We start from the raw sequence: 56233 nt of genomic DNA, 5'->3' as shown, positions 1-56233 counted from the left end.
CCGGCGGCACCGAAAGCGATAACGATCGCCAGTCGCTGGCCACCCAGCTGCAGGGGTTGAAAGATCAGCTGCTGAACCAGGCCAACAGCACCGACGGCAACGGCCGCTATATGTTCGGCGGGTATGTGAACGACAAGGCGCCGTTCGTCGACAACGGCGGCACCGTCAGTTACCAGGGCGGCGACAAGACGGTTGAGCAGAAAGTGGACGCCAACCGCACCATGACCATCGGCCATACCGGCAACGCGGTGTTCATGTCGTTGACCAGCAATCCGAAGCCCGAGCCGGACGGCAGCGCGCCGGTCAGCAACGTATTCGAGAGCATTGATATTGCGCTGAACGCGCTGAAAACCCCGCTGCAGGGCGCCGACGAGGCCACCAAGCAGCAGGTGAACGATGCGCTGGCGAAAGCCAACCGCGGTCTGGACAACTCCTACAACAACGTGCTGAGCGTGCGCGCCGAGCTGGGCAGCCAGCTGCAGGAGATGGATCAGTTGGACAGCATCGGTAAAGAGCGTGACATGACCAATCAGATCCAGATGAGCGCGCTGACGGATGCCGACCTGGCCGAGTCTATCTCGTCCTACTTCATGCAGCAGGCGGCGCTGCAGGCGTCGTACAAAACCTTCAGCGATATGCAGGGCATGTCGTTGTTCCAGATGAATCGTTAAGAGCAATACCCCGTTGCCTGACCGCGACGGGTTTCCCTTTAGTGCGCTTAGAAAACGCCTTCTCCGCCCCGCGGGGAGGGAGGCTTCTTGAAACCGGGCGCACTCGTTTGGCGCGTCGCTCGTTCTCCCACTACTGACTGAGTGACGCGCCTTTTTTTCATCAGGGAAGAAATAATACGATTGTCACCCCTGTTTAATGCGCGATGACATTATTGAAATCAGCGGTGGAAAAATCACGATGGATATTATTTCCCTGACGATAAATATCGGTGCTATTTCTTTTTCTTCACCACTTTCCATTTTTCACCGGCGGCCGTTTCGCTGATGGCAACTTTAAATTTGTTGCTTTTCCAGTGGGCCATGCCGAATAATCGGCGTGCTTTGCGGTTGCTTTTCGCTTTAATCATGATCTCGCTCCTGTAGTTAGCAAAGGTCGATGCTGCGCCCTGCAACCGGCAGGCTGCCGGACGCATTTATTCAGGGTGTAAGTTATCTGCCGCGCATTTAACTCTGCGTGGCTGCGTTATTTTATTCTTCTCTAACCAATAAGTTTATATTATCGCTGCGGGTGACTGATGGGGTGCGGGCGATATTTTTCTACCGGGTCTATTTTAGGTTGGGGTTTTATTTATTCAAGCCGCCGGAGACATTTGAACCTTAATCCGGATAAAAGACGTTTCTCAGGCTTTTGTCCCAAGAAAGCGTTTTTATTGCCATTTTGTCTCAGGCGGAAGAGGGGGAAAGGAAGGAGCCGCAGGGGCTCAGAAGGTCATGCCGCCGATCACCGCCGCCAGTCGATCGAAGATTTCACCGAACAGGTGCTCACAGAACGGCGCCAACATCGGCATCATCATACCCAGCGTCATGATGCCGAAGGTCATGGTGACCGGGAAACCGATCACGAAGACCGACAGCTGTGGCGTCATGCGGTTGAGTAGGCCGAGCGCCATGTTGAGCGTCAACAGCAGGCAGATCAGCGGCAATGCCAGCATCATGCCGTTGATGAAGATCAGCGAGCCGACCTGAGTCAACACCAGGAAGCCGTTGCCGTTCAGCGGCTGCGTTTGGATCGGCAGGGTATGGAAGCTGTCCGCCAGCAGCGAAATCAGCCACAGATGGCCGTCAAAGCTGAGGAACAGCAACATCGCCAGCAGGTTGAGCAGGCGCGCCAGCACCGGCATGTTCGGGCCGCCGCTGGGATCGAAGAAAGTGGCGAACGACAGTCCCATCTGCATGCCGATCACTTCCCCCGCCAGGCGCACCGCCGCGAAGGCGAACTGCATGGTCAACCCCAGCGCCACGCCGATCAGAATCTGCTGAATCGCCAGCCACAGGCCGGCGGCGGAGAAGATGGGGATATTGCTGGCGGGCAGCGTCGGCGCAATCAGGATGACGATCAGCCCGCCAAGGCCGATTTTGACCTTTTTGCTGATTTGTTTTTCGCTGAATATCGGCGCGGTGCTTATCAGCGCCAGAATGCGCAGCAGCGGCCAAAAGTAGTGGCTGAGCCAGACGGTGAGCTGGGCGCTGTCGAAAGTGAGCACGGTCAGCCGATCAGGGTAGGCAGGTTGCTGAACAGGGTGCGCATGTAGTCCAGCAACAGATTCAACATCCAGGGACCGGCGATGATGATGGTGGCCACCACCGCCAGAATTTTAGGGATGAACGACAGCGTCATTTCGTTGATCTGGGTGGCGGCCTGCAGCAGGCTGACGACCAGGCCGCTGATCAGCGCCGCCAGCAGCAGCGGGGCGGCCAGCGCCAGCGCGACTTTCATCGCCTCGGTGCCGAGCGCCATAACCGATTCAGGTGTCATCTCGCTTTCTCCGGTCAGGGGTTACGAATAGAAGCTCTGCGCCAGCGAGCCGAGCAGCAGCTGCCAGCCATCGACCAGCACGAACAGCATCAGCTTGAACGGCAGCGAGATGGTGGCGGGCGGCACCATCATCATCCCCAGCGCCATCAGCACGCTGGCGACCACCAGGTCGATGATCAAGAACGGAATGAACACCGTAAAGCCGATCTGGAAGGCGGTTTTCAGTTCGCTGGTGACGTAGGCGGGCAGCAGGATGCGCATCGGCACCGCTTCCGGGCCGGCCAGCGGCGGCTGATTGGCCAGTCTGGCGTACAGCGCGAGATCGGTTTCGCGCGTTTGCCGCAGCATGAATTCGCGCAGCGGCTGCGCGCCTTTATCCAGCGCGACTTCCAGCCCGATTTTGTCCTGGCTGAACGGCAGATAGGCATCCTGATAAACCTTGTCGAACACCGGCGACATGATGAAGAAGGTCAGGAACAGCGCCAGCCCCAGCATCACCTGGTTCGGCGGCGCCGACGGTGTGCCCAGCGCGTTGCGCAGCAGGCCGAGCACGATGATGATGCGGGTGAAGCTGGTCATCATCAGCAGCATGGCCGGCAGGAAGGTCAGCGAGGTCAACAGCACCAGCGTCTGCACCGGCAGCGACCAGCTCTGGCCGCCGTTGGCCAGCGGCTGGCTGATCAGCCCCGGCAGTTGCGCGAAAGCCGCCGGGCTGATGAACAGCAGGGCGGCAAGGAGCCAAACCGCCGGGCGGCGGACGAGGGTATGAAGAGTCGAGGTCATGCCGATTTTTCCGGGCGTTTCAGAACTTTTTGCATCAGTAGGCGGAAGTCCGCCGGTGTCGCCGCGTCGGCCTCGCCTGCGTCTTTCGGCGGAGCGGGCAGGGTGTGCAGCGGGGTGATCTGCTGGGCGGTGACGCCCAATACCAACAAGGTGTCGTCGACTTCCACCACCACCACGCGCTCGCGCTGCCCGACCTGGCAACTGGCGCGCAGGTTAAGCAGTTTGTTGTTGCGCGCCTGCGGGGCGAAACCCAGCCGACGGAACAGCCAACCGGCCAGCAGGATCAGCAGCAGAATGCCGCCGAGCGCGCTGCTGACCTGCATCAACACCGAACCGGCCGGCAGGGCCGGCGCGGCGGGCGGTTGGGTGCTTTGGACGGTAACGGGCGCCGCGGCGGTCATCAGCGGCTCAGTCGACGCATGCGTTCGGATGGGGTGATGATGTCGGTGATGCGCACGCCGAACTTGTCGGCCACCACCACCACTTCACCTTGCGCGATCAGGTAACCGTTGATCAGGATATCCAGCGGTTCGCCGGCCAGGCCGTCCAGCGCTACCACCGAGCCTTGCGACAGGCGCAGCAGCTCTTTGATGGTCATCTTGGTGCGCCCCAGTTCCACGGTCAGCTTGACCGGAATATCCAGGATCAGGTCGATATCCTGCAGGCTGCCGAGCGCATCCTGAGCTTCCAGCGACTTGAACACCCCTTCGGTGCTCGCGCCGGATTTCTCTGAAGACTGCTGCTCGTTAAACGCATCAGCCCACAGATCGTCTACGGATTCCTTTCCTTCGCCAGACGGTTGCTTAGGATCACTCATTGGGCTGTTCCTCACTCAGAGCATTCAAAATAGGGTTAATCAAATGTTCAACACGCAGGGCGTATTGCCCGTTTAACGTGCCGTATTGGCTGGTCAGAACCGGTACGCCGTCCACATGGGCGATCAGGCGTTCCGGCTTGTCTATCGGTAATACATCGCCCGGTTGCAGCTTCAGGACTTTCGACAGCCGCATCGGGATATCGACGAAGTTGGCGATCAGCTCCAGTTCGGAGTGCTGCACCTGCTTCACCAGCGTTTCGCGCCAGTGGCTGTCTTCCTGCCGCGAATTTTCCAGCGGCGGGTTGGTCAACAGTTCGCGCAGCGGTTCGATCATCGCGAATGGAATGCAGATGTTGAACTCGCCGGTCAGCGCGCCGATCTCCACCTGGAACGGCGTGGTGACCACGATGTCGTTCGGCGAGGTGGTGATGTTGGTGAACTTCACCTGCATTTCGGCGCGCACGTACTCCACGTCGATCTTGTAGATGGCGCTCCAGGCGTCGCCGTAGGCGTCCAGCGCCAGGCGCAGCATGCGCTTGATCACCCGCTGTTCGGTCGGGGTGAACTCGCGGCCTTCGACCTTGGTCGGGAAGCGGCCGTCGCCGCCGAACAGGTTATCGACGGCGATGAACACCAGGCTCGGCGCGAACACGAACAGGGCAGTGCCGCGCAGCGGATTCAGGTGCACCAGGTTCAGGTTGGTCGGCACCGGCAGGTTGCGGGCGAACTCGTGATACGGCTGAATTTTGATCGGGCCGACGGTAATGTCCGGGCTGCGGCGCAGCAGGTTGAACAACCCCATGCGGAACTGCCGGGCAAAACGTTCGTTGATGATTTCCAGCGCGTGCAGTCGCTCGCGCACCACGCGGCGCTGGGTGTTCGGATCGTAAGGCTTGACCTCGCTCTCTTTGCCGACCACCGCTTCGGGTTCATCACCCGCGCTGTCGCCGTTGAGCAAGGCGTCGATCTCTGCCTGTGAAAGAATGCTATCGCCCATAGTGATTACCGCAGTATGAAGGCGGTGAACAGCACGTCGCTGACCACCTGCTTCGGTTGTCCCTTAACCAGCGGCGGGCTGAGCACGTCCTTAATCTGCGCCACCAGCTGTTGCTTCCCTTGTTCATTGGCCAACTGACTCGCTTCCTGACGGGAAAGCAGCATCAGCAAGCGGCTGCGCACCTCCGGCAGAAAATCGTTAAGCTGACGGCGGGTACTTTCGTCCGGCAGGCGCAGCGTGAGGCCGATATACAGCACGCGATCCGGGTTGTTGTCCGGCGTCACCAGGTTGACGGTAAAGGTGTCGAGCGGCATGAACACCGGCGCGGCCGGCGGTTGCTGTTTGACGGCGGCCGGTTCGGCGCCGTTTTTATGTTGTTGCAGCAGCCACCAGCTGTAGCCCGCGGCGCCACAGGCGACGACGCTGATCAATACCAGCAGGATGACCAGAAGGGGGCGTTTCGGTGCTGCCGGAAGGGAGTTCTGAGACATAGCCAAATCTAATTCCTGTTGTTCCACCCGCGGCCTGCGTGGCGGCGGGCATAGCGCGCGGCAAAGCCGCACGCATGACATGTAAAGGTATTATCGCGTCTATCGCGGCGTGCAATAGCCTGAATAGACGCGCAAATGGGTGCCAGCTTGGGCGTTTGCGGCGGCTCAGGCGAAAATATCGACGCCGTTGACCGCGCTGGCCATGCGCTGCAACGCCACCGGCGCGCTGACGCCGTCGGCGGCCGCAGCCTCGCCGCCAGCGTGTTCAGCATAGCTGGAACGCCCCTGGCCATTGGAAGCCTGCTGCTGCGCCTGTTGCCATTGCGGGGTGGACTCGCCGCCCACGCTGCTCTGCCCCAGGTTGATGCCGCTCTCGGCCAGCGCGTGACGCAGCTGCGGCATCGCCGCTTCCACCGCCGCGCGCACCTGACCGTGGGCGGAGGCAATGTGCAATTGCGCCTGCTGATCGTCCAGTTTCAACGTGATCTGCAAGGCGCCCAGCTCCTGCGGGTGCAGGCGCAGCTCGGCGCTTTGCTGGCCGTTGCGGTGGAACATCAGCACCTGTTGGTTCAACGCCTGCTGCCATTCCGGGCTGCCCAGCTGCGCGTTTAACTGCGGCGCGGGCGGCGCCGTCACCAGCGCGCCGGCCGGGGCGGCCGTTTGCGTGGGGCTGGCGGCGGCCAGGGCGACGGCGTGATTGAGCGTCGTCGGCTGCTGCGTATCGCTCGCCGGCAGCGGTTGAGCGGCACTGGCGCGCTCGCCACTGGTCGGCTGCGGGAGCGCCGCCGTGGCGCTATCGCCGTCCGGGGCCGGGGCTTTAGCGTTTGTCACCGTCGTGGCGGCTGACGCCGACGAGCGCGCGGCGGTGTTATCACCGGCCGCCGCGATGTTCAGCAGGCCGTTGCCGGGCTGCAGCGCAGTCGCATCGTCAGCGTTTTCCACCGGCAGCGGCCGCTGGCCGTCGGCCGGTTGAGTCTGGGCGACGATCGCGGCCGGCAGCATGGCGTACAGCGCCTGCAGCGTCGCGGCATCCAGCTCTTTGGCCGCGGCGATCGGCGGCTGCGCCGGTTTATCGCCGGCGACGGGCGCATCGGCCTCGGGGCGTTCAGATGAAAGCGCATCGGCTGAGATTGCCGGGTTCTGCAGCAGACCGCCGCGCTCGCCGAAGGCGGCCAGCAGTTGATTGAGCTGGTTGCGGCTCAGGGCCGGGGCGCGTTCATCGTCCGCGCTCAGCGTGACCGGCGGCTGTTTGCCATCGGCGGCGGGCGCGAAACGCGCGCCGAGCAACTGGGCGAATGCCGTCGACAGTTGACTCTCATCCAGCGCCGACGTCAGTTCAGCCAGGCCGCCGGCATCGCCGGGTAAGGCCAGGCCGGGCAGGGCGTTCAGATTCATGGGTTGATATTCCTTTGTGCACTGCGTTGAGCGAACTCATCCATCAGTTTTTGATCCCGTTTATTCTCCTGCTGCTGCTCCGCATTTAAGGCGCGGGTATGCAGGGTCTCGAAAGCGTTCAACCGCTGTTGTTTGTCTTGCCATTGCTTCACCGCATGATCCACTTTCTGCCCCCACTGCAGCAGCTGCTGGCGGTGCTGGTCGATGGCCTGTTCCAGCGTGCCGATAAACTGCTGGTAGTTTTGCCAGCGTGAGCTGTCCATGCCGTCGCAGAGCGTATGATTCAGCTTCTGGCGGTATTCGTCCTGATAGTTGAGCAGCATCGACAGCTGTTGCTCCGCCGCCTGCTGCGCCTGCCGAACCTGGCCCAGCTGTTGCGCGGCTTGTTCCACCGCGTCCTGCGCCAGATCGCGCAGGGTAATCAGGGGTGACTGTGATTTCATCGCTCTGCGCCTCTGTGACGTTAAACAATCAACTGCTGCAGCTGTTGACAGGCTTCATCATAGCCGCTGCGTTCAAAGATGCCCTGTTGCAGGTACGCCTCCATTTGCGGGTACAGCGTCATCGCTTTGTCCAGCAACGGATCGCTGCCGGCCGCGTAGGCGCCGACGCTGATCAGATCGCGGTTGCGCTGATAGCTGGCCAGCAGCTGTTTGAAGGTGCGAACCCGGCGATAATGCTCCTCGTCGATCAGCGACGTCATGGCGCGGCTGATTGACGCTTCGATGTCGATAGCCGGGTAGTGGCCGGCCTCCGCCAGGCGTCGGGACAGCACCACGTGGCCATCGAGGATGGCGCGCGCCGAGTCGGCGATCGGGTCTTGCTGATCGTCCCCCTCGGTCAACACGGTGTAGAAGGCGGTGATGGAACCGCCGCCGCTGATGCCGTTGCCCGCGCGTTCCACCAGCGCAGGCAGTTTGGCGAAGACCGAAGGCGGATAACCTTTGGTCGCCGGCGGTTCGCCGATAGCCAGGGCTATCTCACGCTGCGCCATGGCGTAGCGGGTGAGGGAATCCATGATCAGCAACACGTGCTGCCCGCGATCGCGGAAATCCTCGGCGATGCGGGTGGCGTAGGCCGCCCCCTGCATGCGCAGCAGCGGCGATACGTCCGCCGGCGCGGCGATCACCACCGAGCGCGCCCGGCCTTCGGCGCCGAGAATGTTCTCGATAAAGTCTTTGACCTCGCGGCCACGCTCGCCGATCAGGCCAACGACGATCACATCCGCCTGGGTGTAACGGGCCATCATGCCGAGCAGCACGCTCTTGCCGACGCCGGAACCGGCGAACAGGCCCATGCGCTGGCCGCGACCGACGGTCAGCAGACCGTTGATGGTGCGCACTCCCACGTCCAGCACCTGCTCGATCGGCGTGCGCTGCAATGGGTTGAACGGCGCGGTGATCAGCGGCGCGCGGTAACCGGTTTCCGGCGACGGCAGGCCGTCTAGCGGTTTGGCGCTGCCGTCCAGCACGCGCCCCAGCAGCGCCGGGCCGAGCGGCAACTGCTTGCCGGCGCTTTGGCCTTCCGGCGCGATGCGGGCGTAAACCCGCGCGCCCGGCACGATGCCTTCCACTTCTTCCAGCGGCATCAGGAACAGCCGCTGGCCGTTGAAGCCGACCACTTCGCTTTCCACTTCCTGCACTTCACCGGCGTCGTGCCGTTCGATGAGGCAGGTCGCCCCGAGCGGCAGCTGCAGCCCGGTGGCCTCCAGCACCAGCCCGGTGGCGCGGGTCAGGCGGCCGTAGCGGCGCACCGTCGGCGCGCGGGCGATGCGTTTTTCCAACGTATCCAGAGAGCTCAGCCAGCGGCCGAGACGCGCGGTCATCAGACTTCTCCCGGTGCCGCCAGGCGACACAGTTCATGCCAGCGCGTCGCCAGACTGGCGTCGAGATCGCCTTCTTCGGCGCTGACCTTGCAGCCGCCCGGGTGCAGTTCGCCGTCCGCCAGCAGGCGCCAGCCGTGCAGGCTGAGGGTAACCCCCAGTTGCTGCTCGACGCGGGGGTAGTCGTCCGGGTGGACCCGCAGCTGCGGTTTGCCGTTGAACATCGGCTCCTGCTGGATCAGCTGTTGGATCTGCGCGAGCAGGGCGGTGCCGTCGCACACCGGCGGCTGGCCCAGCACCTGTTTGGCGGCGGTCAACGCCAGCTGCATCAGCCGGGAAGCGATCACGCTGTCGAGCGCGTCCAACGTGTGCTGGAATTCGGTGACCAACTGCTGCCAGTGGGCGGTCAGCGGCTGTTGCTGCTGCTGCGCTTCCAGCAGCCCTTGCTGACGGCCTTCTTCCAGACCGGACTGAAAACCGGCCTCATAGCCTTTTTGCTGGCCGTCGGCATAGCCCAATTGCTGGCCCTGTTGCTCGGCCTGCAGCCGCAGCGTCGCCAACTGCTGTTGCAATTCGGCCTGCGCGTCCGGCGACGGATCGCTGTGTTCGAGATCCGGCAGCGGCGGCAGTTCGAACGCCGGTTTCTGTTCGCCCAAATCGTTGAGCGACCAGGGCTGCCAGGGCAGGGTGTTAATGCGATCAGACATAGGTGTCCTCGCCGCCGCCGATGATCATTTCGCCGGTTTCCGCCAGGCGTCTCACCACCAACAGGATGGCTTTCTGCTCGTTCTCCACCTGCGACATGCGCACCGGGCCACGGTTGGCCAGATCGTCGCGCAGGATGTCGGCGGCGCGTTGCGACATGTTCTTGAGGAACTTCTCGCGCAGCGGCTGTTCGGCGCCTTTCAGCGCGATCAGCAGCGACTCGCCTTCCACTTCTTGCAGCAGGCGCTGGATGCTGCGATCGTCGACTTCCACCAGGTTTTCGAACAGGAACATCTCGTCGATGATCTTCTGCGCCAGCTCGCCGTCGTATTCGCGCATCGCGTCGATGACCGCTTCTTCCTGCTGGGTTTTCATCAGGTTGATGATCTCGGCGGCGGTGCGCACCCCGCCCATTTTGCTGCGTTTGAGGTTCTGGCCGTCGAGCAGGTTGTTCAGCACCTCGGTCAGCTCCGCCAACGCCGCCGGCTGCACGCCGCCGAAGGTGGCGATACGCAGCATCACGTCGTTGCGCAGGCGTTCGTCGAACAGGGCCAGAATATCCGCCGCCTGGCCGCGTTTGAGGTGCACCAGAATGGTGGCGATGATCTGCGGGTGTTCGTCGCGGATCAGGTCGGCGGCGCTCTGCGGCTCCATAAAGTTGAGCGTTTCCATGCCGGTGGTGGTCTCGCGCGATTCGAGAATGTCTTCCAACAGGCTGGCGGCGCGCTCTTCGCCCAGCGCCTTGACCAGCACCGAACGCAGATAGTCGCTGGCGTTGACGCTCAGCGCCGCGTATTGCTCGGCGTCGTCTTCAAACTCGGTCAGTATTTCGCCGAGCTGTTTGTGCGACACCTGGCTCATGCCGGCCATGGTGCCGCTCAGCAGCTGTACTTCGCGCGAGGAGAGGTGCTTGAACACCTCCGCCGCGCGATCTTCACCCAGCGTCATCAGCAAGATGGCGCTTTTGTCGGTTCCGGTCAGGCTCATATCTCGTTACTCATCCATTGGCGGATTACCAGAGCGACCACGCGCGGGTCTTTGTCAGCCAGATCGCGGATCCGCTGGCTCTGGACTTCTGCGCTGACGCGCTGCTGCGATTTACGACGCTGCGCCAGCTCCTCGTTGCTCGGTTTGCTGCTGTCGACCGCTTTGGCGGCAGGCGCGTTGGCGGCGGCGATGGCGGCCTGTTGCGCCGCCTGGCGCTGTTGCAGCTGCGGCCGCACCAGTTTGCGCCACAGCAGCCAGGCAACCAGCAGCACCAGCAGATAGCGGCCCGCGTCGATCAGGCGATCGATAAACGACTGGCTTTGCCAGAACGGCAGTTCGCCACCGGTCACCTGAGCGTCGGTAAACGGCGTGTTGACCACGTTCAGGGTATCGCCACGGCTGCTGGAGTAGCCCATCGCTTCACGCACCAGCGCTTCGATCTGCGCCAGCTGTTCTTTGCTCATCGGTTGCGGTTTGCCGTCTTTATCCGCGCCGAGGTAGTTGACCACCACGGCGACCGACAGACGCTGCACGGTGCCGGCTTTTTGCTGGGTATGGCGGATGGTGCGATCGAGCTCGTAGTTGGTGGTCGCGTCGCGACGGGTATTTTGCGGCACGCCGCTGGCCGCCGCGCTGCGGGTGGTCGCGGCGTTTTGCGCGGTGGCGTTGGCGTTATTGCCCGCCGCCGGCTTGGCGGTTTCAATCGGCGCCGTAGGCGGAGCGCTCGGTTGGTTGGACAGCGCGCCCGGCACACCGCCGACCTGCGGCCCGCCGATCTGCTCGCTCAGGCTGGTTTGCTGTGAGCGGATGGCGGCTTTATCCGGCTGCTGGTTAGGTTGGTACTGTTCATCGGTTTGTTCGCGCGTGGCGAAGTCGATCTGCGCCGTGACCTGCGCACGCACGTTGGCACTGCCGACCACCGGGGCGAGGATCGCTTCGATGCGGCGCTGGAAGCCGTTTTCGACTTCGTTGGCGTATTTCAGCTGCGAAGCATTGAGATCGCGCCCGGTCCCGTCGGACTGGGTCAGCAGGCGGCCGGCCTGATCGACCACGGTCACGTTGCCCGGCGGCAGACCGGCGACGCTGCTCGACACCATATAAACGATGGCGTTGATCTGGCCGTCGTCCAGCGCACGGCCGGGTTGCAGGGTCAGCGTTACCGAGGCGGAAGGGGATTTTTGTTCGCGCACGAACAGCGAAGGTTTAGGCAGCGCCAGGTGAACGCGGGCGTTTTGCACCGGCCCCAACGACTCGATAGTGCGCGACAGCTCGCCCTCGAGGGCGCGCTGATAGTTAATCTGCTCGCTGAACTGGCTGATGCCGAATTTTTCCTGATCCAGCAGTTCGAAGCCGACGGCGCCGCCTTTCGGCAGCCCCTGCTGCGCGAGGCGCAAACGGGTTTCATGCACCTTTTCCGCCGGGATCAGCAGCGCTGCGCCATTCTCGGCGAAGCGATAAGGGATATTCATCTGCGTCAGCTGGGTGACGATGGCGCCACCGTCGCGGTCGTTCAGATTGCTGTACAGCACGCGGTAGTCGGGGCTTTTCACCCACAACAGCAGTGCGACGACGATCGCGATCGCGGCGGAAGCGGCGACCAGCAACGGAATTTTCGGGTTGGCGCGCAGACGGTTCCAGATGGCCTGCAGGCCGTTGTCGCGGCTTTCGCCGGCGGTTATCGAAGCACTCATTTTAGGTCTCGTCCTTCAATGGCGCTCACGATCCCGTACGGGCCGCTGAGCAGCTCCCTGCCAGGCTGATGAACGGTATGGTTAGCGTTGTGTGACAAAACAGACTCCCTGATACACATATCTTCTAAATAGCGGCGCTCCCATTTCTGGGCAGGCCATTATTCGCCTTATCAGACAATTCCGATTGCCCGATAAGCCGGGTTTTTTGCAGTTAATTAACCGCTTTAGGTCCGAAAACGCTGTGCTAGGGTGTGCATCATTGGAGAAGTACAGGGTGAAAACGTCACCCGGCGAGACGAGAGGATTGAGGACCAGATGGCGATTCAGGGCATTGAAGGGGTACTGCAGCAGATGCAGACCATGGCGGTTCAGGCCGGCAAGATGGGGCAAAATGCGGCGCCGCAGGGCGTCAGCTTCGCCAGCGAACTGACCGCGGCGCTCGGCAAGATCAGCGACACTCAGCAGACGGCGCGCAAACAGGCGCAGGACTTTGAGCTGGGCGTGCCGGACATCAGCCTGAACGATGTGATGGTCGATCTGCAGAAATCGTCGGTGTCTTTGCAACTGGGCGTCCAGGTGCGCAACAAGCTGGTGGCGGCCTACCAGGACATCATGAATATGCCGGTGTGATGAACGTACCGTCCATTTTTCAGTGAAATTTGGCTCGGCGCCGTTAGCCTATGGCGATGGTTATAGGAGGGATAGGATAATGTGTAAATCGCTGTGCCTTGCTCTGGCCATGATGGCGTTGTCTGGATGCGCCGGCCAGAATGATGACTATCCATCGGCGCAAAAAACGGCGCCTCATCAGGATGCCGGCAAAGAGTGGAAGGCGTTTGTCGCGCCGCTGTCGGTGAAGACACAGTCGCCCGGCGAGCGTGAAATGAAACGCGCCGCCCGGCAATACTGAAGCCGTGACGCCAGTCGATGGACAAAAAAAGCCAGCTATCGAAATAGCTGGCTGAAGGTGCGATAAAACATTTATGTGATGTAGGAGCGCCGACGCACGTTCGAGGTGCGTCAACGCGAACATCATATTTGTTATATTATAACAAATCAATGCTGCCGTGCGTTTGCCTCAGCCTGCTAACGCCACGATGCGCTGGTGGGCGCTTGCCAGCCCCTGGTCGCGGCCGTGCGGCTTCATGTCCAGCCCTTCGGCATAGATGAATTGCACGTCGCTGATCCCCATCAGCCCCAGCACCGAGCGCAGGTAGGGCGTTACGGCGTCGGTCGGATGCCCGGCGTGCATACCGCCGCGTGAACTGAAGACCACCGCATTGACGCCTTCCACCAGCCCCACCGGGTAGGTGGCGGTATAGTTGAAAGTCATCCGGGCGCGGGCCACCAGATCGAACCAGTTTTTCAGCTGAGTTGGCACGTTGAGGTTGTACATCGGCGCCCCGATCAGTAACAGGTCGCTCTCTTTCAGTTCGGCAATCAGTTGATCGGAGAGCGCCACCGTGGCTTTGGCGCGCGGGCTGACATTTTCCGCGCCGCGCAGCGCGCTGAACAGCTCGCCGTCCAACACCGGCAGATCCAGCGCCGTCAGATCGTGTTCGACGATCCGATCGTCGTATCCTTTCGCTTTGCGCGCCGCCAGATAGCGGTCAATCAGGTTATTGGTCTGCGAGTCATTTCCCATAATGCTGGATTTGAGAGCCAGTATTTTTTTCATGCTGTTGTCCTCTGACGGTAATCTGTGGTTTTCACCGGGGACTCCGGAATGACTGCAGGTTATCATTGCTTAAGGTTCACCAGTGGTGATAGGTTTTCACCTAATTGATTCCATATTGGCAACATTAAGATGAAAAGCGATCTGAGTGCGCTGCCGGCCTTTGTTGCCGTAGCGGAAGGCGGCAGTTTCGCCGCCGCCGCAGAGAAACTGCATCTGACGCGTTCTGCGGTCAGCAAAATCGTGTCGCGTCTGGAGGCGCGGCTGGGCGTGATGCTGTTTATGCGCACGACGCGCAGCCTGAGCCTGACGGACGAAGGCGCGCTGTACTATGAACACTGTCGACAGGCGTTGGCGAACGTTCAGGCGGCGGAAAACCAGCTCGACAGCGGCAAGATGCAGGTCAGCGGCCGGCTCAGAGTCTCGGTGCCGGTGCTGTTCGGCCACCTGTGCATTGCGCCCTTGTTGACGGCGCTGGCGAATGAGCATCCGTTACTGACGCTGGAAATCTCATTCAGCGACCGCAGGATCGATCTCGTCGACGAGGGATTCGATCTGGCAGTGCGCATCGGCGAACTGGCGGACAGCGGCAGTTTGGTTGCCCGACGTCTGGGCGAACATGGCATGCTCCTGTGCGCGTCGCCCGACTACGTGCGGCGCTGCGGCGAGCCGAGCACGGTGGAAGCGTTAAGCCGGCATCAGGCGGTGGGGTATCTGCACGCCGGCGCCGTGCTGCCGTGGCAGCTGCGTGGCGAAAACGGTGAGCTGCAATCGTTCAGCCCCCCGGCCAAGATGATGATGGATGATATGCAGGGGATCGTCGATGCGATATCCGCCGGCGCCGGCATTGCCTGGCTGCCGGAGTGGCTGGTGCGCGAGCGGCTGATGGCGGGGACGTTGGTGGAGATCATGCGCGGTGAGTCCAACCTCAGTTTCCCGGTCAACGTGGTGTGGCCCTATATGCCTTACCAGCCGCTCAAGGTGCGGCTGGCGGTGGACAAACTGGTGGCTGAGCTGCCCGCAAAATTGGCGCTTGTGCCGCCGCCGTTATCGCAGCGGTAATCACCGCGTCGCAACCGACAGGAAATGGGGGCAATGTCCCGAATAGAGGGGCGAACATTGTGCTGTCAGGCTTATTGAATGTGCCGGTGAGCGTTTATTATGGCCTTATTAGTAGGGTTATTATTCGAGGCAGGTCAATGAGCAGTAAAAGCGAATCCAGATGGCGCCTGATCAGTATTTTAATGCTGGCGGTGTTAGTCACGTTAATTGGCGTGTTGGTCAAACTGGATTGAAGTCTGACCAGGCGATAAAAAACCTGGCCGTTTTATTGTGCGGCCAGTAAACGCATCATGTCTTCTTCATACAGTAAGGCTAGCAGCCACAGCCCCAACAACATTATTGCCAGAGAAAATAATCGCTTTTCATTGCGCATCGTTTAATTCGCTTTCGGCGGATGGACGTGGCTTAGCGTATCTCAGCGTTGTTACAACCGTTAGGGACTTGTGTTAAATAAAGCCATTTTGTTGCGCGTCTATTTATGTTTCTCCGGCGACCATCGCCTCAACGCCCTGAGAGCCGGGTTCCATAATCCTTTGGTGGCCGCGAATGGCGGTAGGCGCGAAACCGAAGCGTTTGCGAAAACGTTCGGCGAAACGCGACGCGCTTTCATAACCCACATGCTGCGCGATGGCGGAAATCGGCCAGTCGGTCGATTGCAGCAGGGCCAGTGCGCTGCTCATCCGGACGTCGATCATCAGGTTGCGCAACGCGGTGTTTTCCATCGACAGTTTGCGGCGCAACATCACCTCACTCATCGACAGGCTCTCCGCGACTTTGGCCGCCGTCCAAATGCTGTGCGGATCGGTCGCGAGGCAGCGACGCACCCGCTGCGTCAGATCCTTGGCTTCGTTGTGAATAAAGCGAATGCCGAATTGGGCCAGCCACAGCAGAATTTCCAGCATTTTGTGCCGCACGATGATGGTGGGAAAGCGTTGCCGCAGCGTCAGCGCCAGGCCGGTGGTTTCAAAACTGTGCTTTAGGGCGCAGGGCAGGTTGCGCAGCGCCAGGACGGCATCGAACGGCATCGCCGCCGGCGTTTCCTCGGCCGGAGGCTGGACGGTGAGCAACAGGGGATCGCAGGTCAGCAGTTGGCAACTGAATACGCCGTCTTCGGACGGGCCGTTAATAATGTCCACCGTTTGCCCGCCGTCGATAATCAACAGCTCGCCGGGATGAGCGACCACTTCGTGTTGTTGCCAGCGTACGCGCTTATGGCCTTGTTGTATCAGATACAGATGTGGTTGCTCAAAATAGACTGAAGGGAATAATAATTCAGTATACTGAATGATGTGCGCTGAGGCGCCAATTCCAGGACAGAGATTAATTGTACGTTCCATCGATATTCATTTCGCAGCCATTATCTGGGAATATCTTTACGCTTTGATCCGCGCTGGAGCAACATTTTTCCATGGGCCGTGAAACACAGCGGCGAGTTTTATCTATCAAAAATCAATTTCCTGATGAACAGAAAACGTCCGTGTCGGGATGATGTTTATCCATTAAAGTGAGAGCCAGGCTCGAAGCGCGCATTTTACCAATTACCCATAAACTGAATAATTCAAATGCCATAGATTAATATCCTAACGTAACCCGAGGGTAATAGCGCATAGTGCTATTTAATCCATTTTCGTCAGTATTGTCGATCTTATCGGACCTGTGGCTCTCCCAGCAGCAGCGCGCGGTCATGAAACTGGCCGTAGGTGTTGTTGACCACGTTTTGGCGCGTCGACTGTTCAATAAGCGTTTTCAGCTCATCCATCCGTTGCTGCAACAGACGTTTGAGCTCGGTTTCGTTGTCGAGGATCTGTTGCAGCTTATTGCGCAACATCTCCTGCAACGCCATGGACGGGCCGGCTTGCCCGGTAAAGGCGGCGGTTTTTTCCACCGCCGTCACGTAGGCGAATTCAAGCTCGACGAGCTCTTCCCAGCGCCCGGTTTGCGCCAGCGCGATCATCTGGCTGCTCAGGGTGTAAATTTGTTGATAAGCGGCTAACAGCTGCTGTTGACGTTCCATTACACGGCGTCCTGCGAAGGTTGGTAGTTGGGGCCGATCTGGCGCCAGGCGTCGGCGATGTTTTCCAGCAGTTTGACCACCTCGGCAATCGCCGCTTCGTCGTTGTGCAGATTGGCCTGCATCAGGCGACGCTTCATATAGTCGTATAACGCCGCCAGGTTTTCGGCGATCTCGCCGCCCTGCTGAGGATCGAGGCCGCTTTTCAGGCCGTTGTCGATGATGTTGATGGCTTTGGAGAGCGCCATGCCTTTGCCGGCGATATCGCCCTGGTTCATCAGGATGCGTGCGCGAAGCAGGGCGCTGAGCGCCCCGTCGAACAACATCACGATTAACTGGTGCGGGCTGGCGCTCATGGCGCCGCTTTCCAGACTGACCTGTGCATAGGCCTGAGTGCCGCTACGGTTATACATGCTGTTTTCTTTGCCTTGTTAAAGGGTTACTTGAACTGTTGAGCCAAATAGTTACTGGTGCCGTTCATTTTCGACATCATGGTATCCAGCTGAACGAACTGTTGTTTATAACGATCGATGGTGTTTTGAATGCTGGCCGTGACCGTGGTGATCTGGCTGTTCAGGCGATCGAGGTTAGTGTTGATGCTTTTGGTCGAGTTCTCGATGATGCCGCCGGATTTGATGTAGCTCTGGATCTCGTTGTGGATCTCGGTGGCCATGCCGGTGTCTTTGCCGTTACCGACGAAGAAGTTGCTGACCTGATCCGGCTTCTCATCCATCGCTTTCTTCAGCTTGGCGCTGTCGATTTCCAACTTGCCGGTTTTGGTGTTGGTGGAAATGCCGAGGTTGCCCAGGCCTTTCAACTCCGGGTTGTCCTGGGCGGCGCTCAGCGCGCTTTTGATCGACGACTGAATGCCGCGCAGGGTGTTGTCGCCCAGCAGCGGGCCGTTGGTTGGGTTTGGCGCTTCGCCGGTTTTCACCGGGGTGAACTTGGACAGCGAGTTGAAGGTGTCCAGCAGCGAGTTATAGCTGTCGACCCACTCTTTGATCTTGTCGGTGGTGCCGGCGGTGTTGGTGCTGATCACCAGGTGTTGCGGTTCATCGGTTTTGGTTTTGGTTTTCAGATCGATGGTGACGCCCTGCAGGGCATCGCTGATCGAGTTGGTGCTGCGTTTGATGGCCGTGCCGTTCACCATCAGCTCCGCGTCCTGCGGCGCGACCGTCTGCTTCATGGCGGTGGTGGTGCCGCGGGTGGCGTTGTAGTTCAGGATATCGCCCAGTTTGTCGTCATTGTCGACCTGGAGGGAGATCTTGTTGTTTTCGCCGGTGGTGGAAGAGCTGATCGCCAGCTGGTAGTCGTTGTCGCCGACGCGCATGATGCTGGCGGTGACGCCGGCCTTGGCGCCGTTGATGGCGTCGCGCATCTCAACCAGCGAGGTTTGATCGTCGCTGAGCGGGATTTTGGTTTCTTTCGGCGGGTTGCCGGCGGTGATGGTCAGAGAGCGGTTGGTGATGCCTTCTTTACCTAATTTTTCGCCCTGGTCGCTGACTTTCGCCTGAGTGGTCAGGGTTTGCGCCTGCGCCAGGTTCTTCACTTCCACCACATAGTTGCCCGGCACCGCCTTGGCGTTGGTGGTGATCTTGAAGGCGTCATGTTCGGTGGCGGTGGTGGCCTTGAAGAAGTCCTCTTTCGCCATCTCTTTGCTGAGGTTGTCGAATTTTTCCAACGCGCCCTTTAGCGTGCCGTAACCGGTCAACTGGGCTTTATAGCTGGATTGTTTGGTGGTGTAAGGGGTCAGGCGCTGTTGTTCCGCTTTAGTCAGCTTGTCCAGCAGGCCATTGAGGTCGAGTCCTGAGCCGAGACCTAATGAACTGATCGTTGCCATGGGTAATTCTCCTTGATTATGACTTTATTCGCTTTACGCGTTATCGGCCCAGTGATGAAAAAGTTTACCGAAAAAAACAAAAAACCGATGGCGCAATAGAAGAGGGAAAAACCGCGTTATTTCCGCCATTGCGGCGGACGCAAAAAAAATTAAAAAAATTCTAAAGGTTGTTAGGGGAGGGCCGATACCTGAGGGGACGGTGGTTGACGCCGTGGGCAAACAAGCCCGAACCTTTTAACTGTGTTGCGAAGAACGCAACTGACTCGTAAGGAAAGCAAACAATGGCACAAGTAATCAACACTAACAGCCTGTCTCTGATGGCGCAGAACAACCTGAACAAATCTCAGTCTTCTCTGGGCACTGCGATTGAGCGTCTGTCTTCCGGTCTGCGTATCAACAGCGCGAAAGACGATGCTGCGGGTCAGGCGATCTCCAACCGTTTCACCGCTAACATCAAAGGCCTGACTCAGGCTTCCCGTAACGCCAACGACGGTATCTCTCTGGCGCAGACCACTGAAGGCGCACTGAACGAAGTTAACGACAACCTGCAGAACATCCGTCGTCTGACCGTACAGGCGCAGAACGGTTCTAACTCCACCAGCGACCTGAAATCCATCCAGGACGAAATCACTCAGCGCATGTCGGAAATCAACCGTATCTCCGAGCAGACTGACTTCAACGGCGTGAAAGTGCTGAGCAGCGATCAGAAACTGACTATCCAGGTTGGCGCTAACGACGGTGAAACCATCGATATCGACCTGCAGAAGATCGATTCTGGCAAACTGGGTCTGACTGGTTTCGATGTAACCGAAAAAGGCACCAAAATTGGCTCTGCAATTGCCGATAAAGCCATGGTTAAAGATGACACCGGTAAAGATGTTGCTTTCGACCTGGCTGAATCTTCCAAAACTGGTGGCGCTTTAGAGAAAGCGACTCTGGTTTCCGGTAAAGACAAAGACGGTAAAGAAGGTTACTACATTCAGACTACTGATGCAGCGACTGGCGCAAAAACCTACGCTACTGCGAAAATCGACGACAAAGGCGTTGTAACCAAGGGTGCTGACGTTACTGACGTTAAAGATCCACTGGCAACCCTGGACAAAGCGCTGGCACAGGTTGACGGCCTGCGTTCTTCTCTGGGTGCGGTACAGAACCGTTTCGATTCTGTTATCAACAACCTGAACAGCACCGTGAACAACCTGTCCGCTTCTCAGTCCCGTATTCAGGATGCTGACTACGCGACCGAAGTGTCCAATATGAGCCGTGCCAACATCCTGCAACAGGCTGGCACCTCTGTTCTGGCACAGGCTAACCAGTCTACTCAGAACGTTCTGTCCCTGCTGCGTTAATCGTCTCTCCCGATTAACTGTCGCAAAGAAACCCCGCTTCGGCGGGGTTTTTTTATGCTCGCGCACCGCGCGGTTATTACATGGCGCAAATAAAGCCCGTTTTGTGCGACTGTTCAGCCGATTGGCATTTCGCCCCCTACGCATAATAGCGCTGACTCTCTTATCCGCAGGTTTAAGACATAGTGAGCGATCTGTATACCGCCGAAGGCGTGATGGACAAAAATTCTCTCTGGCTGCGCTACGTCCCGTTAGTGCGCCACGAGGCGCTGCGCCTGCAGGTCAGGTTGCCCGCCAGCGTGGAGCTTGACGACTTGCTGCAGGCCGGGGGAATCGGGTTATTGAACGCCGTTGAGCGTTATGACGCCCTACAGGGAACCGCCTTTACCACCTATGCGGTGCAGCGCATTCGCGGCGCGATGCTCGACGAGCTACGCAGCCGCGACTGGGTGCCGCGCAGCGTGCGGCGCCACGCGCGCGAGGTCGCGCAGGTGATGCGGCAACTGGAACAGCGTTATGGCCGGCCGGCGAGCGAGACGGAAGTGGCGCAGACGCTGAATATTTCGCTGGATGAGTACCGTCAAATTCTGTTGGACACCAATAACAGCCAGCTTTTCTCTTACGACGAATGGCGCGAGGAGCATGGCGAAAACGCGGAACCGATGCTGGAAGGGCATGAAGAGGCCAACCCACTGCATCACCTGTTGGAAGGCAGCCTGCGCCAGCGAGTGATCGACGCCATCGAGGCGTTGCCGGAGCGCGAAAAAATGGTGCTGACGCTGTATTACCAGGAAGAGTTGAATCTCAAAGAGATCGGCGCCGTGCTGGACGTCGGGGAATCCCGCGTCAGTCAACTGCACAGTCAGGCGATCAAACGGCTGCGTGCGCGGCTGGCGAACGATACCTGACGGCGGGCTGCCGCCCCCTCAACTCGATGACTCATGCGACAATCGGACTGCCCCTTATGCCAGGAATACTGTTGAAGAAACGGCCGCTTAGCCGTTACCTGAAAGATTACAAGCACAGCCAGACCCATTGCTCCCAGTGCGGTAAATTGTTGGACCGCATGGCGCTGGTGTTTCGCGGCAAGATAATCAATAAAGAAGCCATCGCGCGCATGGACCAGCCGATCGACGATGCGGTCTGGCAAAACGTGCAGCATGAGCTGACCGCGCTGTGCCGCTTTTGCAGCGAGATTTCCTGCAACAGCCACCCGAGCTATTTCGACATCATGGCGTTCAAGCAGTATCTGTTCGAACAGACCGAGATGAGCCACAGCACCATTCGCGAGTACGTGGTGCGGCTGCGCCGGCTGGACGAAATGCTGGTGGCGCGTAATTACCCGGCGGACAAGTTCGCCAACTGCGCCAGCCATCAGCGCATTATCGACGATCTGCCTACCGCAGCGCACAACAACTACCGCATTGCGCTGCGCAAATACGATCAGTATCTCGCCTGGCAGCGCAGCTACTGAGATTTTCCCCGGCCGCTGGGCCGGGGTCTGCGGATCCCCCCGTGATAAAGGATGATTATTCAGTTCACATCTGCTAAATCTATCGGTTATCAGATGTTGATACTCGATTCCCTGGGGGGAAGTAGTGAACCTGCAACAACAACTGGCGCAATTTCCGCGTCTGGATCTGGTTGGCGTCGCCACGCCGCTGGAAAAACTGTCCCGTCTCTCCGATTATCTCGGCCGTGAAATCTACCTTAAACGTGACGATGTCACCCCTATGGCCCTGGGCGGCAACAAGCTGAGAAAGCTTGAGTTTCTGGCTGCCGATGCGCTGAGGCAAGGCGCAGATACGCTGGTTACCGCCGGCGCCATTCAATCCAATCACGTGCGCCAGACGGCGGCGGTGGCGGCGAAACTGGGCCTGCACTGTGTCGCGCTGCTGGAAAACCCTATCGATACCCGCGCGGAAAACTACCTGACCAACGGCAACCGCCTGTTGCTCGGCTTGTTCAACGCCGAAGTGGTGATGTGCGAAGCGCTGCACGATCCGCAGCAGCAGCTGGCGGAGCTGGCGACGCGCCTCGAGGCGCAGGGCTTCCGGCCTTACGTGGTGCCGGTGGGCGGCTCCAATGCGCTGGGCGCGCTGGGATACGTGCAGTGCGCATTGGAAATCGCCGAACAGAGCCAACGCAGCAACGTGGCGTTCAGTTCGGTGGTGGTGGCGTCCGGCAGCGCAGGCACCCACGCCGGGCTGGCGGTGGGGCTGCAACAGCTGCTGCCTGAAACCGAGTTGATCGGCGTGACGGTCTCGCGCACCGTGATCGATCAATTGCCGAAGGTGGAACAAATCCAGAAAGCCCTGGCCTGTTCGCTGAATATCGACGAACTGGCGCCGATCGCGCTGTGGGACGATTACTTCGCGCCGCAGTACGGCATGCCGAATGAAGAAGGCATGGCGGCGGTGCAGCTGCTGGCGCAGCAAGAGGGGGTATTGCTGGATCCGGTATATACCGGCAAAGCGATGGCCGGTTTGATCGACGGCATCGCCCAGCGGCGTTTCCGCGACGAAGGGCCCATCCTGTTCGTTCACACCGGCGGTGCGCCGGCGCTGTTCGCCTACCATCCGCAGGTGTAAATGCCGCTTGTTATTCCATTTTGAACTATATTTATAAAGTTATATTCCTTTATGCGGGCGGTCGCACTGTTAAAGTGCTGATATCAAAAAAGATAAATAACACACAGGGGTGTTTATGATGTTTGCGAAAGTTCGTCGTCAATGGTTGTTGGGCGTGGTGGGTATTGCGTTGGCCGCCGGTGTGACGACGCAAACCTACGCCGCCGATAACCTGCTGCAGCAGGTGAAACAGCGCGGCACGCTGATCGTTGGGCTGGAAGGCACCTATCCGCCGTTCAGCTTCCAGGGTGAAGACGGCAAATTGACCGGTTTCGAAGTGGATTTCGCCAACGCGCTGGCGCAACATCTGGGCGTGAAAGCCAAGCTGAACCCGACCAAGTGGGACGGCATGCTGGCGTCGCTGGAGTCAAAACGCATCGACGTGGTGATCAACCAGGTGACAATCTCCGATGAGCGCAAGAAGAAATATGACTTCTCCACCCCTTACACCGTTTCCGGCATTCAGGCGCTGGTGAAAAAGGGCAACGAAGGCACGATCACCAAGCCGGAAGACCTGAAGGGCAAGAAGGTCGGCGTTGGCCTGGGCACCAACTATGAGCAATGGCTGCGTGCGAACGTGCAGGGTGTAGACGTGCGCACTTACGACGATGATCCGACCAAGTATCAGGATCTGCGCGTCGGCCGTATCAACGCCATTCTGGTGGACCGTCTGGCGGCGCTGGATCTGGTGAAGAAAACCGGCGATACGCTGGCGGTGGCCGGCCCGGCATTCTCCCGCCAGGAGTCCGGCGTGGCGCTGCGCAAGAATAACCCAGAGCTGCTGGCCGCGATTGACCAGGCGATCGCCGAGATGCAAAAAGACGGCACGCTGGCGAAGATCTCCGAGAAATGGTTTGGCGCGGACGTAACTAAATAATGCACGAAAGTATTCAACTGGCGCTGGATTCAGCGCCATTTTTATTGAAAGGCGCAATACTGACGCTCCAGCTTAGCCTGGGCGGCATGGCGTTCGGCCTGTTGCTCGGTTTTCTGCTGGCGCTGATGCGCCTTTCGCCGCTTTGGCCGCTGTCGTGGCTGTCGCGCATTTACGTATCACTGTTCCGCGGCACGCCGCTGATCGCCCAGCTGTTTATGATCTATTACGGTCTGCCGCAGTTCGGCGTTGAATTCGATCCCTTCCCGGCGGCGCTGATTGGCCTGTCGCTCAATACCGCCGCTTACACCTCAGAAACGCTGCGCGCGGCGATTTCGTCGATCGATAAAGGGCAGTGGGAAGCCGCCGCCAGCATCGGCATGACCCGTTGGCAAACCCTGCGCCGGGTGATCTTGCCGCAGGCGGCGCGCACCGCCTTGCCGCCGTTGGGCAACAGTTTTATCGGCCTGGTGAAAGACACTTCGCTGGCCGCCACCATTCAGGTGCCGGAACTGTTCCGCCAGGCGCAGCTCATCACCTCGCGCACGCTGGAAGTGTTCACCATGTACCTGGCGGCATCGCTGATTTACTGGGTGATGGCAACCCTGCTTTCCGCACTGCAAAACCGTCTGGAAGCCCACGTTAATCGCCAGGATCAGGAGTAGCGCATGAGTGCCATTGAAGTTAAGCAATTGACCAAGCAGTTCAAAGGTCAGACGGTGCTGCATGGGATCGATCTGGCGGTGGACGCCGGCGAAGTGGTGGCGATCATCGGGCCGAGCGGTTCCGGGAAAACCACCTTGTTGCGCTGCATCAACCTGCTGGAAGAGCCGGATTCCGGCACCATCCGCGTCGGCGATATCCGGATCGACGGCAGCAAGCCGCTGAGCAAACAGAAAAATCAGGTGCGCGCGCTGCGTCAGCAGGTCGGTTTCGTGTTCCAGAACTTCAACCTGTTTCCGCACCGTTCGGTGCTGGAAAACATCATTGAAGGGCCGGTTATCGTTAAAGGCGAGGCGAAAGCCAGCGCCGAACAGCGTGCTCGCGCGTTGCTGGCCAAAGTGGGCCTGAGCGGTAAAGAGGCGGCTTATCCGCGTCGGCTGTCCGGCGGGCAGCAGCAGCGGGTGGCTATCGCGCGCGCGCTGGCGATGCAGCCGGAGGTGATTTTGTTCGACGAGCCGACGTCGGCGCTCGATCCCGAGCTGGTGGGGGAAGTGCTCAATACCATGCGCTCACTGGCGGAAGAGAAACGCACCATGGTGATCGTCACCCATGAGATGAGCTTCGCTCGCGACGTGGCCGATCGGGTTATCTTTATGGATCACGGCCGCATCGTCGAACAGGGCCCGGCGAAAGCGCTGTTCGCCAATCCGCAGCATCAACGCACCCAGCAATTCCTCGACAAGTTCCGGAATCAATAAGGCGGCGGGGGCGTTTCCCCCGACCGCATTCACTCCGCTTTCAACCATTCGTTTCGCGCGGCGGCGGCGAGAAATCCGCTGCGGCTGCCGTATCCCGGATATTGCCGAACCCGAAAGTCAATGCGTCTCGTAGCGCGCTGACGCGGCTTTCAAGCAGAGTAATCCATCGTCCATGAGCGACGCCCCACCCTGTAAGGATAACAAGACGCTAACGGCCGATCGGCCTGCGGACAATAAAAAACCCTGCACGAGTGCAGGGTTTGCCTAGCGGTAAGCCCATCAGGCTGCAACGCGTGCAGCCTTGAGGATGCGTTAACCGATGGTCATCAGGCTGGCGTTACCGCCGGCGGCGGCGGTGTTGACGCTCAGGGAACGTTCGATCAGCAGGCGTTCCAACAGGATGTTGGTTTCACCGTGGGCGAAGCCCTGCACCGAGACGATGGCGCCGCCGCGCTGGGCGATCTGCTCGCACAGGGTGCGCAGCTGGTCGGCATCGCCGTGGTAGATGGCGGCGTCGAACTCAACCTTGTCCTGCTGCCAGTCTTTGCTGAAGGCGATGCGCGCCTGCACATCGTTCGGCAAGCGGCGGAACAGATTGCGTTGCAGTTCCGCTTCCGGCCACAGCGCGCAGCTGCCAACCGCCAGCACGGCGGCCAGCTGGATCAGCGCGTCGGTTTCGTTATCCGCCAGGCACAGCACGCGTTCACGCGGCAGCAGGGCATAGGTGTTGCGCTCGCCGGTCGGGCCCGGCAGCGGACGTACGGTGCCGCCCTGGCCCAGTTCCGCATAACGTTGCGCCAGTGCCGCCAGTTCGCCTTGTTGGCTGGTGACCGCCCACTTCTCCAGCGATTGCAGCGCGCCCAGCAGCTGCGGCCGCGCGGTGGCTTCCATCGGGCGCTCTTCGTCCTGGCGGTGCAGCGTACGTTGCAGCGCGTCGTCCGGACGGTTGGCCAGCAGACGGTACAGGTACAGCGGGCCGCCGGCTTTCGGGCCGGTGCCCGACAGGCCTTCGCCGCCGAACGGCTGCACGCCGACCACTGCGCCGACCATGTTGCGGTTGACGTACAGGTTGCCGACCTTGGCGCGTTCGGTCACCCGGGCGATGGTTTCATCGATACGGGTGTGAATGCCCAGCGTCAGGCCATAACCGGCGGCGTTGATCTGATCGACCAGCGCGTCCAGATTGTTGCGCTGGAAGCGCACCACGTGCAGCACCGGGCCGAAGATCTCTTTCTGCAGCTCGTCGAAGCTGTCGAGCTCGATCAGCGTCGGCTTGATGAAGGTGCCGCGCGCCCACTCTTTCTCATCCTGCGCGCTGCCTTTGGCGGCCTGGTATACCTTGCGGCCTTTGGCGCGCATCGCCTGGATGTGGCGTTCGATGCCGGTTTTGGCTTCGGCGTCGATCACCGGGCCCACGTCGGTAGACAGGCGTTCCGGGTTGCCCATGCGGCATTCGGCCATCGCGCCGCGCAGCATTTGCAGCGTGTGCTCGGCCACGTCTTCCTGAATGCACAGGATACGCAGCGCGGAGCAACGCTGCCCGGCGCTGTCGAAGGCGGAAGCCACCACATCGGTCACCACCTGTTCGGTCAGGGCGGAGGAGTCGACGATCATGGCGTTCAGGCCGCCGGTTTCGGCGATCAGCGGCGTCGGACGGCCTTGTGGATCCAGACGGCCGGCGATGCTGCGCTGCAGAATGCCGGCGACGTCGGTGGAGCCGGTAAACATCACGCCGCGGACGCGGGCGTCGTTAACCAGCGTTGAGCCGACGGTTTCACCCTGGCCCGGCAGCAGCTGCAGCACGCCTTGCGGAATGCCGGCTTCCAGCAGGATACGCACCGCCTGCGCGGCCACCAGCGGCGTTTGCTCAGCCGGTTTGGCCAGCACGCTGTTGCCCGCCGCCAGCGCGGCGGCGATTTGGCCGGTGAAGATCGCCAGCGGGAAGTTCCACGGGCTGATACAGACCACCGGGCCCAGCGGGCGATGGCTGTCGTTGGCGAAATCGTCGCGTACCTGGCCGGCGTAGTAGTGCAGGAAATCGACCGCTTCACGCACTTCGGCGATGGCGTTGTTGAAGGTTTTACCCGCTTCGCGCACCAGAATGCCCAGCAGGCTTTGCAGCTGGCTTTCCATCAGCTCGGCGGCGCGTTCGAGGATCGCGGCGCGCTCCGTCGGCGGTGTGGCGAACCAGATTGGGCCGGCGGCCGCGGCGGCGTCGAGCGCGCGGCTGACTTCGCCTTCGGTGGCTTCACGCACGTAGCCGACCACATCGCCCGGTTCGGCCGGGTTGATCACCGGCTGTTCGACGCCCTGATCCAACTCGGCGTCGATGATCGGTTCCGCGCGCCATGGATGGCTGGCGCTGGTGAGCAGGGCGCTGGACAGCGAAGCCAGACGCTGTTCGTTGGACAGATCCAGACCGCTGGAGTTGGTACGTTTCTCACCATACAGCTCACGCGGCAGCGGGATGCGCGGATGCGGCAGGCCAATTTGACCTTCGCTGGCCGCCAGCGCTTCCACGGCGCTGACCGGATCGGCCACCAGCTCGTCGAGTGGCAGGGTGGCGTCGGCGATGCGGTTGACGAACGAGGTATTGGCGCCGTTTTCCAGCAGGCGGCGCACCAGGTAAGCCAGCAGCGTTTCATGGGTGCCGACCGGCGCGTAGATGCGGCAAGGGCGGTTCAGTTTGCCGTCGGCCACTTTGCCCACCACCTGTTCGTAGAGCGGTTCACCCATGCCGTGCAGGCACTGGAACTCATACTGGCCAGGGTAGTAGTTGTTGCCGGCCAGGTGATAAATGGCGCTCAGCGTATGGGCGTTGTGGGTCGCGAACTGCGGATAGATCAGGTTCGGCACCGACAGCAGCTTGCGGGCGCAGGCCAGATAGGAAACGTCGGTGTACACCTTGCGGGTGTAAACCGGGTAGCCTTCCAGGCCGTCCATCTGGGCGCGTTTGATTTCGCTGTCCCAGTAGGCGCCTTTCACCAGACGGATCATCAGGCGACGGCGGCTGCGTTGCGCCATGTCGATCACTGCGTCGATGGCGAATGGGCAGCGTTTCTGGTAGGCCTGAATCACGAAGCCGATGCCGTTCCAGCCGGCCAACTGCGGTTCGAAGCACAGCTTCTCGAGCAGATCGAGCGAGATCTCCAGACGGTCGGCCTCTTCGGCGTCGATATTGATGCCGATATCGTACTGGCGTGCCTGCAGGGTCAGCGACAGCAGGCGCGGGTAAAGCTCTTCCATCACGCGTTCGTACTGCGCGCGGCTGTAGCGCGGGTGCAGGGCGGACAGCTTGATGGAGATGCCGGGGCCTTCATAGATGCCGCGGCCGTTGGAGGCTTTGCCGATGGCGTGGATAGCCTGCTGATAGGAAACCAGGTAGGCCTGGGCGTCAGCTTCGGTCAGGGCGGCTTCCCCCAGCATGTCGTAGGAGTAGCGGAAGCCTTTTTCTTCCAGCTTGCGCGCGTTGGCCAGTGCTTCGGCGATGGTTTCGCCGGTCACGAACTGTTCGCCCATCAGGCGCATCGCCATGTCCACGCCTTTGCGGATCAGCGGCTCGCCGCTCTTGCTGATAATGCGGTTCAGCGAGCGGGACAGATTGGCTTCGTTATGGGTCGACACCAGCTTGCCGGTGAACAGCAGGCCCCAGGTGGCGGCGTTGACGAACAGCGACGGGCTGCGCCCCAGGTGCGAGTGCCAGTTGCCGTTGCTGATCTTGTCGCGGATCAGGGCATCGCGGGTCGGTTTGTCCGGAATGCGCAGCAGCGCTTCCGCCAGGCACATCAGCGCCACGCCTTCCTGCGAGGAGAGGGAGAACTCTTGCAGCAGGCCTTGCACCATGCCGGCGCGGCCGTTTGCACTTTTTTGGTTACGCAACTTCTCGGCGATGCCGTAGGCCATTTTGTGAGTAGCCTGTGCAAGATCGGCGGGTAATCGCGCCTGTTCGAGCAACATCGGCACCGCTTCGGTCTCCGGGCGGCGATACGCGGCGGTGATGGCGGCGCGGGTCACCGACTGCGGCAGAATTTGTTCGGCGAAATCGAGGAATGGCTGGTGTGACTCTTCCTGCGCTTGCGGCATAATGTCGTCCGCTTCAGGCTGGCCCGCTGCGGCCAGCGCTGGAATTTCAGGAATATCGGTACCGCTCTCGAGACGCTCGAGGTAATTAAAGATGGCCTGCTTGATGAGCCAGTGCGGCGTGCGATCGATGCGCTGCGCGGCGCTCTTGATCCGGTCGCGTGTTGCCTCGTCGAGTTTCACGCCCATTGTGGTAGTGCCCATGCCTGTCCAACTCCTGTGTTTAGAACCTATCCCATCAGGCTAGACAAACAGCAGGCCGGAAAGCCTGTTGGGATAGGTTCGTGAGATGTGTGGTGTCAAGAATGCAGACAATATCCTGCATGTTGCAACTTTGTGCAACCTTGTTAAATCAGGCGGATGAGCGAAGTGTGAGTTTCATCGATTTTTTAACACGGGCAGTTGGCACGAATGTTGCGTTATTGAGCGAACGCGGCGGGGTTAATGATGCCGCAGGCGCTTTACCTTGCGGTATATAAGGGTAATAGCAGGGTGCAACTCATTTTGCTTGTCGTGAGTGCAACCTTTGAGCCCGGTAAATGTGACGCAGGGTAAACTTTGTGTAACTTTGTTGTTAAATATCTTGTTGGTTGATGAAAGGCTCATCTAGGATAACCGACGGTCAACAATTACGGGCAGAAACTATTTTACCTGCACTTGCTCGCAGGCTGCGCCACGTTCCGGCGCGGCGGCCAGTGAAATGCATTGCGCGTGGGTTTACCGGCGCCGGCTTGGCCGGAGCGAAACGCGAATAATAATGAAAGTGGAGAATTAAATGACAATGAGCACACCTATGCTGGTGACCTTCCTGGTATACATTTTCGGGATGGTGCTGATCGGCCTGCTTGCCTACCGGGCAACCAATAACTTTGATGACTATATTCTCGGCGGCCGCAGTCTGGGCAGCGTGGTGACCGCGCTGTCCGCCGGCGCTTCCGACATGAGCGGCTGGCTGCTGATGGGCCTGCCGGGCGCCATCTTCCTCTCCGGCATCTCCGAAAGCTGGATCGCCATCGGCCTGACCATCGGCGCTTACCTGAACTGGAAGCTGGTGGCAGGAAGGCTGCGCGTGCATACCGAAGCCAACAACAATGCCCTGACGTTGCCGGATTATTTCACCAGCCGTTTTGAAGACAACAGCAAGCTGCTGCGGGTGATCTCGGCCATCGTCATCCTGGTGTTCTTCACCATTTACTGCGCCTCCGGCATCGTGGCCGGCGCGCGTCTGTTCGAAAGCACCTTCGGCATGAGCTACGAAACCGCCCTGTGGGCCGGCGCCGCGGCGACCATTCTGTATACCTTCATCGGCGGTTTCCTGGCGGTCAGCTGGACCGACACCGTGCAGGCCAGCCTGATGATTTTCGCGCTGATCCTGACCCCGGTGATCGTGATCTTCGCCGTCGGCGGCATCGATACCTCGATGCTGGTGATCCAGGCGCAGAACCCGGCCAACCTCGACATGCTGAAGGGGCTGAACTTCGTCGCCATCCTGTCGCTGCTGGGTTGGGGTCTGGGCTACTTCGGCCAGCCGCACATCCTGGCGCGTTTCATGGCGGCGGATTCTCACCGCACCATCCGCAGCGCGCGCCGCATCAGCATGACCTGGATGATCCTGTGCCTGGCCGGCACCATCGCCGTCGGTTTCTTCGGTATCGCTTACTTTGCCAACAACCCGGATCAGGCCGGCAACGTGTCGCAAAACGGCGAGCGCGTGTTCATCGAACTGGCGATGCTGCTGTTCAACCCATGGGTGGCGGGCGTGCTGCTGTCGGCGATTTTGGCGGCGGTTATGAGTACCCTGAGCTGCCAGCTGCTGGTCTGTTCCAGCGCAATCACCGAAGACCTGTACAAAGCGTTCCTGCGCAAAGGCGCCAGCCAGCGTGAACTGGTGTGGGTCGGCCGCGTCATGGTGTTGGTGGTGGCGTTGGTCGCCATCGCGCTGGCGGCCAACCCGGAGAACCGCGTGCTGGGCCTGGTGAGCTACGCCTGGGCCGGTTTCGGCGCCGCCTTCGGCCCGGTAGTGCTGATCTCGGTGATGTGGTCGCGCATGACCCGCAACGGCGCGCTGGCCGGCATGTTGGTCGGCGCGGTGACGGTGATCGTCTGGAAACAGTACGAATGGCTGGGCCTGTACGAAATCATCCCGGGCTTCATCCTGGGCTGTCTGGCCATTGTGGTGGTGAGCCTGATGGGCCGCCAGCCGTCTTCCACCATGACCGAACGTTTCGATCAGGCGGAAGCCGAGTACAAAACGGTATAACGCCGTTCACTGTCAGTCAGCAAGGGGCGCTCAGAGCGCCCCTTCTTTTTGCCTGTTCGCCACTGTCATTCAGCTGTAACACCTGGCGACATTTGATTAGAAAAAATCACGCTTGCGCCTCTTGTATTTCTTTTTGGCAGAATGATAATCACTCTCGTTGTATTTTACGTTTCTTTACATACTCGCCGCGGCTCATTGCGAGCCGGTTTTCTCTGCCGCCGCGGTCTTTTCAGGGGTGATTAGTTATGTTCGTTCCCTTTCTTATCATGTTCCGTGAGGGGCTGGAGGCCGCGCTGATCGTCAGCCTGATCGCCAGCTACCTGAAGCGCACGCAGCGCAGCCAATGGCTGGGCGCGGTGTGGATCGGCGTGATTGTCGCGGCGGCGCTGTGTCTGGCGCTCGGCATCTTCATCAATGAGACCACCGGCGAGTTCCCGCAGAAACAGCAGGAGCTGTTCGAAGGCATCGTGGCGGTGGTGGCGGTGCTGATCCTCACCTATATGGTGTTCTGGATGCGCAAAGTCTCCAGGTCGGTCAAGGTACATCTGGAAGGGGCGATCGATCAGGCGCTCAGCGCCGGTAAAGGGCAGGGGTGGGCGCTGGTGGCGATGGTGTTCTTCGCCGTGGCGCGCGAAGGGTTGGAGTCGGTATTCTTCCTGCTGGCGGCGTTTCAGCAAGACGTGGGCGCCGCAGCGCCGATCGGTGCGGTGCTCGGCCTGGTCGCCGCCATTGTGCTGGGCATGATGATTTACTGGGGCGGGGTGAAGCTGCATCTGGCCAAATTCTTCAAATGGACCAGCCTGTTCATTCTGTTCGTCGCCGCCGGGCTGGCCGCCGGGGCGATCCGCGCCTTCCACGAAGCCGGTCTGTGGAACCACTTTCAGGACATCGCCTTCGATTTCAGCAGCACCCTGTCGACCCATTCGCTGTTTGGCACCCTGCTGGAAGGCATTCTCGGTTATCAGGAAGCGCCGACGGTCAGCGAAGTGGCGGTCTACTTCCTGTATCTGATCCCGGCGCTGATTTTCTTCTTTCTGCCGCAGCGCGCGGAGCCGGCAGCGGCCCCGGCGCAACGTAAAATCAATCATTAATGTTTAATAGGGAATCTCGTATGTCTACTCCGTTATTTCGCCGCAAGGCGTTGCACGCAGCATTACTGGCTATCCCGGCGTTTGCGCTGAGCATCAACGCGTTGGCGGCGGACGTGCCGCAGGTCAAAGTCACGGTCAACGACAAGCAGTGCGACCCGATGCAGCTGACGGTGCCGGCCGGCAAAACGCAGTTTGTGGTGCATAACACCAGCCAGAAAAACGTCGAATGGGAAATCCTGAAAGGGGTGATGGTGGTGGAAGAGCGCGAAAACATCGCGCCGGGCTTCACCCAGAAAATGACCGCCACGCTGGAAGCGGGCGAATACGACATGACCTGCGGGCTGCTGAGCAACCCGAAAGGCAAACTGACTGTCACCGCAGCGGCCAACGGCGCGACCGACGGCAAACCGAACGCGCTGGATCTGGTTGGCCCGATCGCCGAATACAAAGTCTACGTCATCAAAGAAGTCGATGGGCTGGTGAAACAAACCAAGCTGTTCACCGACGCGGTGAAGGCCGGCAACGTGGAGCAAGCGCGCAAGCTGTATGCGCCGACCCGCCAGCACTATGAGCGCATCGAGCCGATCGCCGAGCTGTTCTCCGATCTGGACGGCAGCATCGACGCCCGCGAAGACGACTACGAGAAGAAATCTGCGGATCCGAACTTCACCGGTTTCCACCGTCTGGAGAAGGCGTTGTTTGCCGACAACTCAACCAAAGACATGGGTAAATATGCCGATCGTCTGTATCACGACACCGTAGAACTGCAAAAGCGCGTGAGTGAACTGACCTTCCCGCCGAGCAAAGTGGTGGGCGGCGCGGCCGGGCTGATCGAAGAGGTGGCGGCCAGCAAGATCAGCGGTGAAGAAGACCGCTACAGCCGCACCGATTTGTGGGATTTCCAGGCCAACGTCGACGGCGCGCAGAAGATAGTCAACCTGCTGCGTCCTTTGCTGGTCAAGGCCAATAAGCCGCTGCTGGACAAGATCGACGCCAACTTCAAAACCGTGGACACCATCTTGGCGAAGTACCAAACCAAAGACGGCTATGAGTCCTATGAGAAGCTGACCGATGCCGATCGCAATGCGTTGAAAGGGCCGATCACCACGTTGGCGGAAGATCTTTCCCAACTGCGCGGCGTATTGGGTCTGGACTGAGGCATACGGTTATGAGCAACAAGGCAGGCCCGAATAACGGGCCGCATCCGCACTCTCAGGGAGCGGCGTCGCCTTCGCGGCGCCGTTTGCTGCAAGGGCTGGGGCTGGGCGCGCTGGCGTTGGGCGGCAGCCGCCTGGCGCAGGCGGCGGGTAACGCGGCGGAGCCGTTGGCGACGCCGCAGGATGAGCGCTGGCAGAAACAGCCGTTTTATGGCCGCCATCAGGCCGGCGTGCTGACGCCGCAACAGGCGGCGATGATGCTGGTGGCGTTCGATGTGCTGGCGACCAGCAAAGCGGATCTGGAGCGCCTGTTCCGGCTGCTGACCGATCGCATCGCCTTCCTGACCCACGGCGGCAAGGCGCCGGAGGTGGACGCCAAGCTGCCGCCGCTCGATTCCGGCATCATGGGGCCGGAGATTTACCCGGACAACCTGACCATCACCGTCTCGGTCGGCGCATCGCTGTTTGATGAACGTTTTGGTCTGCAGGCGCACAAACCGCTGCGGTTGCAGAAGATGACGCGCTTCCCCAACGATGCGTTGGACGCCGCGCTTTGCCACGGCGACCTGCTGCTGCAGATCTGCGCCAACACCAACGAAACCGCTCTCCACGCGCTGCGCGACATCATTAAGCATTCGCCGGATCTGCTCAGCGTGCGCTGGAAGCGGGAAGGGTTCATCTCCGCGCACGCGGCGCGCAGCAAAGGCAAAGAGACGCCGATCAACCTGTTGGGGTTCAAAGACGGCACCGCTAACCCGAAAACCGACGACAAGCCGCTGATGGATAAAGTGGTGTGGGTCGGCGACAGCGTCGGTGAACCGGCGTGGACGGCGGGCGGCAGCTATCAGGCGGCGCGTATTATTCGTTTCCGCGTCGAGTTTTGGGATCGCACGCCGCTGCAGGAGCAGGAAACCATTTTCGGCCGCGAGAAGCACAGCGGCGCGCCGCTGGGCATGAAGCATGAACATGACGAGCCGAATTACGCGAACGATCCCGACGGCAAGGTGATCCCGATGGACGCGCACATTCGCTTGGCTAACCCACGCACGCCGGAAAGCCAAAGCAATCTGATGCTGCGACGCGGCTACAGCTATTCACTGGGGGTATCCAATGCCGGCCAGCTGGAAATGGGGCTGCTGTTCGTCTGCTATCAGGCCGATCTGGAGAAAGGTTTCCTGACGGTGCAAAAAAGGCTGAACGGCGAAGCGCTGGAGGAATACATCAAGCCGATTGGCGGCGGGTATTTCTTCGTGCTGCCAGGCGTGAAAGAACGCGGCGATTATTTGGCCAGCGGCCTGCTCAAGGCCTGAACCCGCAATGACGAGGCGGGCTCGCCTGCCTCGTTTTACGTTGACTTGCCTATTGTGCGGGACATTAAGCGACGGAGTTCAATTCAATCCGTCGCCTGCGGATTAAAAAATCTGAAGGGCACGCCGACTTTTTGTTGTGCAAAATTTAATCAGGAAACCAAAGTGTCATTCGCGGTTTTTAATTTTAATTCGTTGAAATTTATATGTTAAAAATTTTTATGGAATGACGTGTCGCGCGTGATATAGTGTTTTAGCGATAACTAAAAACAAAACATATAAAATTTTTTTACATTTTAGTAACGCGACAGGATTGAATGTCATTATACTGTAATCATCTGGCGGTAGTTTTCACACGGTGCACAGCTTGAAGCTGTAAATATCACTGCGGGGATCGCTAATGGTAAAGTCCTTGGTTGGGCTGGAAAGAAAAAATAACACATCTCCCCTGATTTCTCGTTGTAACGAGGGTTCTCTCTCCGACTCTCTTTTACCGGCAACTCCGCACTCTTATCGCTACCGAATCTCATCGCTTTTTACTCCACGTTTATTGATGCAGTCCGCGTTGTCCCGTGAAGCAACGGCGCTTAAGCGTTGCCGTCAATTCACATTGTCCCTTGGCTCTTATTGGCTCGGAGGAGGCCAAAACCTAATACGTGTGTGAAACATAATCGCGCGGCCTGGCCGTTGCGGTAGGTGAAACAAACTGTAAGGTGCCACTATGGGTAGACAGAAAGCAGTGATCAAAGCACGTCGTGAAGCGAAACGCGTTATTCGTCGTGACGCTCGTAGTCATCGCCAGCTGGAAGAAGAGTCTGTGACCTCGCTGGTGCAAATGGGGGGAGTCGAGTCTATCGGCATGGCGCGAGACAAGCGCGATAGCTCACCCATCGAGGCTAGAACCGAAGCTCAGGGTCATTACTTATCAGCCATAGAGAATAAGCAGCTGATCTTCGCCACCGGCGAAGCCGGCTGTGGCAAAACATTTATCAGCGCCGCCAAGGCGGCGGAGGCGCTGATCCATAAAGAGGTGGATCGGATTATCGTTACCCGTCCTGTTTTGCAGGCGGATGAAGACCTCGGTTTCTTGCCGGGGGATATCTCCGAGAAGTTCGCCCCTTATTTCCGCCCGGTGTATGACATTCTGGTACGTCGTTTAGGATCTTCCTTTATGCAGTACTGCCTGCGCCCGGAAATCGGCAAGGTGGAGATTGCGCCGTTCGCTTATATGCGCGGACGCACCTTCGAAAATGCGGTCGTTATCCTGGATGAAGCCCAGAACGTGACCGCCAGCCAGATGAAAATGTTCCTGACCCGCCTGGGGGAAAACGTGACGGTTATCGTTAACGGCGACGTGACCCAGTGCGACTTGCCGCGCGGCGTGAAATCCGGTCTCAGCGATGCCCTGGAGCGCTTCGAAGAGGACGAGATGATCGGCGTTATCCGCTTTGAAAAACAGGACTGCGTACGCTCCGCTTTGTGCCAGCGCACGCTCAACGCTTACAGTTAACCTATCCGCTAATGGAAAGGCTGCTTCGGCGGCCTTTTTTATCACCCCCCATTTCCGCTCTCGTTTCCCCTCTCGTTTAACCTTTGTGTAAATTATTGTGGTTTTCTGTATAGATTTTCGTTGAGTTAGCGTTAATGATTAATGGGTTCCAGATTGGCGCGCAGTTTGCGTGCGCCGCCAAAAGGACATTTTCTGGGGTGTGCGCCGCGCGGCGCATTGAGTGTGGGTTCCTTGCTGCGATTCAAACATGAAATACATCATTCTGATTTTGCTTATTTTATGCGTCGTCTATGTGCATTACCGCGGACGGGTGCGCTACAACGTTTGGCGGCAGCTGTCTGACCATTCCACCTTTACCGCACCGCTGAACGTCTTCATGTATCTGTTTTCTCGTGTGCCGACTACGCCGTACCTGAAGCCGGAGCAGTTCCCTGAGCTGGCGGTACTGCGGGAGAACTGGGAAACCATCCGCGACGAAGGACAGAAGCTGATGGAGATCCAGCAGATCAAAGCGTCCGATCAATTCAACGATGCCGGTTTCAACTCGTTCTTCAAGACCGGTTGGAAGCGCTTTTACCTGAAATGGTATGAAGACAGCCATCCTTCCGCCATGACCCTGTGCCCGCAGACCACGGAACTGCTGCGCAGCCTGCCTTCGGTCAAAGCGGCGATGTTCGCCGAACTGCCGGACGGCAGCCGTTTGCCGCGCCACCGCGATCCTTACGCCGGTTCGCTGCGTTATCACCTGGGGTTGATTACCCCCAACGATGACCGCTGCTTCATTGAGGTGGACGGTGAGCGCTACAGCTGGCGCGACGGTGAAGGGGTGATGTTCGATGAAACCTATCTGCACTACGCGGAAAACCAGAGCGGGCAGAATCGTCTGATCCTGTTCTGCGACATCGAACGGCCGATGCGCTACCGCTGGGCGCAGGCGGTGAATCACTGGCTGGGGCGCAACCTGATGAGCGCCGCCACGGCGCCGAATGAAGAGGGCGATCGCACCGGCGGCGTCAACAAGATGTTCAAATATATCTATGCGATACGCCGGGTGGGAAAACGCCTGAAGGCCTGGAACCGCACCGGTTATTACATCATCAAGTGGATTTTGTTCGGGGGGATCGCCGCGGCGATATTCTTCTCGGTATAACGAAGGCAGGGGCGCACAGAGTGCGCCCCTTTTTGATCAGGCGAAGATAGTCATCATGTAGGCGGCGAACAGCGCCAGGTGGGCGGTGCCGTTCAGCACGTTGGTGCGGCCGGTTGAGAACGACAGCTGGCACAGCAGCAACACCGTCAACATCACCACGATATGCGGCGTTTGCAGGCCGAAGATCAGCGTCTGCCCGGTCAGAGTAGCGATGATGGTCACCGCCGGCACCGTCAGGGAGATGGTCGCCAGCACCGAACCGAAGAACAGGTTCATGGCGCGTTGCACCTGATTGTTCAACACGGCGCGTAGCGCGCCCAGGCCTTCCGGCGACAGGATCAACAGCGCCACCAGGAAACCGGTGAACTGCGCCGGTGCATTCATCTTGGTTAGCAGGCCTTCCAGCGGATTGGCGTTGAACTTGGTGACGGCGATAACCGCGATCAGGTGCACGATGAGCCAGGCGGCGTGCCAGGCGCTGCTGTGGGAAGAGGGTTTGCCGTGGTGCGGGTCGCCATCGTCGTCTTCATGCTCGTACACGAACAGGCTCTGGTGGGTTTTGGTCTGGATCACCAGGAACACGCCATACATGGCGGCGGAGATCAACGCCACCAGCAGCGCTTGCCCGGTGCTGAAGTTGCCGCCTGGCAGCGCGCTCGGGAACACCAGCACGATCACCGCCAGCGGGAAAATCGCCATCAGATACTGTTTGATGCCGCCCAGGTTGACGTACTGGGTGGCGAACTTGCGCCCGCCGAGCAGCAGCGCAAAGCCGACCAGGCCGGCGGAAACGATCATGATGATGGAGTACAGCGTGTCGCGCATCAGCGCTGGCGCGGCGTCGCCGGTGGCCATCAGCGCGGAAATCAGGCTGACTTCGAGGATCACGACGGACAAACTGAGGATCAGCGAGCCGTAGGGTTCGCCCAATCGGTGAGCCAGCACGTCGGCGTGGCGCACCACGCTGAAGGCGCTGCTGAGGATCCCCACCAGCGCGAGAATATTGATGCCGACGATCAGCGGAAAGTTATCGGTGCTGCCCCATAGATTTAACACCACCAGCGCGGCGATAGGGAAGATCAGCGAGTATTCGGTGTGGCGAGATTTGGTGGATCGGCCAGGATCGTGTTGCGACTTCATGAGGGTGGCACTCCTTCTCAAACAGCGTAGCCCGTCAGCGCCGGTCGCCGTGATACGGCAACGTTGCGTTTCCAGTAGGTATTTTATATTAGGATACACCCGCGGCGCCGGTGTGATGTTGTTTTATCTGAGAAAGCAATTGCTTGCTTATGTGATCAGGGTAACAAAAAAACCGCACGGGGTGCGGTTTTATTTACTTACTTTTACGCAATAACGCCAATTTTTAGCGTTAGATTTGAGAAAAGTCGTGTTTACTTGTTTAGCTCGTGGTTAATCAAGGAAAATGAGACCGTCAGTCGTCAATGTTGTCCATGATTTCATGCCGTTTATTGTGGTAACCCTCTTCATTTAGCCCCTCACGCCAGTAAGGCACGGCATAAAGACGATTACGATCGCATTGACGTTCGCGACGCAGGTAGCGGCGCAGCTCTACCACCAGGCGATCTTCACCGGCGAGCCAGAAGTGGCTTTCGCCCTGCGGCAGGGACTGCGCGCGGAACCGAGCGACCAACTCGTCGGTCTTCTCCGTGCCGCCGACGACCCAATTGACCTCAACGTCGGCGGGTTTCTTCAGGTCAATGACGTCAGCGTTGCTGTCGACGCGGACGAAAGCGCGTCCGGCACTGTGTGGCGGCAGGTTTTCCAGCAGTGCGGCCAGCGCAGGCAGTGAGGAAGGATCGCCCGCCAGGCAGTAGAAGTCGGCGGCCGGCAGCATCGGCTTGGGGCCGCCCGGGTTGCTGATGCCGATTTTATCACCGGCTTTCGCCTGGCGTGCAAAGTCCACCGCCGGGCCCTGATGATCATGAATGGCGAACTCGATGTCCACTTCCGCCAGTTCCGGGCGCACGGCGCGGATGGAATAGGTGCGCACGATCGGGCGCACGGCGTCCGCAGCCCAACGCGGGCCGTTTTCGGTCAGCGTCGGCAGGTCCGGCTGCGTCTGGCCGGCGAGCGGCAAAAAGACTTTGATGTGTGCAGCGGCGGCATTGGCCGGGTAGTAACGCAGATCGGGAGCGGTAAAGGTAATGCGGCGCAGGTGCGGCGTCATGTCCTGTACGCGGCTGACGGCGATCAGGTAGGGGGCGCGTGAGCGAGGGGCTTCGGTAGTCACGGGATTCTCCTTATAGTTCGTTTGGCGGTGAGTATAACATGTCGTTTGATAATGAGAATTGTTTGCTAATTGAGACGAAACCGCATGTGGGCTAGGCTTAAGGTTCACTCATCCTGAAAGGGGAGGCCATATGCCCTACCACAGCACGAACGACTTGCCGGACAACGTTAAGCATGTGCTGCCGGAACATGCGCAGGCGATCTATAAAGAAGCGTTCAACAGCGCCTGGCAACAATACCGGGATCCCGATGAGCGGCGCGGTGACGACAGCCGGGAAGAGACGGCGCATAAGGTGGCCTGGGCGGCGGTCAAGCAAAGCTATCGCAAGGGCGACGACGAACGCTGGCATAAAAAGTAACGAATTATCACGCAGTAAAATCGCGCAGACATTATGTGGAGCCCGGCAATTAATATTATTGCTGCTCAGTACAAATACTTTTTCACTTTAACGCCGCTTTGTAACTTGATTGCACGTCAGGAAAAGAATAAGGTCATTCTTATAAGGCGCGGTGATTGAATTAATAAAAATCCGCAGCCGAAAATAAAACATCAAAGGTTCAGCAGTGGCGAGGGAAGGCGAGAAATCGTATTCCCGGGAGGTAATATCAGTGTTAACGCGAGATTTTCTGCAAAAAGCGGATTGCAAAACTGCATTCGGCGCTATTGAGGAGTCGTTGTTGCTGACGCCTGAACAGCGTGCAGCCTCGTTGGATTGCACCTTATCGCGCCGGCCGGATCACAGCCCCGTATGGATATTCGGTTACGGTTCGCTGATGTGGAATCCAGTTTTCGAATCGGAAGAAGTGCGGCCGGCCACGCTGCAGGGCTGGCACCGGGCGTTCTGCATGCGCTTGACCGCCGGGCGCGGCACGCTGCATCAGCCGGGGCGCATGCTGGCGTTAAAAGCCGGCGGCCACACCACGGGCCTGGCGTTTCGTTTGCCGGAAAGCAAGTTGCGTGAAGAGTTGGAGCTGCTTTGGAAGCGCGAAATGGTGACCGATTGCTACGTGCCCACCTGGTGCGAGCTGCAGTTGGATGGCGGCGAGAAGGTTACTGCGTTGGTGTTCGTGATGAACCCGCAGCATCCGCTGTTTGAAGAAGACACCAGCTACCAGGTGATTGCGCCATTGATCGCCAGCGCCAGCGGCCCGCTGGGCACCAACGCGCAATATCTGTTTGCGCTGGATAACGAGTTGAAGCACCACGGCATGCAGGATGATTGCATCGGCGATCTGGTGCGCTGTGTACAGCAGTGGCTGCAGCAGAACCGCACCGGCGGCATCGGCAGCGAGGCCACCGCCTGAGGCTGCTGCGGGAATACGAACGGTGAGGGGCTCAGCATGCTGAGCCCTTTTTTTATATCTAATGCCTATATTTAATAACTTTAATTTGCGCAGCGATTGAAGGCATGTTTTTATTGTGGTTATCTATCCCGTTATTTTTAAAGTCATTAGCTGTTTTTTGTCAGTTTCCCACCCCACCTGCGAAGCAGAATGATCGACTTAGTATTAAATTGCATAAGTAAAGGTTATTTCTTATTTGTTCAGACTCGTCGGACTCCGTATCAATATGGCTAACGCTACTGGAAGAAACAGGGAGACGGGGATGAACTTTCAACAATTAAAAATTATTCGTGAATCGGCGCGCTGCAACTACAACCTGACTGAGGTCGCCAATACGTTATTTACCTCGCAGTCCGGCGTCAGTCGGCATATTCGCGAGCTGGAAGAAGAGCTGGGCATTGAAATATTCATTCGCCGCGGCAAACGGCTGCTGGGCATGACCGAACCCGGCAAAGAGCTGTTGGTGGTGGCGGAGCGCATTCTCAACGACGCCAACAACATCCGTCGCCTGGCGGACGTTTTCAGCAGCAACGACTCGGGGCAGCTGCATATCGCAACGACGCACACTCAGGCGCGTTACAGTCTGCCGGGGGTGATCAAAGAGTTTCGCGCGCTTTATCCGCGGGTGCGGGTGGTGCTCAATCAGGGCAGCCCTGAGGAGATCGTCTCGATGTTGGCCGCCGGAGAAGCCGATATCGGCATCGCCAGCGAACGGCTGATGAGTGACGAATCGCTGGCGGCGTTCCCTTACTACCGCTGGCATCACACCATCCTGGTGCCGGAAGGGCATGAGTTGACGCGTCAGCCGCAGGTGACGCTGGAGATGCTCAGCACCTTGCCGCTGATCACTTACCGCCAGGGCATTACCGGGCGCGCGAAGCTGGATGCGGCGTTCAAAGCGGCGGGCCTGACCCCGGACATCGCGCTCAGCGCGCAGGACTCCGACGTGATTAAAACCTACGTCGAGCTGGGGTTAGGCGTGGGCGTGCTGGCGGACATGTCGTATGAAAAAGAGCGCGATCGCGGCTTGGTCAGTCTCAACGCCGAGCATTTGTTTGAGCCTAATACGGTATGGCTGGGCCTGAAACGCAGCCAGCTGCAGCGCAACTATGCCTGGCGCTTTATCCAACTGTGCAACCCGACGCTGTCGCTGACCGAAATAAAGGACAAGGTCTTCTCGTCGCAGCTGGACGCGGTGATTGATTACCAGATTTAACAGCGCGTCATTGCCCTGCCGGACCGGATTGCTTGCGGGCTAATGCGGGATCAGTCGTCGGTACGTTCGATCAGATGACGTTTACTTTTTCTGAACGGGCCGATGGCTTCCCATTCCGGGAGTTCTTCGGGGGGGCGAGGGTTGGCCATCTCCCAGCGATGGTACTGACGTAGAATCTCTATGGCGATGCGTTTTTGCTCTTGAATGGAGAGCGTCGGGTCGGTCAGATCCTTATTTTTCATTTTTGCTTCCTTTTTGCGCGTTATTTGTACGCACCTTATCACATTTGGCACCGTATTTTTCCAGCGATTGTATGTACTTTTTCAGTGCGTTGAAGCTGGTTTTACATGTCATGGTACCGGGTATCACTTCAAAGGCGGCCTGACGGGTATACAGCGCCAACACGCGGTGATTAATGGCGTGGCTGATCAGCATGTCCGGCGGAGACGCCGGCGTCAGCCCCTGCTCTTGCAGGTTCAGGCCATACAGATACAGAGCCTGCAAGCAGTTGCGCAGCATATTGCCTTTCAGTGGATGTTGCGTTTCGCGCAAGGAGAAATTCTCCAGCGCGACAAGTTCGATAACGTTCTCGGCCTGGAGATAACGGCACAGACAAAAGCCTGCACGGCTCAGCGGGCTGGTTATTCGCCGGTAGACAAAAGCGAAACTTATGGGCATTTGGGCATGATATTTAAAGAGAGAGCGCCAATTTAACGTATGGCCGTTTTTTCTGCCTTTTTGCCAGCGCCGGTCTTGTACCGTCAGACGAGTCATAAAGAGATCCGACTCAAGCAGCACGCTGTTCATATCTGCCAATGTTTGCTCTATCGCTCTCTCATGCCGGAGTGAGAAGCCATTTTCTGATGGATGGTTTTCCATTTGCCCGTCCTTTGGGTGACCGAGCTCACGTTAATCACCCGATGAAACAGACTCAAACCTCGACTTTCATCGCTGCGAATCGCGCCGCAAAGACAATGGGCAATTGCTGCGAGGTGCCGCGAGAGTGCGATCGGCCGCGCAATCCTCGCTCTAATAATCAAAACCCCATCTATATACATAAAAAGAATATCTATAGTGATTTAAGTACCTTCAGCTGCCGATCGCGCTCGCATACACTCGCGAAATTATTATAAATTCCATCCGCTTGGAGAGTTTCAGATGAAAGCGCTCGTTCCTTCTTTGCTGTTTTTGGCCGTGGCGGCCAGCGTTGACGTACAGGCGGCGACGCCGGCCAACACGTTGGTGATCGCGCAGTCTATCGATGACGTGGTCAGCTTTGACCCGGCTCAGGGATTTGAGTTAACCACGGTGCAGTCGTTCAACAGCCTGTATCAACGTCTGATCCAGTCCGATCCGCACAATCCCGTCGATCTCAAACCGACCCTGGCCAGCCGTTGGCAGGCCGGCGCCGATAACCGCAGCCTGACCTTCAGCCTGCGCCCGGACGCCAAATTCGCCAGCGGCAACCCGCTGCGGCCGGAGGACGTGATCTTTTCGCTTTCACGGGTGGTGAAACTCAATCTCGAACCGTCGTTTATCCTGACGCAGCTGGGCTGGAACGCGAAGAACGTGGATCAACACCTGACCAAGGTGGATGACCATACGGTAAAAATCAGCTGGGATGAAAACGTCAGCCCGGCCTTCGTGCTCAGCCTGCTGTCGGCGCCGGTATCCTCGATCGTCGACGCCAAAGAGGCGCTGGCGCATCAGCAGGGCGACGATCTGGGGCACCAATGGTTGAACAGCCACTCCGCCGGCAGCGGCCCTTACAAAATCCGCACCTATGTGCCGCACGAAGTGGTGGTGTTGGACGCGAACCCCGGCTCGCCGGAAGGGGCGCCGACGTTGAAAACCATCCTGATCAAAAACGTGCCCGATCCGGCCGCGCGCCGTTTGCTGATTGAGCAGGGCGATGCCGACATCGCGCGCAACCTGGGGGCGGACCAGATGGCGGCCCTGAAGGGCAAGCCGGGCGTCAAACCGTTGGCCATTCCTTACGCCTCGCTTTATTTCCTGCAGTTCAACGCCAAGGCGTCGCCGGCGCTCGGCAACCCGGCGTTTTGGGAGGCGGCGCGCTGGCTGTTCGATTACCAAGGCATCGCCGACGATCTGCTGAAAGGGCAGTTCCAGAGCCATCAGGCATTCTTGCCGGACGGTTATCTGGGCGCGCTCAAGGATAGGCCGTACAGCTTCAATCCGCAGAAAGCCAAAGAAATACTGGCCAAAGCGGGGCTGAGCAACGTCAGTTTCCGTCTGGACGTCAACAACCAGCCGCCGTACCTGGATATCGCTCAGGCGCTGCAGGCCAGTTTTGCTCAGGGCGGCGTGAAGGTCGAACTGGTGCCGGGCATCAGCTCACAGGTCTCCACCAAGGTGAAAGCGCTTAACTACGATGCGACGCTGACCTCCTGGGGGCCGGATTACTTCGACCCCAACACCAACGCGGCCGCCTTTGCCTACAACCCGGAGGACGGCAGCAAGACGCTGGCCTGGCGAGCCAACTGGCAGATCCCGGCGCTGAGCAAGTTGACGCTGGCCGCCACCGCGGAAAACGACACCGCCAAACGGGTGGCCGACTACCAGCAACTGCAAAAACAGGTGCAGCAAAGCTCGCCGTTTGTCATCGGTCTGCAGGCGCGTAGCCTGATCGCGGTGCGTGACAACCTCAAGGGCTATGTGCAGGGCATCAACCCTGACATGGTGTTCTACAGCAAGGTCAGCAAGTAATGGCCGCTGAACTCTCCGCCTCCGCCGGGCTAGCCCGGCGGTATTGGCGCTGGGGCGGGCGGCTGTTCGGCGGCGTGTTGTCGCTGGCGTTAACGCTGCTCGGCCTGCTGCTGTTCACCTTTATGCTGTCGCACCTGGCGCCGATCGATCCGGCGCTGCAGGTGGCGGGCGATCACGCCAGCGAAGCCACCTATGCGCAGGTGCGTCATGACCTGGGGCTGGATCAGCCGCTGCCGGTGCAATTTTGGCGCTATCTGGTGCACCTGGCGCACGGCGATCTGGGCATTTCGCGCATTACCGCCCAGCCGGTGCTGACCGATCTGTTGCGTACCTTCCCGGCAACGGTGGAACTGGCCACCTGCGCCATTATTCTCGGCGCGTTAGGCGGCATTACGCTGGCGTTTCTGGCGGTGCTCAAACCGGGAAGCTGGCTGGATAATGCGGCGCGGTTGCTGTCGCTGGTGGGTTATTCGGTGCCGATTTTCTGGTTGAGCCTGCTGGGGCTGCTGCTGTTCTACGCCACGCTGCACTGGTCGGCGGGGCCGGGGCGCCTGGATGACATTTACTTATACAGCATGGAGCCGCGTACGGGTTTCGTGTTGATTGACAGCTGGCTGTCCGGCGATCGCGAGATGTTCTACAACGCCATCAGCCACCTGTGGCTGCCGGTCGTGGCGCTGGCGCTGCTGTCGATGGCGGGCATCACCCGGCTGCTGCGCGCGGCGATGCTGGAAGAGTGCAACAAGGAATACGTGACGCTGGCGCGCTCCAAAGGCGCCGGCCGCCTGCGCATTCTGCTGCGCCACGTGTTTCCCAACGTGCTGGGGACGTTGATCACCGTACTGTCTCTCTCCTATGCCAGCCTGCTGGAGGGCGCGGTATTGACCGAAACGGTGTTCGCCTGGCCCGGCGTCGGGCGCTATCTGACCTCGGCGCTGTTTGCCGCCGACACCCCGGCGATCCTCGGCGCCACGCTGCTGATCGGCACCTGTTTCGTGCTGTTGAATACCCTGGCCGATGCCTTGACCTATCTAGTGGATCCGCGAACCCGATGAGCCAATATCTCTCTGAACACGAACCGCAAAGCGAGCCGGCCGTCGGCTATCGCACCGGTCAGCGGCTGACCACGCTGACGCTCGGCGCAGCGCTGGTGGCGATCCTGATCGTCACCGCACTGCTGGCCCCGTGGCTGGCGCCTTTCGATCCCAATTTGCAGCATATCGAGCTGCGGCTGCTGCCGCCTTCCGCCACGCATTGGTTGGGCACCGACGGTTTCGGCCGCGACTTGCTCTCCCGCGTGATTTACGGCGCGCGGCCGACGCTGATTCTGGTGTCGCTGATTCTGGTGCTGACCATTCCTATCGGTCTGCTGGTGGGCATCTGCGCCGGTTATCTCGGCGGCTGGGCAGAACGCATCTTGATGCGTCTGACCGATATTTTCCTGTCGTTGCCGAGCCTGGTGATCGCACTGGCGTTCGTGGCGGTGATGGGGCCGGGGCTGATGAACGGCGCGCTGGCGCTGGCACTGACCAGCTGGCCGGCCTTTGCCCGCCAGGCGCGGGCCGAAACGCTGGCGCTGCGCCGCAGCGATTATCTGGCGGCGGCGCGCATGCAGGGCATCAACGGGCTGCGGCTGATGGTCGGCCACATTTTACCTTTATGCCTGCCCAGCGCGGTGGTGCGCGCGGCGCTGAGCCTGGGCGGCATCATCCTGTCCGCCGCCGGTCTGGGGTTCCTCGGCATGGGCGTCGCGCCGCCGACCGCCGAATGGGGCTCGATGGTGGCCGAAGGCAGTAAAGTGATTTTCGATCAATGGTGGGTCGCCGCCGCACCGGGCGGGGCGATCCTGTTCGCCAGCCTGGCCTTTAACCTGCTGGGCGATGGCCTGCGCGATAAAATGGATCCTCGTCATGGGCACTGATAACACCTTATTGACCGTTGAACGTTTGGCGATCGGCGTGCCGGGGCCGCAGCCGGCGGCGCTGGTGAAGAATATTTCGTTCAGCATGGGGCGGGAGCGGCTGGCGCTGGTCGGTGAGTCCGGCTCCGGCAAATCGTTGACCGCGCGTGCGCTGATGGGGCTATTGCCGCCGCCGTTGCAGCTGCGGGCGCAGCGCCTGACGCTGGGCGACGAAGACTTGACGCGCCTGAGCGAGCGCCAGTGGAGCCGACTGCGCGGCGACCGGGTGGCGATGGTGATGCAAGATCCCAAGCATGCGTTGAATCCCAATCAGCCGATTGGCCGTCAGGTGGAGGAGCCGCTGGTGTTGCATGCCAAGCTGAGCCGCGCCGAGCGGCGTGAAAAAGTGCTGGAGATGCTGGCGGCGGTGGGCTTGCCCGATCCGGTGGCGCTGTGTCGCCGCTATCCGCATCAGCTCTCCGGCGGGATGGGGCAGCGGGTGATGCTGGCCATCGCCCTGATCAACGATCCGCAGCTGCTGATTGCCGACGAACCCACATCGGCGCTGGATCACCAGATGCGCGATCAGGTGCTGCAGCTGATAGAAAATCTGGTGGCGCAACGTAATATGGGGCTGATCCTGATCAGCCACGATCTGCAGCAGGTGGCGCACCACTGCGAGCGGGTACTGGTGATGTACAAAGGCGAGCTGTTGGATCAGCTGCCGGCAGCAGAGCTGGCGCAGGCCACGCACCCTTATACTCGCACGCTGTGGGCGTGTCGGCCGAGCCGCGAGACGCGCGGCAAGCCGCTGCCGGTGCTGGATCGCGCGCTGCTGGAGGCATTGAAATGAGCGTGATTGCACTGGAGAACCTCAGCGTCAGCCATCGCCAGGGTTATGAACAGCGCACCGTGGTGCACGACGTTAACCTGCGTATCGAACCGGGCGAGTGCTTCGGCCTGGTGGGGCCTTCCGGCTGCGGCAAGTCCTCGCTGCTGTGGGTATTGGCCGGGTTGAACGACAGCTGGCGCGGCGGTTTTGAACTGCTCGGGCGGCGGCTGCAGCCGGGGCAGGCGTTCACCGGCGAACTGCGGCGTGAAGTGCAGATGGTGTTTCAGGATCCTTATGCTTCGCTACACCCCAAGCACCGGCTGTTGCGCACGTTGTCGGAACCGCTCAACCTGCTGCAAGAAAGCGACATCGAACGCAAAATCAGCGCGGGCTTTCGCCAGGTAGGATTGGATCCGCGCCTGCTGGATCGCTATCCGCATCAGCTGTCGGGCGGCCAACGGCAGCGCGTGGCGATCGTGCGCGCCTTGCTGTTGCGGCCGAAGCTGCTGCTGCTGGATGAGCCGACCTCGGCATTGGACATGTCGGTGCAGGCGGAGATCCTCAACCTGCTCAACGAGCTGAAACAGGCGGGCGATCTGACTCTGGTGCTGGTCAGTCACGATGCGGATGTGATCGACCATATGTGCGATCGCGCGGTGGCGATGGCGCACGGCCGTCTCCTTGCCTGAGCCAATGCCCGTCAATGCGGCGGGCATATCCATCTTGGTAATAAATAAAGCAATTTATCGTCGTTCTTCTGTTAATTCTTACCCCCTACACTCGAAAAACAACGCAACCGCGTGATTGTGGAGAGTGTATCGATGAAACGGTTAATCCCAACCTTATTGTATGGCGCGCTGGCGACCGCTTTCGGCGCGCAGGCCGCCACCCCGCCGGATACCTTGGTGGTGGTCAGTTCGCTCGAGGGCATCATCAGCCTCGATCCGGCGGAGAGCTTTGAAACCGTCAGCTCGGCCAATCTGGTCAATCTCTATCAGCGCTTGGTGGCGCCGGATCGCGGTGCGCCGCAAAAGCTGGCGCCGGACGCCGCCGCCCGTTGGCAAGCGGGCGCCGATGGGCGCAGCCTGATCTTTACCCTGAAGCCGCAACAACATTTCGCTTCCGGCAATCCGCTGCGTCCCGAGGACGTGATTTACTCACTGGTGCGTGCGGTGAAGCTGAACAAGGCGCCGTCCTTTATTCTCGCTGAGTTTGGCTGGACGCCGGATAACGTCGAGCAGCAGCTAAAGAAGATCGGGGATAACCAGGTGCAGCTCAGTTGGTCGGCCAACATCGGCAGCGAGCTGGCGCTGCGGCTGCTGACGGCGAACGTGGCTTCGATCGTGGATGAGAAGCTGTTGAGCGAACACGCGCAGCAGGGGGACTTCGGGAACGCCTGGCTGCGCAACCATTCGGCCGGCGGCGGCCCGTATCGGGTGAACAACTATGTGCCGCATGAGGCGCTGCTGTTTGGCCGCAACGACTACGCGCCGTCGCCGGCCCGGTTGAAAACGGTGTTATTCAAGAACGTCAGCGATGCCGGCACCCGCCGTTTACTGTTGCTGAAGGGGGATGCCGACGTGGCCTACGATCTGGGCGCTGACCAGTTCGACTCGCTGCGCAAAGCGCCGGGCGTGCGCATTGAGCAAGCCGATGCGCCCAAGGTGTATTACCTCGGTTTCAATACCGGCAGCAAAGACAACCCGGCGCTGGGCAATCCGGCGCTGTGGCAGGCGGCGCGCTGGCTGGTGGATTATCAGAGCATCGCCGAACGGTTGCTGAAAGGGCAATATCGCGTGCATCAGGCCTTCTTGCCGCAGGGCTTGGACGGTGCGCTCGACGAGCGGCCGTTTAAGCTCGATGTGGACAAGGCCAAACGGATCCTGCGCGATGCCGGCATCAACGAGGGCACAAGCATCAGCCTGATCGTCATCAACCAGCCGCCGTATACCGACATCGCGCAGGCGCTGCAGGCCAGCTTTGCGCAGGCTGGGCTGCGGCTGGACATTCATCCGGTGGTGGAGAGCGATCTGTGGGGCAAGATGCGCGGCCGCGATTTCCAGGCGATCTTCACCTATTGGGGCGCCGACTATCTGGATCCGAACACCAACGCCAGCGCCTTTGCCTACAATGTGCCGGGCGGGCCGAAGACCCTGGCCTGGCGCACCCAGTGGAGCATTCCCGCCATCAGCGCGGAAACGCGTGCGGCGGCTGCGGAAGGCGACAGCGCAGCGCGCAGCGCACGTTACGCCGCGCTGCAACGGGAACTGCAGGCCAGTTCGCCTTATGTGCTGGCGCTGCAGGGGCAAACGCTGGTGGCATTACGGGACAATGTTGAAGATGCCCGGGTGGATATCGCCAACAGCATGCTGTATCTGGATCGGGTGAATAAGACGCAGCCGTGAACGAAAAATGCCCCCTCGCCGCCGAGAGGAGAGGGGGCCTGGCCGGTGTTAACGCGGCGAGCTCACCACGGCGTGCCGGCGAGATTCAGCTTATTGAGGATTGTCGGCAGGCTGTCGGTCACCAGCGCCTGCAGATCGCCGTACCAAAACTGCTGCACGCCGACCTGGTTGATATACAGATAGGACGCGATGCCCAGCGAGAAGCACAGCAACGTTAGCAGCACCCGGCTTACCGCGTCTTTCAGATTGCCGCATACCATCACCATAAAGATCAGCACGAAGATCATCATGTTGAATGAATAGCGGTTGGCCACCTCTTCAAAGCTGATGGTGGCGAAGAACACCGCGCAGTTATAAAGGAACATCAGGCGCACGGCATAGGCGGCTTGTACAAACTGAGGCGATGGCGTGCGGAACTTGTAGCGGGCGAATTGATACAGCGCCTCCACCACGCCGACGTACAGCAGCGTGATTTGGATTTTGCGCACTGGGTTATTACCGAAGTCGCCGCTGACGTAGGCTTCGGCGCGCGAGGCCAGAAAGTCGTTGCCGACGACAGCGATCAGTTTAGGCATCAGCACCGCGCCGCCGAGGTAACAGGCGGCGAACAGCGCCAGCACCGGCAGGGTGCCCACGGTGCGCCAGCGCGCGGGCAGCAGCAGATAGGGCAGAAACAGGAAAGCGGAAAAATGGCTGAAGGACGCCATCACGATCCAGAGCAGCATGCGGCCGCGGTGCTGTTCCGACACGGCCAGCACCAGGAAAGAGAGCGCCAGCCCCTGCCGCAACAGGTTGCCGTACAGCCCCTGGAAATTGTACTGGCAGCAGAACAAAAACAGGATCACGGCAAAGTAAGTGCGCGACAGGCGGTAAACGCCCAGCGCCAGCAGCGAAAAGCTGATAAGGAAGAAGGCGGCGAATGCGCCATTACCGACGCCAAACCAGGTGGCAGTCAGTTTAAACAACAGGTGCGAGACAAAGTCGGTGCCGGAAAACTGCGCCAACCAGTCCATCAGGCCGTAGCCGCTGTACTGCTGCATCTCAAGGTAGTAGTTCACCTTGTCGTTCATCACCGGCTCGAGGTTCTTCGTCGCCAGCGGCACCGCGGATATCACGGTCAGCAGCAGGAAGGCGGTGAGATTCAGCACGCGATCGGGTTGCTGGCGCAGCAGAATAAAGGCGGCGATCAAGCCGCTGCAAATCACCAACGATAAATAGGGGGCGAACCAAACGCCTGTGATGGCGACGGCGCCCAGCAGCAGCCATTGCACGGAAGAATGCGCCTGTTCGCTGTCGGGAAGGGCGGCGAGTGGCCTGACCGGGTTTTGCATGGGATGCTCCATGGCGTGATCCAGCTGGGGAACATAACACTGGGGCCTAAAGGGACACAGTGAGTTTTGGTGAAATAGGCAAAATTTCACCGGGTTATCATCCCTTGCCGGCAGCGGAAAAATGGCCGTCGGCGAGGCTGGGTAAAAACGGTGCGAAATGCGCAGAACCGCGTTCTGCCTCGATTTCATGTGGGGTTGATGCTGTGAAATAAATGAAATTCCACTGCGGGCCAGGTGAGCCGGGACCGGTCAGCAGGCATAGCCAGCCAGCCGCCGCTAACCCGATACCGAAAGGTTGCGGCGTTCGCCAGGCTCGGCGGTTGTGCAGGCCACGCGCCAACGCGATGCCCAATCCGAACGCCGCCGCCAGAAAGACCAGCAGTGGCAACATCGTCCAGCCGAGCCAGGCACCCAGCGCCGCCAGCAGTTTGAAATCGCCCTGGCCGATGCCGTTGCGCCGCCGCGTCAGCCGGTAGAGCGCATTGAGCAGGCATAACGCGCCGTAACCAGCGACGGCACCCAGCACGGCGTCTTCCAGCGGCGCCCAGCGAGCGTCAAGGTTGCATAGCAGCCCACCCCACAGCAGCGGCTGAGTCAGTCGATCCGGCAGCCACCGATGGCGCCAGTCCAGCCAGGCCAGGGCGATCAGGAGCGCCGCGGCCGGCACTAACCCCCATCGAGGCGCTGCAGCCAGGCTCAGGGGCAGCGTCGCCAATGCCAGCCCCAGTGCCGTCAGCAGCGGCCCCTGAAGGCGCAACCTCTGTGGGCGACCGTTGACGCCCTCCACGCGTTCCAGCCACGTAATGAGCGCGAAGGCGATCAGGCCCGCCGACAGCAGCGCGGTGAAAAACAGCGCGTGCCACAGTAAAGAAAGTAACATCCGGACTCCGCCAGTCGTAAACAGACGGCTAAAATAACGGCAAAATGCGTATTTCATCAGGGGAAAACGCGGTCGGTTGTGAGGAATGCGCAGGCGTTCGCATCGCCACGCTGCGTATTGCAGGGGTGTACACTGCCCTGCGCGGTGGCGCGCAGCCACGGGGTACTGTGCTTTTTATCGGCAAAATCGGCGCTAAAATGCGGTGAATTCACCTGGCGGCCGGAATGGATCGGTAAAGGGTACAAGTGACGACGTCACTGGGGAGCGATTGGGGTTTATCCTATTGTTTCTGCTCGTCAAGCCGTTAGGCTATGAGGACATAGGCGCCCCCGCCGGGCTGGGGGGCGTGAGGTTTTTCAGCGCTGTCGCGGGAATGGCGGCGGCAAAGCAGTGGGTTGGCGTGCTCCAGGAAGGAGGGAAGCCAACGGTGTCATGAAAGACGTCATTCAGGCAGTACTCATCAAGACTAAAAAACGATTCTGGCGCCGACGCCAGACGGCGTGGCTGGCCGGGCCGCTGGTGTGGCTGGCCGGCGCGGCGCCCGCGTGCGCCGAATCCCCACCGGCGCCGGACAGCGTTATCTCTTCCGAACAGGCCGGCGCAGATCCGGCGGCGAACTTGCCCGAACTGGGCGGTGCGCCCGACGACGCCGCGCGCGAGAAGCAGTGGGCCGAGATGGCCAAACAGCTCGGCGAAAAAGATCTGAACAACGTTTCACGTCAGCAGATGCGCAGCCGCGCTGAAGACTATTTGCTGGGCCAGGCGACCGGCGCGCTGCAGCAACAGGCGCAAGAACTGCTGTCTCCGTTGGGAACCGCCCGGCTGTCGCTGAAGATGAACGGCGAGGGCGATTTTACCGGCAGCAACGGCCAGCTCTTCAGCCCGTTGTACGACGTCGACGGGTTGTTGACCTACAGCCAAATCGGCTGGCTGCAGCAAAGCGCCGGGGCGCTCGGCAATGTCGCGCTGGGGCAACGCTGGATCGCCGGTGACTGGCTGCTGGGTTACAACACGGCGCTCGACAGCGATTTCGCCCGGCAGCGCAATCGCGGCAGCGTGGGGGCGGAAGCCTGGGGGGACTATCTGCGTTTCTCCACCAACTATTACTATCCGCTGTCGGCGCTGTCGCAACAGCCCGGCGATGGGGTATTTTTCAGCCGTCCGGCGCGCGGTTACGACATCACGACGCAGGGCTATTTGCCGTTTTATCGCCAAATCGGCGGTTCGCTCAGCTATGAACAGTACCTGGGCGAGAATGTCGATCTGTTCGGCAGCGGCAAGAAACAGAACGATCCGCGCGCGATGCAGCTGGGGCTCAACTATACCCCGGTGCCGCTGGTGACGATGAAGGCGTTGCATAAGATTGGTGCGGGCGGGCAGAGCCAGGATCAGGTGGAATTGGCGCTGAGCTACCGGCTCGGGGTGCCGCTGGTCAAGCAGATTTCGCCGGAGTATGTGGCGCAGGCCAAGTCGCTGCGCGGCAGCCGCTACGATCCTGTCGAACGTAAAAACGTGCCGGTGCTGGAGTTCCGCCAGCGCAAGACGCTGCAGGTGTTCCTGGCCACGCCGCCGTGGAGCCTGCAGGCGGGGGAAACCGTGCCGCTGGTGCTGGAAATCAAAGCGTTGCACGGGATTTCTCGCGTCAGCTGGCAAGGGGATACGCAGGCGCTGAGCCTGACACCGCCGCACAATGCCAACGACCCGCAGGGCTGGACGGCGATCGTGCCGCCGTGGGATGACGCCCCGGGCGCCGCCAACAGCTATCGGCTGTCGGTCACGCTGGAGGACGACAAACAGCAGCGCGTGACGTCTAACTGGATAGAACTGAAAGTGGCGCCGCCGCTGACGGCGACCGCCGGTGATGAAGCGGATCAGCCGCCGATCCAAACCCTGACGCCGCCGCCGATCCCGGCGCAAACCGGGCCGCTGTACGGCGACGATTAACCGTTTTTACCCTGCAACACCCACACGGCAGCCTCGACGCGGGATTTCAGCTTCATCTTTTTCAGCAGGTGTTTGACGTGTACCTTGACGGTGCTTTCCGTGATGGTGAGGCGGCGGGCGATCAGCTTGTTCGGCAGCCCCTGGGCGATCAGCTTCAGGATATCCCGTTCGCGCGGCGTCAGTTGCTGAATATCGCGCTCGGCGCTTGGGCGGTTTTCCCGCAGGCTGGCGGCGAGGATCGGCGTCAGCGTTTCGCTGAGCACCATCTGCCCGGCCGCCGCCTGATGCAGCGCCTTAAGCAGATCCTCCGGCTCCATGTCTTTCAGCAGATAGCCATCGGCGCCCCGCTTGAGCGCGCTGACGACGTCGTCTTCATGGTTGGATACGCTGAACACCACGATGCGCCCCGACAGGTCGGTCTGGCGCAGGCGATCCAGCGTTTCCAGCCCGTTGATGCCGGGCATGTTCAGGTCGAGCAGGATCAGATCCGGATCGTGCTGCTCCGCCAGCGCGACCCCTTGTTCACCGTTGCTGGCCTCGGCGATGACCTGCAGGCGAGCGTCCATGCCGATCAGCTGTTTTACGCCGTTGCGCAGCATGGGGTGGTCGTCGATCAGTAAGATGGTGGCGGCGGTTTCTGTCGTCATGGTGTCTCCGTTAGTCGATGGCGTGGTTATCCGGCGTGAAGCTGACCCGCACCTCGGTGCCGCCGCCGCTGCGCGGTAAAATGTCGCAGCGGCCGTGCAGGCTCTTGGCGCGATCGCGCATGATGATCAAGCCGTAATGGTCGGGGCGTGAGGTCTCGGCCGGCAGGCCGCGTCCGTTGTCGCATACGCTCAGGGTCACTTCGCCGCGTTTATTGATGACCTGAATGCTTACCTCGCTGGCGGCGGCATGCTTAAGGATGTTGCTGAGCGCCTCGCGGGCGATCTGCAGCAGGTGTATGGCCTGATAGGCCGGCACCGTGCGCGGCCCCAGCTGATAATCGAGGCTGATGGTCAGGCCCAGTTTGGGGTTGAACTCCGCGACCGTTGATTGCAGCGCCGCCAGCAGACCCGGTTCGGTCAACTGCAGACGGAAGGTGGTCAGCAGTTCGCGCAGTTGGCGATAGGCGCCGTTCAGCTCTTCACGCATCTGTTGCACCAGCGCCTGGCTGGCGGCAGAGAGCGTTTCCCCCTGCATCTGCAGACAGGCGATCTGCATTTTCAGGCAGGAGAGCGATTGGGCGATGGAGTCGTGCAGCTCGCGGGCGATCGCCGCCCGCTCCTCCATCAGCATCAACTGCTGCTGGTGGTCGACCTGACGTTCGATGGCCAGCACGCTGGTCAGCTGTTCCACCAGGGTATTGATCAGTTGGCGATGTTCATCGTTCAGCGGTTGCTGCGGCGCATGTTGCGCCACGATCACGCCGTAGTCGCCGAGCTTGTCGCTCAGGCTCCAGCTCAGCGACGGATTGTTGGGATACTGGCGGTCGCTGTCGTTCAGGCAGGCGCTACACACCGGGTTATGGCAATGCTCTGGCCTTAGCGGTTGGTTGCCGCTCAGCTGCAGCAGCGGTTCCCGGCTGTCGTTTTCATACAGCCGCACCTGAATGGCGCGCAGCGGCGTCAGGGTTTGCAATTGGTTGAGCAGCGGCGTCAGGCGACTGCACAGCGGCTCGCTGGCGTGCAGCTGGCGGCTGGCGCGATAGAGGAAGCTCAGCACCTGATTTTTCTGCTGCAGGTCGGCGGTCTTCTCGGCCACGCGCTGCTCCAGCCCGCTGTAGGTGGCCGACAGCTCGTCGGACATGGTGTTCAACGCGCCGCCGAGCGACGC

General features: G+C 59.9%; 55 protein-coding genes and 1 pseudogene (2 of these 56 only partly in view). 27 read left to right on the top strand and 29 right to left on the bottom strand.

What is annotated here, in order from left to right; all coding sequences use genetic code 11:
* On the top strand, positions 1-671 hold the 3' portion of the coding sequence (flgL, locus tag ACP3TA_RS20625; protein ID WP_033643518.1) for a flagellar hook-associated protein FlgL. 289 nt of this gene lie to the left of the window's left edge; the window shows 671 of its 960 coding nt (coding positions 290-960); its start codon lies off the left edge, out of view; it ends in the stop codon at positions 669-671.
* A 272-nt stretch (positions 672-943) separates the two neighbouring features.
* On the opposite strand, the gene sra is transcribed toward flgL, so the two are convergent.
* The 14 genes from sra to fliF all read right to left on the bottom strand — a co-directional run bounded on the left by sra (position 944) and on the right by fliF (position 12175).
* On the bottom strand, positions 944-1078 hold the full coding sequence (sra, locus tag ACP3TA_RS20620) for a stationary-phase-induced ribosome-associated protein (RefSeq protein ID WP_004934807.1): 135 nt from the start codon (positions 1076-1078) through the stop codon (positions 944-946).
* 354 nt (positions 1079-1432) lie between these two features.
* Positions 1433-2215, bottom strand: a complete 783-nt coding sequence (fliR, locus tag ACP3TA_RS20615; RefSeq protein WP_033632754.1) for a flagellar biosynthetic protein FliR — start codon at positions 2213-2215, stop codon at positions 1433-1435.
* Positions 2216-2217: 2 nt separating this feature from the next.
* Positions 2218-2487, bottom strand: a complete 270-nt coding sequence (gene fliQ / locus ACP3TA_RS20610) for a flagellar biosynthesis protein FliQ (RefSeq protein WP_004934803.1) — start codon at positions 2485-2487, stop codon at positions 2218-2220.
* Positions 2488-2508: 21 nt separating this feature from the next.
* Positions 2509-3270 carry a flagellar type III secretion system pore protein FliP gene (gene fliP / locus ACP3TA_RS20605; RefSeq protein ID WP_230328353.1) on the bottom strand — a complete coding sequence of 254 codons (762 nt, stop codon included), beginning with the start codon at positions 3268-3270 and terminating at the stop codon, positions 2509-2511.
* Positions 3267-3671: a flagellar biosynthetic protein FliO gene (fliO, locus tag ACP3TA_RS20600; protein ID WP_196018389.1), complete on the bottom strand. Its 405-nt coding sequence runs from the start codon at positions 3669-3671 to the stop codon at positions 3267-3269. Before fliO ends, fliP begins: the two co-directional genes overlap by 4 nt.
* On the bottom strand, positions 3671-4087 hold the full coding sequence (gene fliN / locus ACP3TA_RS20595; protein WP_004934799.1) for a flagellar motor switch protein FliN: 417 nt from the start codon (positions 4085-4087) through the stop codon (positions 3671-3673). Before fliN ends, fliO begins: the two co-directional genes overlap by 1 nt.
* Positions 4080-5084 (bottom strand): flagellar motor switch protein FliM, encoded by a 1005-nt coding sequence (fliM, locus tag ACP3TA_RS20590; protein WP_004934798.1) that lies wholly within the window; start codon positions 5082-5084, stop codon positions 4080-4082. Before fliM ends, fliN begins: the two co-directional genes overlap by 8 nt.
* A 5-nt stretch (positions 5085-5089) precedes the next feature.
* Positions 5090-5575: a flagellar basal body-associated protein FliL gene (fliL, locus tag ACP3TA_RS20585; protein ID WP_033643515.1), complete on the bottom strand. Its 486-nt coding sequence runs from the start codon at positions 5573-5575 to the stop codon at positions 5090-5092.
* Positions 5576-5740: 165 nt separating this feature from the next.
* Positions 5741-6970, bottom strand: coding sequence for a flagellar hook-length control protein FliK (locus ACP3TA_RS20580; RefSeq protein ID WP_046687332.1), 1230 nt, complete (start codon positions 6968-6970; stop codon positions 5741-5743).
* Positions 6967-7413: a flagellar export protein FliJ gene (gene fliJ, locus ACP3TA_RS20575; protein ID WP_033643513.1), complete on the bottom strand. Its 447-nt coding sequence runs from the start codon at positions 7411-7413 to the stop codon at positions 6967-6969. The genes ACP3TA_RS20580 and fliJ overlap by 4 nt, the downstream gene beginning before the upstream one ends.
* 20 nt (positions 7414-7433) lie before the next feature.
* Positions 7434-8795: a flagellar protein export ATPase FliI gene (gene fliI / locus ACP3TA_RS20570; RefSeq protein WP_122003929.1), complete on the bottom strand. Its 1362-nt coding sequence runs from the start codon at positions 8793-8795 to the stop codon at positions 7434-7436.
* Positions 8795-9499, bottom strand: coding sequence for a flagellar assembly protein FliH (gene fliH / locus ACP3TA_RS20565; RefSeq protein WP_033643511.1), 705 nt, complete (start codon positions 9497-9499; stop codon positions 8795-8797). Before fliH ends, fliI begins: the two co-directional genes overlap by 1 nt.
* Complete coding sequence (gene fliG, locus ACP3TA_RS20560) at positions 9492-10484, bottom strand: flagellar motor switch protein FliG (RefSeq protein ID WP_004934775.1); 993 nt, start codon at positions 10482-10484, stop codon at positions 9492-9494. Before fliG ends, fliH begins: the two co-directional genes overlap by 8 nt.
* A complete protein-coding gene (fliF, locus tag ACP3TA_RS20555) occupies positions 10481-12175 on the bottom strand; it encodes a flagellar basal-body MS-ring/collar protein FliF (RefSeq protein ID WP_033650870.1) in 1695 nt (564 codons plus the stop codon). The genes fliG and fliF overlap by 4 nt, the downstream gene beginning before the upstream one ends.
* A gap of 315 nt (positions 12176-12490) precedes the next feature.
* On the opposite strand from fliF, the gene fliE reads away from it, so the two are divergent.
* Positions 12491-12805: a flagellar hook-basal body complex protein FliE gene (fliE, locus tag ACP3TA_RS20550; protein ID WP_206196364.1), complete on the top strand. Its 315-nt coding sequence runs from the start codon at positions 12491-12493 to the stop codon at positions 12803-12805.
* A gap of 79 nt (positions 12806-12884) precedes the next feature.
* Positions 12885-13085 (top strand): hypothetical protein, encoded by a 201-nt coding sequence (locus ACP3TA_RS20545; RefSeq protein ID WP_046687331.1) that lies wholly within the window; start codon positions 12885-12887, stop codon positions 13083-13085.
* Between the two features lie 168 nt (positions 13086-13253).
* Here the strand turns inward: ACP3TA_RS20545 and ACP3TA_RS20540 are convergent, their stop codons facing one another.
* On the bottom strand, positions 13254-13853 hold the full coding sequence (locus ACP3TA_RS20540; RefSeq protein ID WP_046687330.1) for an FMN-dependent NADH-azoreductase: 600 nt from the start codon (positions 13851-13853) through the stop codon (positions 13254-13256).
* Between the two features lie 129 nt (positions 13854-13982).
* Between ACP3TA_RS20540 and ACP3TA_RS20535 the strand changes: the two genes are divergently transcribed.
* Positions 13983-14912: a LysR family transcriptional regulator gene (locus ACP3TA_RS20535; RefSeq protein ID WP_046687329.1), complete on the top strand. Its 930-nt coding sequence runs from the start codon at positions 13983-13985 to the stop codon at positions 14910-14912.
* A 476-nt stretch (positions 14913-15388) separates the two neighbouring features.
* On the opposite strand, the gene ACP3TA_RS20530 is transcribed toward ACP3TA_RS20535, so the two are convergent.
* The 4 genes from ACP3TA_RS20530 to fliD form a co-directional block, all read right to left on the bottom strand.
* Positions 15389-16249 carry a helix-turn-helix transcriptional regulator gene (locus tag ACP3TA_RS20530; RefSeq protein WP_033643505.1) on the bottom strand — a complete coding sequence of 287 codons (861 nt, stop codon included), beginning with the start codon at positions 16247-16249 and terminating at the stop codon, positions 15389-15391.
* A gap of 308 nt (positions 16250-16557) precedes the next feature.
* Complete coding sequence (fliT, locus tag ACP3TA_RS20525; RefSeq protein WP_033643504.1) at positions 16558-16926, bottom strand: flagella biosynthesis regulatory protein FliT; 369 nt, start codon at positions 16924-16926, stop codon at positions 16558-16560.
* Complete coding sequence (fliS, locus tag ACP3TA_RS20520; RefSeq protein ID WP_004934758.1) at positions 16926-17336, bottom strand: flagellar export chaperone FliS; 411 nt, start codon at positions 17334-17336, stop codon at positions 16926-16928. The genes fliT and fliS overlap by 1 nt, the downstream gene beginning before the upstream one ends.
* 26 nt (positions 17337-17362) lie before the next feature.
* Complete coding sequence (gene fliD / locus ACP3TA_RS20515; RefSeq protein WP_033643503.1) at positions 17363-18763, bottom strand: flagellar filament capping protein FliD; 1401 nt, start codon at positions 18761-18763, stop codon at positions 17363-17365.
* Positions 18764-19044: 281 nt separating this feature from the next.
* On the opposite strand from fliD, the gene ACP3TA_RS20510 reads away from it, so the two are divergent.
* The 7 genes from ACP3TA_RS20510 (at position 19045) to tcyN (ending at position 25034) form a co-directional block, all read left to right on the top strand.
* Positions 19045-20112 (top strand): flagellin FliC, encoded by a 1068-nt coding sequence (locus ACP3TA_RS20510; RefSeq protein ID WP_033643502.1) that lies wholly within the window; start codon positions 19045-19047, stop codon positions 20110-20112.
* Between the two features lie 182 nt (positions 20113-20294).
* A complete protein-coding gene (locus ACP3TA_RS20505) occupies positions 20295-21017 on the top strand; it encodes an RNA polymerase sigma factor FliA (RefSeq protein WP_004934752.1) in 723 nt (240 codons plus the stop codon).
* Positions 21018-21073: 56 nt separating this feature from the next.
* A complete protein-coding gene (gene fliZ / locus ACP3TA_RS20500) occupies positions 21074-21583 on the top strand; it encodes a flagella biosynthesis regulatory protein FliZ (protein WP_033643501.1) in 510 nt (169 codons plus the stop codon).
* Positions 21584-21707: 124 nt separating this feature from the next.
* The gene (locus ACP3TA_RS20495; protein WP_033643500.1) at positions 21708-22700 is read left to right on the top strand and encodes a D-cysteine desulfhydrase; all 993 of its coding nucleotides are present in this window, start codon (positions 21708-21710) and stop codon (positions 22698-22700) included.
* A 115-nt stretch (positions 22701-22815) separates the two neighbouring features.
* Positions 22816-23616 carry a cystine ABC transporter substrate-binding protein gene (tcyJ, locus tag ACP3TA_RS20490; protein WP_033650878.1) on the top strand — a complete coding sequence of 267 codons (801 nt, stop codon included), beginning with the start codon at positions 22816-22818 and terminating at the stop codon, positions 23614-23616.
* On the top strand, positions 23616-24278 hold the full coding sequence (tcyL, locus tag ACP3TA_RS20485) for a cystine ABC transporter permease (RefSeq protein ID WP_033643498.1): 663 nt from the start codon (positions 23616-23618) through the stop codon (positions 24276-24278). The genes tcyJ and tcyL overlap by 1 nt, the downstream gene beginning before the upstream one ends.
* Before the next feature lie 3 nt (positions 24279-24281).
* On the top strand, positions 24282-25034 hold the full coding sequence (gene tcyN, locus ACP3TA_RS20480; protein WP_033643496.1) for an L-cystine ABC transporter ATP-binding protein TcyN: 753 nt from the start codon (positions 24282-24284) through the stop codon (positions 25032-25034).
* Between the two features lie 29 nt (positions 25035-25063).
* Here tcyN and ACP3TA_RS20475 read toward each other — a convergent pair.
* Together ACP3TA_RS20475 and putA are read right to left on the bottom strand one after the other, a co-directional pair.
* A pseudogene (locus tag ACP3TA_RS20475) lies at positions 25064-25171 on the bottom strand (type II toxin-antitoxin system HicB family antitoxin); the annotation flags it as partial.
* A 175-nt stretch (positions 25172-25346) separates the two neighbouring features.
* A complete protein-coding gene (gene putA / locus ACP3TA_RS20470; protein ID WP_046896608.1) occupies positions 25347-29318 on the bottom strand; it encodes a trifunctional transcriptional regulator/proline dehydrogenase/L-glutamate gamma-semialdehyde dehydrogenase in 3972 nt (1323 codons plus the stop codon).
* A gap of 571 nt (positions 29319-29889) precedes the next feature.
* Between putA and putP the strand changes: the two genes are divergently transcribed.
* The 6 genes from putP to lpxO all read left to right on the top strand — a co-directional run bounded on the left by putP (position 29890) and on the right by lpxO (position 37589).
* Positions 29890-31374: a sodium/proline symporter PutP gene (putP, locus tag ACP3TA_RS20465; RefSeq protein ID WP_033643494.1), complete on the top strand. Its 1485-nt coding sequence runs from the start codon at positions 29890-29892 to the stop codon at positions 31372-31374.
* Between the two features lie 245 nt (positions 31375-31619).
* A complete protein-coding gene (efeU, locus tag ACP3TA_RS20460; RefSeq protein WP_033643493.1) occupies positions 31620-32465 on the top strand; it encodes an iron uptake transporter permease EfeU in 846 nt (281 codons plus the stop codon).
* 20 nt (positions 32466-32485) lie between these two features.
* Positions 32486-33622 carry an iron uptake system protein EfeO gene (gene efeO / locus ACP3TA_RS20455; protein ID WP_046687291.1) on the top strand — a complete coding sequence of 379 codons (1137 nt, stop codon included), beginning with the start codon at positions 32486-32488 and terminating at the stop codon, positions 33620-33622.
* Positions 33623-33633: 11 nt separating this feature from the next.
* Entirely contained in the window at positions 33634-34932 is a 1299-nt protein-coding gene (gene efeB, locus ACP3TA_RS20450; RefSeq protein WP_042784800.1) for an iron uptake transporter deferrochelatase/peroxidase subunit, read from the top strand.
* Between the two features lie 718 nt (positions 34933-35650).
* Complete coding sequence (gene phoH / locus ACP3TA_RS20445) at positions 35651-36439, top strand: phosphate starvation-inducible protein PhoH (protein WP_015378226.1); 789 nt, start codon at positions 35651-35653, stop codon at positions 36437-36439.
* 247 nt (positions 36440-36686) lie between these two features.
* Positions 36687-37589: a lipid A hydroxylase LpxO gene (gene lpxO, locus ACP3TA_RS20440; protein ID WP_025303230.1), complete on the top strand. Its 903-nt coding sequence runs from the start codon at positions 36687-36689 to the stop codon at positions 37587-37589.
* Between the two features lie 36 nt (positions 37590-37625).
* Here lpxO and chaA read toward each other — a convergent pair whose 3' ends face one another.
* Positions 37626-38729: a sodium-potassium/proton antiporter ChaA gene (gene chaA / locus ACP3TA_RS20435; RefSeq protein ID WP_025303229.1), complete on the bottom strand. Its 1104-nt coding sequence runs from the start codon at positions 38727-38729 to the stop codon at positions 37626-37628.
* 292 nt (positions 38730-39021) lie between these two features.
* On the bottom strand, positions 39022-39840 hold the full coding sequence (locus ACP3TA_RS20430; RefSeq protein ID WP_033643460.1) for a siderophore-interacting protein: 819 nt from the start codon (positions 39838-39840) through the stop codon (positions 39022-39024).
* 130 nt (positions 39841-39970) lie between these two features.
* Between ACP3TA_RS20430 and chaB the strand changes: the two genes are divergently transcribed.
* The 3 genes from chaB to cbl all read left to right on the top strand — a co-directional run bounded on the left by chaB (position 39971) and on the right by cbl (position 42399).
* Positions 39971-40198, top strand: coding sequence for a putative cation transport regulator ChaB (gene chaB / locus ACP3TA_RS20425; RefSeq protein WP_033643458.1), 228 nt, complete (start codon positions 39971-39973; stop codon positions 40196-40198).
* 250 nt (positions 40199-40448) lie between these two features.
* Positions 40449-41144 carry a gamma-glutamylcyclotransferase gene (locus ACP3TA_RS20420; RefSeq protein WP_033643457.1) on the top strand — a complete coding sequence of 232 codons (696 nt, stop codon included), beginning with the start codon at positions 40449-40451 and terminating at the stop codon, positions 41142-41144.
* 301 nt (positions 41145-41445) lie between these two features.
* Positions 41446-42399, top strand: a complete 954-nt coding sequence (cbl, locus tag ACP3TA_RS20415; protein ID WP_033634950.1) for an HTH-type transcriptional regulator Cbl — start codon at positions 41446-41448, stop codon at positions 42397-42399.
* A 50-nt stretch (positions 42400-42449) separates the two neighbouring features.
* On the opposite strand, the gene ACP3TA_RS20410 is transcribed toward cbl, so the two are convergent.
* Positions 42450-42641 carry a hypothetical protein gene (locus tag ACP3TA_RS20410; RefSeq protein WP_033643456.1) on the bottom strand — a complete coding sequence of 64 codons (192 nt, stop codon included), beginning with the start codon at positions 42639-42641 and terminating at the stop codon, positions 42450-42452.
* A complete protein-coding gene (locus ACP3TA_RS20405) occupies positions 42631-43278 on the bottom strand; it encodes a hypothetical protein (RefSeq protein WP_033643455.1) in 648 nt (215 codons plus the stop codon). The genes ACP3TA_RS20410 and ACP3TA_RS20405 overlap by 11 nt, the downstream gene beginning before the upstream one ends.
* A gap of 279 nt (positions 43279-43557) precedes the next feature.
* Between ACP3TA_RS20405 and ACP3TA_RS20400 the strand changes: the two genes are divergently transcribed.
* The 6 genes from ACP3TA_RS20400 to ACP3TA_RS20375 all read left to right on the top strand — a co-directional run bounded on the left by ACP3TA_RS20400 (position 43558) and on the right by ACP3TA_RS20375 (position 50263).
* Positions 43558-45126, top strand: a complete 1569-nt coding sequence (locus ACP3TA_RS20400; RefSeq protein WP_089197169.1) for an ABC transporter substrate-binding protein — start codon at positions 43558-43560, stop codon at positions 45124-45126.
* Entirely contained in the window at positions 45126-46181 is a 1056-nt protein-coding gene (locus tag ACP3TA_RS20395) for an ABC transporter permease (RefSeq protein ID WP_089197168.1), read from the top strand. Before ACP3TA_RS20400 ends, ACP3TA_RS20395 begins: the two co-directional genes overlap by 1 nt.
* Positions 46178-47047, top strand: a complete 870-nt coding sequence (locus tag ACP3TA_RS20390; protein WP_046687287.1) for an ABC transporter permease — start codon at positions 46178-46180, stop codon at positions 47045-47047. Before ACP3TA_RS20395 ends, ACP3TA_RS20390 begins: the two co-directional genes overlap by 4 nt.
* Positions 47037-47879 carry an ABC transporter ATP-binding protein gene (locus ACP3TA_RS20385; protein ID WP_033643451.1) on the top strand — a complete coding sequence of 281 codons (843 nt, stop codon included), beginning with the start codon at positions 47037-47039 and terminating at the stop codon, positions 47877-47879. Before ACP3TA_RS20390 ends, ACP3TA_RS20385 begins: the two co-directional genes overlap by 11 nt.
* The gene (locus ACP3TA_RS20380; protein ID WP_033643450.1) at positions 47876-48547 is read left to right on the top strand and encodes an ABC transporter ATP-binding protein; all 672 of its coding nucleotides are present in this window, start codon (positions 47876-47878) and stop codon (positions 48545-48547) included. The genes ACP3TA_RS20385 and ACP3TA_RS20380 overlap by 4 nt, the downstream gene beginning before the upstream one ends.
* Positions 48548-48679: 132 nt before the next feature.
* Positions 48680-50263 carry an ABC transporter substrate-binding protein gene (locus tag ACP3TA_RS20375; protein WP_426784415.1) on the top strand — a complete coding sequence of 528 codons (1584 nt, stop codon included), beginning with the start codon at positions 48680-48682 and terminating at the stop codon, positions 50261-50263.
* Between the two features lie 62 nt (positions 50264-50325).
* On the opposite strand, the gene ACP3TA_RS20370 is transcribed toward ACP3TA_RS20375, so the two are convergent.
* Positions 50326-51594, bottom strand: coding sequence for an EpsG family protein (locus ACP3TA_RS20370; RefSeq protein WP_426784414.1), 1269 nt, complete (start codon positions 51592-51594; stop codon positions 50326-50328).
* Positions 51595-51691: 97 nt separating this feature from the next.
* Positions 51692-52474 carry a prepilin peptidase gene (locus tag ACP3TA_RS20365; protein WP_426784413.1) on the bottom strand — a complete coding sequence of 261 codons (783 nt, stop codon included), beginning with the start codon at positions 52472-52474 and terminating at the stop codon, positions 51692-51694.
* 432 nt (positions 52475-52906) lie between these two features.
* On the opposite strand from ACP3TA_RS20365, the gene ACP3TA_RS20360 reads away from it, so the two are divergent.
* Entirely contained in the window at positions 52907-54418 is a 1512-nt protein-coding gene (locus ACP3TA_RS20360; protein ID WP_164106960.1) for a YchO/YchP family invasin, read from the top strand.
* On the opposite strand, the gene narL is transcribed toward ACP3TA_RS20360, so the two are convergent.
* Positions 54415-55065, bottom strand: a complete 651-nt coding sequence (gene narL, locus ACP3TA_RS20355) for a two-component system response regulator NarL (RefSeq protein ID WP_033643446.1) — start codon at positions 55063-55065, stop codon at positions 54415-54417. The genes ACP3TA_RS20360 and narL overlap by 4 nt on opposite strands.
* Positions 55066-55075: 10 nt before the next feature.
* Positions 55076-56233: the 3' portion of a nitrate/nitrite two-component system sensor histidine kinase NarX gene (gene narX, locus ACP3TA_RS20350; protein WP_426784412.1), read on the bottom strand. The gene runs 627 nt beyond the window's last position; only the last 1158 of its 1785 coding nucleotides appear in the window; the start codon falls outside the window, past its right edge; it ends in the stop codon at positions 55076-55078.

Source organism: Serratia sp. 2C06, from assembly GCF_050037615.1.
Taxonomy (GTDB): Bacteria; Pseudomonadota; Gammaproteobacteria; order Enterobacterales; family Enterobacteriaceae; genus Serratia; species Serratia ureilytica.
This window is presented reverse-complemented; position numbering and strand designations above follow the sequence as displayed.

What these genes read in the sequence shown, in the direction of transcription:
- sra (WP_004934807.1), bottom strand. Translation starts at nt 1,078, where the DNA reads ATGATTAAAGCGAAAAGCAACCGCAAAGCACGCCGATTATTCGGCATG.
- fliQ (WP_004934803.1), bottom strand. Translation starts at nt 2,487, where the DNA reads ATGACACCTGAATCGGTTATGGCGCTCGGCACCGAGGCGATGAAAGTC.
- fliP (WP_230328353.1), bottom strand. Translation starts at nt 3,270, where the DNA reads ATGACCTCGACTCTTCATACCCTCGTCCGCCGCCCGGCGGTTTGGCTC.
- fliO (WP_196018389.1), bottom strand. Translation starts at nt 3,671, where the DNA reads ATGACCGCCGCGGCGCCCGTTACCGTCCAAAGCACCCAACCGCCCGCC.
- fliN (WP_004934799.1), bottom strand. Translation starts at nt 4,087, where the DNA reads ATGAGTGATCCTAAGCAACCGTCTGGCGAAGGAAAGGAATCCGTAGAC.
- fliM (WP_004934798.1), bottom strand. Translation starts at nt 5,084, where the DNA reads ATGGGCGATAGCATTCTTTCACAGGCAGAGATCGACGCCTTGCTCAAC.
- fliL (WP_033643515.1), bottom strand. Translation starts at nt 5,575, where the DNA reads ATGTCTCAGAACTCCCTTCCGGCAGCACCGAAACGCCCCCTTCTGGTC.
- ACP3TA_RS20580 (WP_046687332.1), bottom strand. Translation starts at nt 6,970, where the DNA reads ATGAATCTGAACGCCCTGCCCGGCCTGGCCTTACCCGGCGATGCCGGC.
- fliJ (WP_033643513.1), bottom strand. Translation starts at nt 7,413, where the DNA reads ATGAAATCACAGTCACCCCTGATTACCCTGCGCGATCTGGCGCAGGAC.
- fliI (WP_122003929.1), bottom strand. Translation starts at nt 8,795, where the DNA reads ATGACCGCGCGTCTCGGCCGCTGGCTGAGCTCTCTGGATACGTTGGAA.
- fliH (WP_033643511.1), bottom strand. Translation starts at nt 9,499, where the DNA reads ATGTCTGATCGCATTAACACCCTGCCCTGGCAGCCCTGGTCGCTCAAC.
- fliG (WP_004934775.1), bottom strand. Translation starts at nt 10,484, where the DNA reads ATGAGCCTGACCGGAACCGACAAAAGCGCCATCTTGCTGATGACGCTG.
- fliF (WP_033650870.1), bottom strand. Translation starts at nt 12,175, where the DNA reads ATGAGTGCTTCGATAACCGCCGGCGAAAGCCGCGACAACGGCCTGCAG.
- fliE (WP_206196364.1), top strand. Translation starts at nt 12,491, where the DNA reads ATGGCGATTCAGGGCATTGAAGGGGTACTGCAGCAGATGCAGACCATG.
- ACP3TA_RS20545 (WP_046687331.1), top strand. Translation starts at nt 12,885, where the DNA reads ATGTGTAAATCGCTGTGCCTTGCTCTGGCCATGATGGCGTTGTCTGGA.
- ACP3TA_RS20540 (WP_046687330.1), bottom strand. Translation starts at nt 13,853, where the DNA reads ATGAAAAAAATACTGGCTCTCAAATCCAGCATTATGGGAAATGACTCG.
- ACP3TA_RS20535 (WP_046687329.1), top strand. Translation starts at nt 13,983, where the DNA reads ATGAAAAGCGATCTGAGTGCGCTGCCGGCCTTTGTTGCCGTAGCGGAA.
- ACP3TA_RS20530 (WP_033643505.1), bottom strand. Translation starts at nt 16,249, where the DNA reads ATGGAACGTACAATTAATCTCTGTCCTGGAATTGGCGCCTCAGCGCAC.
- fliT (WP_033643504.1), bottom strand. Translation starts at nt 16,926, where the DNA reads ATGGAACGTCAACAGCAGCTGTTAGCCGCTTATCAACAAATTTACACC.
- fliS (WP_004934758.1), bottom strand. Translation starts at nt 17,336, where the DNA reads ATGTATAACCGTAGCGGCACTCAGGCCTATGCACAGGTCAGTCTGGAA.
- fliD (WP_033643503.1), bottom strand. Translation starts at nt 18,763, where the DNA reads ATGGCAACGATCAGTTCATTAGGTCTCGGCTCAGGACTCGACCTCAAT.
- ACP3TA_RS20510 (WP_033643502.1), top strand. Translation starts at nt 19,045, where the DNA reads ATGGCACAAGTAATCAACACTAACAGCCTGTCTCTGATGGCGCAGAAC.
- fliZ (WP_033643501.1), top strand. Translation starts at nt 21,074, where the DNA reads ATGCCAGGAATACTGTTGAAGAAACGGCCGCTTAGCCGTTACCTGAAA.
- tcyJ (WP_033650878.1), top strand. Translation starts at nt 22,816, where the DNA reads ATGATGTTTGCGAAAGTTCGTCGTCAATGGTTGTTGGGCGTGGTGGGT.
- tcyL (WP_033643498.1), top strand. Translation starts at nt 23,616, where the DNA reads ATGCACGAAAGTATTCAACTGGCGCTGGATTCAGCGCCATTTTTATTG.
- tcyN (WP_033643496.1), top strand. Translation starts at nt 24,282, where the DNA reads ATGAGTGCCATTGAAGTTAAGCAATTGACCAAGCAGTTCAAAGGTCAG.
- putA (WP_046896608.1), bottom strand. Translation starts at nt 29,318, where the DNA reads ATGGGCACTACCACAATGGGCGTGAAACTCGACGAGGCAACACGCGAC.
- putP (WP_033643494.1), top strand. Translation starts at nt 29,890, where the DNA reads ATGACAATGAGCACACCTATGCTGGTGACCTTCCTGGTATACATTTTC.
- efeU (WP_033643493.1), top strand. Translation starts at nt 31,620, where the DNA reads ATGTTCGTTCCCTTTCTTATCATGTTCCGTGAGGGGCTGGAGGCCGCG.
- efeO (WP_046687291.1), top strand. Translation starts at nt 32,486, where the DNA reads ATGTCTACTCCGTTATTTCGCCGCAAGGCGTTGCACGCAGCATTACTG.
- efeB (WP_042784800.1), top strand. Translation starts at nt 33,634, where the DNA reads ATGAGCAACAAGGCAGGCCCGAATAACGGGCCGCATCCGCACTCTCAG.
- phoH (WP_015378226.1), top strand. Translation starts at nt 35,651, where the DNA reads ATGGGTAGACAGAAAGCAGTGATCAAAGCACGTCGTGAAGCGAAACGC.
- lpxO (WP_025303230.1), top strand. Translation starts at nt 36,687, where the DNA reads ATGAAATACATCATTCTGATTTTGCTTATTTTATGCGTCGTCTATGTG.
- chaA (WP_025303229.1), bottom strand. Translation starts at nt 38,729, where the DNA reads ATGAAGTCGCAACACGATCCTGGCCGATCCACCAAATCTCGCCACACC.
- chaB (WP_033643458.1), top strand. Translation starts at nt 39,971, where the DNA reads ATGCCCTACCACAGCACGAACGACTTGCCGGACAACGTTAAGCATGTG.
- cbl (WP_033634950.1), top strand. Translation starts at nt 41,446, where the DNA reads ATGAACTTTCAACAATTAAAAATTATTCGTGAATCGGCGCGCTGCAAC.
- ACP3TA_RS20410 (WP_033643456.1), bottom strand. Translation starts at nt 42,641, where the DNA reads ATGAAAAATAAGGATCTGACCGACCCGACGCTCTCCATTCAAGAGCAA.
- ACP3TA_RS20405 (WP_033643455.1), bottom strand. Translation starts at nt 43,278, where the DNA reads ATGGAAAACCATCCATCAGAAAATGGCTTCTCACTCCGGCATGAGAGA.
- ACP3TA_RS20400 (WP_089197169.1), top strand. Translation starts at nt 43,558, where the DNA reads ATGAAAGCGCTCGTTCCTTCTTTGCTGTTTTTGGCCGTGGCGGCCAGC.
- ACP3TA_RS20395 (WP_089197168.1), top strand. Translation starts at nt 45,126, where the DNA reads ATGGCCGCTGAACTCTCCGCCTCCGCCGGGCTAGCCCGGCGGTATTGG.
- ACP3TA_RS20390 (WP_046687287.1), top strand. Translation starts at nt 46,178, where the DNA reads ATGAGCCAATATCTCTCTGAACACGAACCGCAAAGCGAGCCGGCCGTC.
- ACP3TA_RS20385 (WP_033643451.1), top strand. Translation starts at nt 47,037, where the DNA reads ATGGGCACTGATAACACCTTATTGACCGTTGAACGTTTGGCGATCGGC.
- ACP3TA_RS20380 (WP_033643450.1), top strand. Translation starts at nt 47,876, where the DNA reads ATGAGCGTGATTGCACTGGAGAACCTCAGCGTCAGCCATCGCCAGGGT.
- ACP3TA_RS20375 (WP_426784415.1), top strand. Translation starts at nt 48,680, where the DNA reads ATGAAACGGTTAATCCCAACCTTATTGTATGGCGCGCTGGCGACCGCT.
- ACP3TA_RS20370 (WP_426784414.1), bottom strand. Translation starts at nt 51,594, where the DNA reads ATGCAAAACCCGGTCAGGCCACTCGCCGCCCTTCCCGACAGCGAACAG.
- ACP3TA_RS20365 (WP_426784413.1), bottom strand. Translation starts at nt 52,474, where the DNA reads ATGTTACTTTCTTTACTGTGGCACGCGCTGTTTTTCACCGCGCTGCTG.
- ACP3TA_RS20360 (WP_164106960.1), top strand. Translation starts at nt 52,907, where the DNA reads ATGAAAGACGTCATTCAGGCAGTACTCATCAAGACTAAAAAACGATTC.
- narL (WP_033643446.1), bottom strand. Translation starts at nt 55,065, where the DNA reads ATGACGACAGAAACCGCCGCCACCATCTTACTGATCGACGACCACCCC.